Origin of the sequence: Streptomyces noursei, assembly GCF_001646665.1 — a bacterium.
Taxonomy (GTDB): domain Bacteria; phylum Actinomycetota; class Actinomycetes; order Streptomycetales; family Streptomycetaceae; genus Streptomyces; species Streptomyces lavendulocolor.
Genome location: NZ_LWBU01000363.1, coordinates 57,460 through 115,130, shown reverse-complemented (window position 1 = coordinate 115,130; position 57,671 = coordinate 57,460). Strand labels below are relative to the sequence as shown.

General features: G+C 73.5%; 42 protein-coding genes and 1 pseudogene (2 of these 43 only partly in view). 26 read left to right on the top strand and 17 right to left on the bottom strand.

What is annotated here, in order from left to right; genetic code table 11:
* On the bottom strand, positions 1-1,475 hold the 5' portion of the coding sequence (gene pta / locus A4V12_RS25650) for a phosphate acetyltransferase (RefSeq protein ID WP_064071778.1). It extends 604 nt beyond the left edge of the window; 1,475 of the gene's 2,079 nt are visible here — the first part of the coding sequence; it begins with the start codon at positions 1,473-1,475; its stop codon lies off the left edge, out of view.
* 258 nt (positions 1,476-1,733) lie between these two features.
* Between pta and A4V12_RS25645 the strand changes: the two genes are divergently transcribed.
* Together A4V12_RS25645 and A4V12_RS25640 are read left to right on the top strand one after the other, a co-directional pair.
* Complete coding sequence (locus tag A4V12_RS25645) at positions 1,734-2,759, top strand: ATP-dependent 6-phosphofructokinase (protein ID WP_064071777.1); 1,026 nt, start codon at positions 1,734-1,736, stop codon at positions 2,757-2,759.
* 282 nt (positions 2,760-3,041) lie between these two features.
* Positions 3,042-3,845 (top strand): RICIN domain-containing protein, encoded by an 804-nt coding sequence (locus A4V12_RS25640; protein WP_064071776.1) that lies wholly within the window; start codon positions 3,042-3,044, stop codon positions 3,843-3,845.
* A gap of 4 nt (positions 3,846-3,849) precedes the next feature.
* Here the strand turns inward: A4V12_RS25640 and A4V12_RS25635 are convergent, their stop codons facing one another.
* From A4V12_RS25635 to A4V12_RS25625, 3 genes are all read right to left on the bottom strand, one after another.
* Positions 3,850-4,536: a helix-turn-helix domain-containing protein gene (locus A4V12_RS25635; protein WP_079137340.1), complete on the bottom strand. Its 687-nt coding sequence runs from the start codon at positions 4,534-4,536 to the stop codon at positions 3,850-3,852.
* Between the two features lie 109 nt (positions 4,537-4,645).
* Complete coding sequence (locus tag A4V12_RS25630; RefSeq protein WP_064071774.1) at positions 4,646-5,350, bottom strand: response regulator; 705 nt, start codon at positions 5,348-5,350, stop codon at positions 4,646-4,648.
* On the bottom strand, positions 5,347-7,122 hold the full coding sequence (locus tag A4V12_RS25625) for a sensor histidine kinase (RefSeq protein WP_079137339.1): 1,776 nt from the start codon (positions 7,120-7,122) through the stop codon (positions 5,347-5,349). The genes A4V12_RS25630 and A4V12_RS25625 overlap by 4 nt, the downstream gene beginning before the upstream one ends.
* Before the next feature lie 125 nt (positions 7,123-7,247).
* Between A4V12_RS25625 and A4V12_RS25620 the strand changes: the two genes are divergently transcribed.
* From A4V12_RS25620 to A4V12_RS25605, 4 genes are all read left to right on the top strand, one after another.
* Positions 7,248-8,597: a cation:dicarboxylate symporter family transporter gene (locus A4V12_RS25620; protein WP_064071773.1), complete on the top strand. Its 1,350-nt coding sequence runs from the start codon at positions 7,248-7,250 to the stop codon at positions 8,595-8,597.
* Between the two features lie 130 nt (positions 8,598-8,727).
* Positions 8,728-9,918, top strand: coding sequence for a YncE family protein (locus A4V12_RS25615; protein ID WP_064071772.1), 1,191 nt, complete (start codon positions 8,728-8,730; stop codon positions 9,916-9,918).
* 184 nt (positions 9,919-10,102) lie between these two features.
* Positions 10,103-10,498, top strand: a complete 396-nt coding sequence (locus A4V12_RS25610) for a MerR family transcriptional regulator (RefSeq protein ID WP_064071771.1) — start codon at positions 10,103-10,105, stop codon at positions 10,496-10,498.
* 106 nt (positions 10,499-10,604) lie between these two features.
* Complete coding sequence (locus tag A4V12_RS25605) at positions 10,605-11,528, top strand: NADP-dependent oxidoreductase (RefSeq protein WP_107415515.1); 924 nt, start codon at positions 10,605-10,607, stop codon at positions 11,526-11,528.
* 246 nt (positions 11,529-11,774) lie between these two features.
* Here A4V12_RS25605 and A4V12_RS25600 read toward each other — a convergent pair whose 3' ends face one another.
* The gene (locus A4V12_RS25600; RefSeq protein ID WP_064071770.1) at positions 11,775-12,374 is read right to left on the bottom strand and encodes a TetR/AcrR family transcriptional regulator; all 600 of its coding nucleotides are present in this window, start codon (positions 12,372-12,374) and stop codon (positions 11,775-11,777) included.
* Between the two features lie 114 nt (positions 12,375-12,488).
* Here A4V12_RS25600 and A4V12_RS25595 point away from each other — a divergent pair, with 114 nt between their 5' ends.
* A complete protein-coding gene (locus A4V12_RS25595) occupies positions 12,489-14,114 on the top strand; it encodes an MFS transporter (protein ID WP_064071769.1) in 1,626 nt (541 codons plus the stop codon).
* Positions 14,115-14,282: 168 nt separating this feature from the next.
* Here A4V12_RS25595 and A4V12_RS25590 read toward each other — a convergent pair whose 3' ends face one another.
* Together A4V12_RS25590 and A4V12_RS25585 are read right to left on the bottom strand one after the other, a co-directional pair.
* Entirely contained in the window at positions 14,283-15,158 is an 876-nt protein-coding gene (locus A4V12_RS25590) for an aldo/keto reductase (RefSeq protein ID WP_234372339.1), read from the bottom strand.
* Positions 15,155-16,036 (bottom strand): NAD-dependent epimerase/dehydratase family protein, encoded by an 882-nt coding sequence (locus tag A4V12_RS25585; protein WP_064071767.1) that lies wholly within the window; start codon positions 16,034-16,036, stop codon positions 15,155-15,157. Before A4V12_RS25585 ends, A4V12_RS25590 begins: the two co-directional genes overlap by 4 nt.
* Positions 16,037-16,081: 45 nt before the next feature.
* Here A4V12_RS25585 and A4V12_RS25580 point away from each other — a divergent pair, with 45 nt between their 5' ends.
* From A4V12_RS25580 to A4V12_RS25565, 4 genes are all read left to right on the top strand, one after another.
* Positions 16,082-16,594, top strand: coding sequence for an AsnC family transcriptional regulator (locus A4V12_RS25580; RefSeq protein WP_079137337.1), 513 nt, complete (start codon positions 16,082-16,084; stop codon positions 16,592-16,594).
* A gap of 28 nt (positions 16,595-16,622) precedes the next feature.
* On the top strand, positions 16,623-17,012 hold the full coding sequence (locus tag A4V12_RS25575; RefSeq protein ID WP_064071766.1) for a MerR family transcriptional regulator: 390 nt from the start codon (positions 16,623-16,625) through the stop codon (positions 17,010-17,012).
* Positions 17,009-17,344, top strand: a complete 336-nt coding sequence (gene trxA / locus A4V12_RS25570) for a thioredoxin (RefSeq protein WP_064071765.1) — start codon at positions 17,009-17,011, stop codon at positions 17,342-17,344. The genes A4V12_RS25575 and trxA overlap by 4 nt, the downstream gene beginning before the upstream one ends.
* Positions 17,345-17,490: 146 nt before the next feature.
* Positions 17,491-19,713, top strand: a complete 2,223-nt coding sequence (locus tag A4V12_RS25565) for a HelD family protein (protein ID WP_064071764.1) — start codon at positions 17,491-17,493, stop codon at positions 19,711-19,713.
* A gap of 128 nt (positions 19,714-19,841) precedes the next feature.
* Here A4V12_RS25565 and glgB read toward each other — a convergent pair whose 3' ends face one another.
* The 5 genes and pseudogenes from glgB to A4V12_RS25540 all read right to left on the bottom strand — a co-directional run bounded on the left by glgB (position 19,842) and on the right by A4V12_RS25540 (position 29,043).
* Positions 19,842-22,142 carry a 1,4-alpha-glucan branching enzyme gene (glgB, locus tag A4V12_RS25560; protein WP_234372338.1) on the bottom strand — a complete coding sequence of 767 codons (2,301 nt, stop codon included), beginning with the start codon at positions 22,140-22,142 and terminating at the stop codon, positions 19,842-19,844.
* Positions 22,143-22,169: 27 nt separating this feature from the next.
* Positions 22,170-23,552 (bottom strand): maltokinase N-terminal cap-like domain-containing protein, encoded by a 1,383-nt coding sequence (locus A4V12_RS25555; RefSeq protein ID WP_064071763.1) that lies wholly within the window; start codon positions 23,550-23,552, stop codon positions 22,170-22,172.
* A 613-nt stretch (positions 23,553-24,165) separates the two neighbouring features.
* Positions 24,166-25,857, bottom strand: a pseudogene (treS, locus tag A4V12_RS25550) (maltose alpha-D-glucosyltransferase); the annotation flags it as partial.
* Positions 25,854-27,839: an alpha-1,4-glucan--maltose-1-phosphate maltosyltransferase gene (locus A4V12_RS25545; protein WP_199831390.1), complete on the bottom strand. Its 1,986-nt coding sequence runs from the start codon at positions 27,837-27,839 to the stop codon at positions 25,854-25,856. The pseudogene treS and the gene A4V12_RS25545, both read right to left, overlap by 4 nt.
* A 262-nt stretch (positions 27,840-28,101) precedes the next feature.
* Entirely contained in the window at positions 28,102-29,043 is a 942-nt protein-coding gene (locus A4V12_RS25540) for an SDR family oxidoreductase (RefSeq protein WP_199831387.1), read from the bottom strand.
* A 129-nt stretch (positions 29,044-29,172) separates the two neighbouring features.
* Here A4V12_RS25540 and A4V12_RS25535 point away from each other — a divergent pair, with 129 nt between their 5' ends.
* From A4V12_RS25535 to glgP, 6 genes are all read left to right on the top strand, one after another.
* Positions 29,173-30,144: an AraC family transcriptional regulator gene (locus A4V12_RS25535; RefSeq protein ID WP_064071761.1), complete on the top strand. Its 972-nt coding sequence runs from the start codon at positions 29,173-29,175 to the stop codon at positions 30,142-30,144.
* Positions 30,145-30,262: 118 nt separating this feature from the next.
* Complete coding sequence (locus A4V12_RS25530) at positions 30,263-31,714, top strand: 4-hydroxyphenylacetate 3-hydroxylase family protein (protein ID WP_064071760.1); 1,452 nt, start codon at positions 30,263-30,265, stop codon at positions 31,712-31,714.
* A 943-nt stretch (positions 31,715-32,657) separates the two neighbouring features.
* Entirely contained in the window at positions 32,658-34,052 is a 1,395-nt protein-coding gene (locus A4V12_RS25525) for an MFS transporter (protein WP_064071759.1), read from the top strand.
* A 63-nt stretch (positions 34,053-34,115) separates the two neighbouring features.
* Positions 34,116-35,237, top strand: coding sequence for a monodechloroaminopyrrolnitrin synthase PrnB family protein (locus tag A4V12_RS25520; protein ID WP_064071758.1), 1,122 nt, complete (start codon positions 34,116-34,118; stop codon positions 35,235-35,237).
* A gap of 10 nt (positions 35,238-35,247) precedes the next feature.
* Positions 35,248-36,528, top strand: a complete 1,281-nt coding sequence (locus A4V12_RS25515) for an FAD-dependent monooxygenase (protein ID WP_064071757.1) — start codon at positions 35,248-35,250, stop codon at positions 36,526-36,528.
* A 124-nt stretch (positions 36,529-36,652) separates the two neighbouring features.
* Entirely contained in the window at positions 36,653-39,280 is a 2,628-nt protein-coding gene (gene glgP, locus A4V12_RS25510; protein ID WP_064071756.1) for an alpha-glucan family phosphorylase, read from the top strand.
* A gap of 277 nt (positions 39,281-39,557) precedes the next feature.
* Here the strand turns inward: glgP and A4V12_RS25505 are convergent, their stop codons facing one another.
* From A4V12_RS25505 to A4V12_RS25490, 4 genes are all read right to left on the bottom strand, one after another.
* Entirely contained in the window at positions 39,558-41,585 is a 2,028-nt protein-coding gene (locus tag A4V12_RS25505) for a M4 family metallopeptidase (RefSeq protein WP_064071755.1), read from the bottom strand.
* Between the two features lie 434 nt (positions 41,586-42,019).
* A complete protein-coding gene (locus tag A4V12_RS25500; protein WP_064071754.1) occupies positions 42,020-42,628 on the bottom strand; it encodes a flavodoxin family protein in 609 nt (202 codons plus the stop codon).
* A gap of 102 nt (positions 42,629-42,730) precedes the next feature.
* Positions 42,731-44,821: an ABC transporter ATP-binding protein gene (locus A4V12_RS25495; RefSeq protein ID WP_234372337.1), complete on the bottom strand. Its 2,091-nt coding sequence runs from the start codon at positions 44,819-44,821 to the stop codon at positions 42,731-42,733.
* Complete coding sequence (locus tag A4V12_RS25490) at positions 44,818-46,602, bottom strand: ABC transporter ATP-binding protein (protein ID WP_064071753.1); 1,785 nt, start codon at positions 46,600-46,602, stop codon at positions 44,818-44,820. The genes A4V12_RS25495 and A4V12_RS25490 overlap by 4 nt, the downstream gene beginning before the upstream one ends.
* A gap of 152 nt (positions 46,603-46,754) precedes the next feature.
* Between A4V12_RS25490 and A4V12_RS25485 the strand changes: the two genes are divergently transcribed.
* From A4V12_RS25485 to A4V12_RS25470, 4 genes are read left to right on the top strand one after another with little or no spacing between them, the layout of a single operon-like run.
* The gene (locus A4V12_RS25485; RefSeq protein ID WP_064071752.1) at positions 46,755-47,675 is read left to right on the top strand and encodes an ABC transporter ATP-binding protein; all 921 of its coding nucleotides are present in this window, start codon (positions 46,755-46,757) and stop codon (positions 47,673-47,675) included.
* Positions 47,672-48,406, top strand: a complete 735-nt coding sequence (locus tag A4V12_RS25480; protein WP_064071751.1) for an ABC transporter permease — start codon at positions 47,672-47,674, stop codon at positions 48,404-48,406. Before A4V12_RS25485 ends, A4V12_RS25480 begins: the two co-directional genes overlap by 4 nt.
* A 20-nt stretch (positions 48,407-48,426) precedes the next feature.
* Complete coding sequence (locus tag A4V12_RS25475; protein WP_064071750.1) at positions 48,427-49,662, top strand: sensor histidine kinase; 1,236 nt, start codon at positions 48,427-48,429, stop codon at positions 49,660-49,662.
* The gene (locus tag A4V12_RS25470) at positions 49,655-50,314 is read left to right on the top strand and encodes a response regulator (protein WP_064071749.1); all 660 of its coding nucleotides are present in this window, start codon (positions 49,655-49,657) and stop codon (positions 50,312-50,314) included. Before A4V12_RS25475 ends, A4V12_RS25470 begins: the two co-directional genes overlap by 8 nt.
* Before the next feature lie 37 nt (positions 50,315-50,351).
* Here A4V12_RS25470 and glgX read toward each other — a convergent pair whose 3' ends face one another.
* Positions 50,352-52,628 carry a glycogen debranching protein GlgX gene (gene glgX, locus A4V12_RS25465; protein WP_064071748.1) on the bottom strand — a complete coding sequence of 759 codons (2,277 nt, stop codon included), beginning with the start codon at positions 52,626-52,628 and terminating at the stop codon, positions 50,352-50,354.
* 282 nt (positions 52,629-52,910) lie between these two features.
* Between glgX and A4V12_RS25460 the strand changes: the two genes are divergently transcribed.
* From A4V12_RS25460 to A4V12_RS25440, 5 genes are all read left to right on the top strand, one after another.
* Complete coding sequence (locus tag A4V12_RS25460) at positions 52,911-54,146, top strand: L,D-transpeptidase (protein ID WP_064071747.1); 1,236 nt, start codon at positions 52,911-52,913, stop codon at positions 54,144-54,146.
* A gap of 217 nt (positions 54,147-54,363) precedes the next feature.
* On the top strand, positions 54,364-55,617 hold the full coding sequence (locus A4V12_RS25455) for a L,D-transpeptidase (RefSeq protein ID WP_079137334.1): 1,254 nt from the start codon (positions 54,364-54,366) through the stop codon (positions 55,615-55,617).
* A gap of 86 nt (positions 55,618-55,703) precedes the next feature.
* Entirely contained in the window at positions 55,704-56,471 is a 768-nt protein-coding gene (locus A4V12_RS25450) for an enoyl-CoA hydratase/isomerase family protein (protein WP_064071746.1), read from the top strand.
* A gap of 243 nt (positions 56,472-56,714) precedes the next feature.
* Positions 56,715-57,218: an ATP-binding protein gene (locus A4V12_RS25445; protein ID WP_064071894.1), complete on the top strand. Its 504-nt coding sequence runs from the start codon at positions 56,715-56,717 to the stop codon at positions 57,216-57,218.
* Positions 57,219-57,581: 363 nt separating this feature from the next.
* A protein-coding gene (locus tag A4V12_RS25440; protein WP_064071893.1) for a YncE family protein crosses the window boundary here: on the top strand, positions 57,582-57,671 show its 5' portion. Its footprint extends 1,101 nt past the window's final position; the window shows 90 of its 1,191 coding nt (coding positions 1-90); its start codon is at positions 57,582-57,584; the stop codon falls past the right edge of the window.

Sequence of the window (57,671 nt, the reverse complement as noted above, 5' to 3'; positions counted from 1 at the left end):
GAGTGCACCGAGCCCGACACCATGCCGTCGGCCAGGCCCTCCTGCACCATCAGCGTGCCGAAGTAGTTGACGTCCGACACCACGTCGTGCGCCAGCTCCACGCTGACGCCCTTGTGGGCACGCAGCTCGGCGTACCGCTCGGCGAAGCGCTGGCGCAGCTCGCTGCCGGCCGGGTCGATCAGCTGCGTGTCCTTCAGGTCGATCCCGAGGTCGGCCGCCTTCTTCCGGATGACCTCGACATCGCCCAGCAGCGTGAGGTCGCAAACGTCGCGGCGTACGAGGACGTCGGCGGCGCGCAGCACGCGCTCCTCCGTGCCCTCCGGCAGCACCACGCGCCGCCGGTCCGCCCGCGCCTGCTCCAGCAGGTCGTGCTCGAACATCATGGGCGTGACCCGCCCGGTGCGGGCCACCGAGATCCGCTTCAGCAGGTCGGCGGTGTCCACGTACCGCTCGAACAGCCCGAGCGCGGTCTCCGCCTTGCGCGGCGTCGCCGCGTTCAGCTTGCCCTCCAGCGAGAACAGCTCGGCGGCCGTGGGGAAGCTGTTGCCGCTCACCGAGACCACCGGCGTGCCGGGCGCGAGCCGGCCGGCCAGGGTGAGGATCTCCTCGCTCGGACGCTCGTTCAGCGTCAGCAGGACGCCCGCGATGGGCGGCGTCCCGGCCGAGTGCGCGGCCAGCGCGCCCACCACCAGGTCGGCCCGGTCGCCGGGGGTGACCACCAGGCAGCCGGGGGTCAGCGCCGGCAGGAAGTTGGGCAGCATCGCACCGCCGAAGACGAAGTCCAGCGCGTCGCGCGCCAGCCCGGAGTCGTCGCCCAGCACCACCTCGGCGCCGAGCGCCTGGGTGATCTGCGCGACCGTCGGCGCGGACAGCGCCGGCTCGTCGGGGATCACGTAGCAGGGGACGGGCAGCCGGGCCGCCAGACGCTCGGAGATGACCTCGCGGTCCTCCGGCGCCACCCGGTTGGCCACCATGGCGAGGACGTCGCAGCCGAGGCTCTCGTACGCCCGGAACGCGTTGCGCGTCTCGGCGCGGACGGACTCGGCGGGCTGGCCCTTGCCGCCGACCACGGATATGACCGAGGCGCCGAACTCGTTGGCGAGCCGGGCGTTCAGGGCCAGCTCCTCCGGCAGCTGCGTGGCGTGGAAGTCCGTGCCGAGCACCAGCACGACCTCGTAGTCCCGCGCGACCCGGTGGAACCTCTCGACCAGCTGCGCGACCAGCTCGTCCGTGCCCTTCTCGGCCTGGAGGGCCGCCGCCTCCTGGTAGTCCATGCCGTACACGGTCGCCGGATCCTGGGACAGCCGGTACCGCACCCGCAGCAGGTCGAAGAGGCGGTCGGGGCCGTCGTGCACCAGTGGCCGGAACACCCCCACGCGGTCCACTTGGCGGGTCAGGAGCTCCATGACTCCCAGCTCCACGACCTGCCGGCCGTCCCCGCGGTCGATCCCGGTCACGTACACGCTGCGCGCCACGCAAGCTCTCCTGTCGAAGGTAGAAGGTCGTCGTCGAACAAGGGTGTGAACAAAAATCCCTGCAAGGGTGGCAATACCCTCTTGACAATACCTCTGCCGCTGGTTAAGGCGCCCGCCGGGCGTCTGGTCTGCGGGGACGGGGGAACCCGGGTGCGGAAGGGTGTTCGGCGCGGGCGGTGTGAGCGCGGGCGGGACGCCCGCCGTGGGACAATTCGGTAAGGCTCACCCGTACCACTACTGAGCAGGAGACACGGCACGATGCGCATCGGAGTTCTCACCGCAGGCGGCGACTGTCCCGGCCTGAACGCAGTGATCCGGTCGGTCGTGCACCGTGCCATGACCGGTCACGGCGACGAGGTGATCGGCTTCGAGGACGGGTTCAAGGGGCTGCTCGACGGCCACTACCGCCCGCTGGACCTCAACGCGGTCAGCGGCATCCTCGCCCGTGGCGGCACCATCCTCGGCTCGGCCCGCCTGGAGCGGGCGCGGCTGCGGGAGGCCGCCGAGAACTGCGACGAGCTCCAGAAGCGGTACGGCATCGACGTCCTCATCCCGATCGGCGGCGAGGGCACGCTGACCGCCGCCCGGATGCTGTCGGACGCCGGGATGCCGGTGGTCGGCGTACCGAAGACGATCGACAACGACATCTCCTCCACCGACCGCACCTTCGGCTTCGACACGGCGGTGATGGTGGCGACGGAGGCCATAGACCGTCTCAAGACCACCGCCGAGTCCCACCAGCGGGTGATGGTCGTGGAGGTGATGGGCCGGCACGCCGGCTGGATCGCCCTGGAGTCCGGCATGGCGGGCGGCGCGCACGGCATCTGCCTGCCCGAGCGGCCCTTCGAGGTCGACGACCTGGTGAAGATGGTCGAGGAGCGGTTCGCGCGCGGCAAGAAGTTCGCCGTCATCTGCGTCGCCGAGGGCGCGCACCCGGCGGAGGGCTCGATGGAGTACGCCAAGGGCGCCATCGACCAGTTCGGCCACGAGCGCTTCGAGGGCATCGGCAACCGGCTCGCCGTCGAGCTGGAGCGGCGCCTCGGCAAGGAGGCCCGGCCGGTCATCCTCGGCCACGTCCAGCGGGGCGGCGTCCCCACCGCGTACGACCGCGTCCTCGCGACCCGGTTCGGCTGGCACGCCGTCGAGGCGGCGCACCGCAAGGAGTTCGGCAACATGACGGCGCTGCGCGGGACCGACGTGGTGATGGTGCCGCTCGCGGAGGCCGTCACCCAGCTCAAGACGGTGCCGCCGAACCGGATGTACGAGGCCGAGTCGGTCTTCTGACGCCCCCTGTCGCCCTCTGCCCGCCCTTCCGTCCCGTCCCGTCCGGCCTTCCCGCTCCCTTCCGGCTCCGCCCGCTCGTCCCGCTCGTCTCCGCCTCCTCCGGTCGTTTCCGCACCCCTCGTCCCGAACGGCCCTGATCGCCCTCCCGTGACGATCAAGGCCGTTTCCGGCTCTTGAGGCGGCCGGTGGATTCGACCAGGCTTACGCCCGTCCGGGACATGCCCGGTACGCGTCCGCGCGCGGGGCGCCGGAAGGTGACGGACCGGGAGCGGAGGACGGGGCATGCGGGGAGGGGGAGACGCGGCCGGCCGCCCGGAGCGGGCGCCCGGCCCCCGCGAGAGCCCGGGCGTCGCCGCGCCCGGCGGCGTCCCGGAACCCGGGGACGTCCCCGCGCCCGGCGGCGCCTTGTCGCCCTCCTGGCCGGGTTCCGTGCGGGACCGCGCGCCCGCGGGGCACGGAACACCCGCGGGACCCGCCGCGCCCGCCGCGTCCCGGTGGTGCCGGCTGGCCGTCCTCGTGCCGGCCGTCGCGGCGCTGGTGGTCGCCGCCTTCACGGTGGTGTCCTTCCTGCGGGGCGGCGACGCCGGGCACCGGGCGGAGACCGCCGCGGTGACCGCGCCGGCGGCCGGGCCCGTCCAGGTGCGGGCCGTGCACTCCGGGCTGTGCCTCGGCGATCGGCCGGGGCGGCGCGGCGGCCCGGTGTACCAGGCGCCGTGCGCCGGGACGGCCGTACCGCGCCACTCCCTCGTACCGCTGGACGGCGGGCTGTGGGCGCTCCGCTCGGACCGCCCCGGCTCCGCGCCCGGCTGCCCCGGTGCCCCCGCCGGGGCCGTCGAGCGGGACGGCACGCCCCTGACTGACCTGGCCTGCGGCGAGCGGGGCGCGGATCCGGCGTACCGCATCGAGGCCCCCACCGGCACGGCGCCCACCGGCGCGGCGCCCGGCTACCGCATCCGGTCGGCCCGCTCGGGGCTGTGCCTGGAGGTACGGGACGGCGCGGCCGGGCCGTGGACGGAGGTCGTGCACCGGGCGTGCGACGACGCGGGCGCGGGGCAGCTGTTCAGCTTCGACCGGCGGCGGGGGTGACCCGTCAGGCGCGGGCCAGCTCCCAGAAGTGGTCCACCACGCGCGCCAGGTACTCCCGGCCCGCCTCGCCGCCGCTGTCGCCGGTCACGTCCGAGCCCCAGCTGTTCGTCGCCACCATCCGCGACTGGTAGTCGGCGTACAGCTGCTGGAGCACGTTCTCCAGGTGGCCGCGGTCCATCGGCAGCAGCTTCGCCGCCGGTTTGACGTACGCCTGCCAGCGGGTCGTCGCCGCACTGCGCAGCAGGTCGGCCAGCTCCTCGTCCCGGCCGGTCGCGGTGATCAGCTCGCGCGGGCCGAGGGACAGCGCCTGGGCGAGTGCGGCGGTCTGGCGCTCGTTGCCGCGCCAGCGGCCCGACTCCTCCATGCGCAGGTACGCCTTGGGGTCGAGCCCCACGCGGCGGGCCAGGTCCTCGGGCGCGATGGCCCGCGCCAGACGGTGCTCGCGCAGCGTCGTGGCGGTGGCCAGCAGTTCGCCGGGCGAGCACCACAGGACGCCGGCGAGGGCGGTGAGCTCGCGCGCGTCGGGGGCGGCCATGCCGCGCTCCCAGGCGATGACCGTCTCGGGCGGTACGCCGAGGCCGTACTGGGCGCGCAGGCCGTAGGCGACGTGCGCCGGCGCCATTCCCAGCGCCTCACGCAGTCGGCGCGCGGCGAGGGCGTTGAACGGTGGGGACGGGGGAGAGGGGTGCACGCCGCACACCGTAGGAGCAGAGGGTCACTTCTGGCTACGGTCGGTTCACCCAAGGCCAAATGTCGTAGGAACGTCCAGAAGCGCCGGTCGTGCCCTACCTGTCGGTAATTTACCCTCCGCCCGGCGCGGACGGCATCCAGCGGTACTGCAGTTCCGGGCGCCCCACCTGGCCGTACTGCGGGCTGCGCTCCGCGCGCCCGGAGCTCACCAGGTGCTCCAGGTAGCGCCGGGCGGTGATCCGCGAGATGCCGACCGCCGCGCCCGCCTCGGTGGCGGTGAGCCCCGTGCCGGACTCGCGCAGGGTGCGGGTGACGGCCGCCAGGGTCGGTGCGCTGAGCCCCTTGGGCAGGGCGGCCGGCTGCGGGGTGCGCAGTGTCGCCAGCGCCCGGTCGACCTCCTCCTGGCCGGACGCCTCCCCGGCGGCGGCGCGGAACTCGGCGTACCGGACGAGGCGGTCGCGCAGGGTCGCGAAGGTGAAGGGCTTGAGGACGTACTGGACGACGCCGAGCGAGACGCCCTCGCGGACGACGGCCAGGTCGCGGGCGGAGGTGACCGCGATGACGTCGGCGTGGTGGCCGGCGGCCCGCAGCGAACGCAGCAGGTGCAGGCCGTGCCCGTCCGGCAGGTACAGGTCCAGGAGGATCAGGTCGACGCCGGTCCGCTCCAGCAGCCGTACGGCGGCGGCCCTCGAGTGCGCCACCCCGACGACGGTGAAGCCCGCCACCCGGCCCGCGTACAGGGCGTGCGCGTCCGCCGCGACCGGGTCGTCCTCGACGACCAGGACCCGGATGCCCGGCGCGGGCGCCGCCGTCACGACGCCACCCCCGCGCCGCCGCCCGCCGGGCCCGCGCCCCCCGGGCCGCCGGCCGCTCCGAACGGCGCCGCGTCCCCACGGGCGCCGGTTTGGGCCTCGGACACCCGCTCAAAGGCCCGGTCCCCGGGCACCCGGCCTCCGTCACCGGCGCGGGCCTCCGGCACCCGCGCGCCGGACGACCCGGCCGCGCCCAGCGGCAGGCGGACGGTGAACTGCGCGCCCCCGTCCGGACCCCGGCCCAGCTCCGTGGTCCCCCGTGCCCGGTGCGCGGTCTGGCGGACCAGGGCGAGGCCCAGCCCGCGGCCGGGGCCCCGGGTGGACCAGCCGCGTTCGAAGACGGCGTCGTGGTCGTCCGGGCCGATCCCGGGGCCCGAGTCGGCGACCCGCAGCAGCAGCTCCCCGGCGTCCTCGTCCGCCCGCGCGGTCACCGTGACGCGCGAGGCGGCGGTCCCCCGGGCGGCCTCCAGGGCGTTGTCGACGAGGTTGCCCAGGATCGTCACCAGGTCCCGTGCCGGGAGCGCCGGCGGCAGGACACCGTCGTCGATCCGGCTGTCCTCCGTCAGCACCAGCTCCACGCCCTGTTCGCCGGCCTGGGCCGCCTTGCCCAGCAGCAGGGCCGCCAGCACCGGCTCGCCGACCGCGTCGACCACCCGGTCCGTCAGTGCCTGCGCCAGCTCCAGCTCCGCCGTGGCGAACTCGACCGCCTCCGCCACGCGCCCCAGCTCGATCAGCGACACCACGGTGTGCAGCCGGTTCGCCGCCTCGTGCGCCTGCGACCGCAACGCCTGGGTGAACCCGCGCTCCGAGTCCAGTTCGCCCGAGAGCGCCTGGAGCTCGGTGTGGTCCCGCAGCGTCACCACCGTGCCGCGCCGCTCCCCGCCCACCACCGGCCGCGTGGACACCACCAGCACCCGGTCGGCCGTCAGGTGCAGCTCGTCCACCCGCGCCTCGCCGGCGAGCAGGGCGCCGGTGAGCGATACCGGCAGCCCGAGCTCCGCCACCGGCGTGCCCACGACGTCCGGGCCGAGCCCCAGCAGCTCCCGCGCCCCGTCGTTGATCAGCGCGATGCGCCGCTGCCCGTCCAGCATCACCAGGCCCTCGCGCACCGCGTGCAGGGCGGCCTCGTGGTAGTCGTGCAGCCGGCTCAGCTCCGCGGCGTTCATCCCGTGCGTGTGCCGCCGCAGCCGGGCGTTGATCACGTACGTCCCGGCGCCGCCGAGCGCCAGCGCCGCACCCGCCATGCCGAGCAGCGCGGCGACCTGCCCGCGCAGCTGCTCACTGATCCGGTCGACGGTGATGCCGGCGCTCACCAGGGCGACCACGCTGCCCCGGTCGTACACCGGCGCGACCGTCCGCACCGAGCGCCCGAGCGTGCCCCGGTAGGTCTCCGAGAACGTCCGGCCCTGCCGCGCCTCCTCGATGTGCCCCAGGTACTTCTGCCCGATCCGCTCCGGTTCCGGGTGCGTCCAGCGCGTCCCGTCCGGCGCCATGATCGTCACGAAGGTCACCCCCGGTTCGCCGACCAGGGAGACGGCGTAGGGCTGGAGGGCGGCGGTCGGATCGGCCGAGCGGGCCGCCGCGACGACGGCGGGGGAGCGGGCGACCGCCGTCGCGGTCGCGGTCGTCTGCCGGCGCGCGGTCTCCTCCGCCTGGCCGCGGTCGTCGAGGTACGCGAAGAGCGCGCACCCCGCCACGACCGCCGCCACCAGCACGACCTGCATCGCGAAGAGCTGGCCGGCGAGGCTGCGGGGGCGGGGGTGCGTGATGCGCATGGGCCAAGTCTGCCTGTCCGAAAATGTGTGAACGAAAGGTACGCAACGGTGACCGCCGTCACAAGGTGAGAGATGGTCTCGGGGATCCACAGGGACAGTGGAGCGACTCACCGAGGAGGACCCCCGTGGCCGCACGACGGGACCGTACCCATTACCTGTATCTGGCCGTCATCGCGGCGGTCGTGCTCGGCATCGCCGTGGGCTTCGCCGCCCCGGGGGTGGCCGTCGAGCTCAAGCCGCTGGGCACCGGCTTCGTCAACCTGATCAAGATGATGATCTCGCCGATCATCTTCTGCACGATCGTGCTGGGCGTCGGCTCGGTCCGCAAGGCCGCCAAGGTCGGCGCGGTCGGCGGACTGGCCCTCGGCTACTTCATGGTCATGTCGACCGTCGCCCTCGCCATCGGCCTGGTCGTCGGCAACCTGCTGGAGCCGGGCGCGAGCCTGCGTCTCACCGACGAGGTCGCCGCGGCGGGCGAGAAGCAGGCCTCCGGCGCGAGCGAGGGCACGGTCGACTTCCTCCTCGGGATCATCCCGAAGACCCTGGTCTCCGCCTTCACCGAGGGCGAGGTCCTCCAGACCCTGCTGGTGGCGCTCCTCGCGGGCTTCGCGCTCCAGGCCATGGGCAGGTCCGGCGAGCCGGTGCTGCGCGGCATCGGGCACATCCAGCGCCTGGTCTTCCGCATCCTCGCGATGATCATGTGGGCCGCCCCGGTGGGCGCTTTCGGCGCCATCGCCGCCGTGGTCGGCGAGACCGGCCTCGACGCCCTGAAGTCCCTCGCGGTCATCATGATCGGCTTCTACATCACCTGCGCCCTCTTCGTCTTCGTCGTCCTCGGCGCCCTGCTGCGGCTGGTGGCGGGCGTGAACATCCTGACGCTGCTGAGGTACCTGGGCCGGGAGTTCCTGCTGATCCTGTCCACCTCCTCCTCGGAGTCCGCGCTGCCGCGCCTGATCGCGAAGATGGAGCACCTCGGTGTGAGCAAGCCGGTCGTCGGCATCACCGTGCCGACCGGCTACTCCTTCAACCTGGACGGCACCGCCATCTACCTGACGATGGCCTCGCTCTTCGTGGCCGAGGCGATGGGCAACCCGCTCTCGGTGGCCGAGCAGATCTCGCTGCTGGTCTTTATGATCATCGCCTCGAAGGGTGCTGCCGGTGTGACCGGCGCCGGGCTGGCCACACTCGCCGGCGGCCTCCAGTCGCACCGCCCCGAACTGGTCGACGGCGTGGGTCTGATCGTCGGCATCGACCGCTTCATGAGCGAGGCCCGGGCGCTGACCAACTTCGCGGGCAACGCCGTCGCCACCGTGCTCGTCGGCACCTGGACCAAGGAGATCGACAAGGCGCGGGTCGCCGAAGTCCTCGCCGGAAAGGTGCCGTTCGACGAGAAGACCCTGGTCGACGACCACGCCCCGGCGGCGGCGGACGACCCGGACGACCTCCCCGAGCGGCGCGAGCCCGTCGCGGTCTGACGCACCGGAGCAGTGGCGCACCGCGCGGGGGCACCCTCCCGCGCGGTTCGGCCGTTCCCGCCCGTACCGCCGGTAACAGGAACGTGTCATCGTAGGGACCACTTCTGGCATGTGCATGAAGGGATCCCCCATGACACGTCTTCCCGCACTGCTCGCCCTCACCCTCGCGCTCGCCCTGGGCTCGGTCACCGCCTCCGCCGCCGAGGAGCCCCCGGCCGCCCTGCGCGACGTGGTCGTCGTCGGCAACAGCGCCGACGGCACGGTCAGCTTCATCGACGCCCGTACGTACGAGAACCTCGGCTCCCTCGACGTCGTCCCCGACCTCGACGCGATCCTCGCCGGCATGGACCCGATCCGCCGCGCGGCCTACGAGGTCGTCAGGCAGCAGGCGGGCGGCGACAAGTTCGTCGACGACGCCCATCTCTCGCCCGACGGCCGCACTCTCTACGTCTCGCGGGGCAACCTCGGCGACGCCGCCGCCTACGACATCGCCTCCGGCCGGCAGTTGTGGCGCACGCACCTCGCCGGCCTCAAGGCCGACCACGCCGTCCTCTCGCCGGACGGCCGCACCTTCGTCGTCTCCGCCATCACGGCGGCGAAGGCCCAGGCGCTGGATACCGCGACGGGGCGCGTCACCGGGGAGTTCGCGACCGGCACGTACCCGCACGAGAACATGTACTCGGCGGACGGCAGCCGCATCTACAACATGTCGATCGGCATCACCTCCTTCCCCAAGGCCCTCAACGCCCTCAAAGGCACCAAGCAGGTCACCGTCGCCGACGCCACGACACTGAAGGTGCTGCGGAAGTACACCTTCGACAAGGGGGTGCGCCCGGCCGTGATCACCCCGGACGGCAGGACCATGTACGCCCAGCTGTCCTACCTCAACGGCTTCATCGAGTACGACCTGGAGGCCGGCCGTACCGTGCGCACGGTCGAGATGCCGTTCAGCGCGGCGGGCGCGGCCCTGAAGCCCGACGACTACCCGCAGAACTCCGCGCACCACGGCATGGCCATGAACGGCGCGAACGACAAGCTCTGCATGGCGGGCACCATCGACGACTACACGGCCGTCGTCTCCCGTCCCGGCCTGACCACCGACGGCTTCGTCCACTACGAGCCGGGCGCCCTGCCCTACTGGTCGCTGACCGCCCCCGGCGGCCACCACTGCTTCGTGACCCTCTCGAACCGCGACGAGGTGTCGGTCGTCGACTACCGCACCGCCGAGGAGGTCGCCCGTGTGAAGGTCGGCGACTTCCCGCAGCGCGAACGGGCCGGGAAGGTCGCCCCGGACGCCCTCTCCGGGCTGGACGCGCCCTAGGGGAGTGTCACGCCGGGCCGGCTGGGACTGGTGCCGCGCCGCGTGTCGCCGGTGGCCGACGCTCCGCGTCCGAACGCGGCCCCGGTGGGCACGTCGATTCCGACGGTGCGCGTGTCCGGGTGTCCGCGAGCGTCCATGACTCGGCCGGTCCGAACCTGGAGCACGCGGACGTAGGCTCTCAGGGATGCGGATAGGCGAGTTGTCCAAGCGCACGGGCGTGAGTCCGCGCTCACTGCGGTACTACGAAGAGCAGGGCCTGCTGACCAGCTCACGCTCCGGCGCGGGGCAGCGGCACTATTCCGATGCTGCGGTCCTGCGCGTGTCACTCATCCGGCAACTGTTCGACGCGGGGCTGTCCAGCAAGGTGATCGCGACGGTGCTGCCGTGTGTGGACGTCCCCGGTGACCCGGGCGTCGCCGAGGAGACGTTCACGGCGATGATGCGCGAGCGCGACCGGATCGACGCCGACATCGCGCACCTGATCGAGACCCGGGACGCACTCGACGTGCTCATCACGGCCAACAGCCGGCACCGGGCGGAACTGGCCGCGGCCGCGGAACCGGTGGCACGGTCGGCCTGAGGATGTGATCTGCGTCTCAACCGGTTGCCCCTCACATCAATGGCAGACATGAGGATGGCGACTGCGCCCGGAATCACCGGGTCGGTGATGCGAGAGGCGGCGGAAGATGGGGCAGGCGTGGGGTTTCGGCAGGTATGGCGGGCCCGAGGTGCAGGAGCTCTTCGATCGTCCCGACCCCGTCCCCGGTCGCGGCGAGGTGCTGATACGGGTCGACGTCGCCGGCGTGAATCCCCTCGACCACATTCTGCGCTCGGGTCCGGTCGACGGGCTCGACGGCGGGCGTCCGTTTCCCCGCGTACTGGGCATGGAGGCGGCCGGAACGGTTCTCGCGCGGGGCGAGGACGTCGAGGGGCTCGAGGTGGGTGACGCGGTCTTCGGCTTCGCACTCACCGGTGGCGGCACCTACGCCGAGACGACGGTGTTGTCCGCGCCGAACACCGCGCGCATCCCGGAGGGTCTGTCGGCGACCGTGGCGGCGACGCTGCCGGTAGCCGGGACGACCGCGGTGGACGTGCTCGACCAGCTCGGCCTCCCGGCCGGCGCCACGCTCCTGGTCAACGGGGTCGGGGGCGGGGTCGGCCTCGCCGTCGCCCGGCTGGCCGTCGGGCGCGAGCTCCGTGTGATCGGCACCGGGAGTCCCGCCAAACGCGAGCACGCCGAGGCCATCGGGGCGCGGTTCATCGACTACACGGCCGGGGACGTCGTCTCCGCGGCACGCGAGCTGGTTCCGGACGGCTTCGACGGGATCGTCGACCTGGCCGGAGGCGCCTCGCTGCGGACGGTCGCTCCGCTTGCCCGGGATCCCCGCAACGTCATCGCTGTGGGTGACATGTCCGTGTCCGATCTCGGTGGGCGTTTCGTCGAGCGTCGCGTCGACCGCGAGAACCTGGAGCGGTCGGCCCGGCTGGCCCTCGACGGACTCCTCACACCCGTGATCACCGCGGTCCATCCGTTCTCCGACGCCCCGGCCGCCCTCGCCACCGTCGAGAACGGTCACGCCTCGGGCAAGGTCGTCGTCAAGGTGGCGTGAGACGTACCCGGCCGTCTGACGCCGCCGACCGTCCATTGCGGACTGACGAGCTGTCCGTCGTGAGCGAGGTGGCGGGCGGTGCGGCGCGTGAGCGCGATGTCCTCAGGGACCTGACGGTGATCCCGTCATCGGCCACGGGTCCGGCCGGCCGGTGGTGGCGACGGGGTGACCGCCGTCCACGCGGCGTCAGGAATCGTCCCGCCCCTCACCACCGCGCCGACGATCCGCTGATCGGAAGGACACTCCCTAGGGCTCCAGCGACCCCACCAGCTCGGCCGCCCGTCCCGCGGGCATCCCCGCCGAGATGAGCATCGTCTGCGCGGCGGACCGGCCCGCCAGGTCCGCCGCGAGGGCGCCCGCGTTGACGGCCTCCATCAGTCCGAACAGCACCTGCTCGTGCACGTACGCGAGCGCGGCGGCCGGCAGCGGGGAGGTGAACACGCCCTCGTCCAGGCCCCGTTGGAGCACCGCCGCGCAGGCCTCGCGCACCGGGGTCAGCCGCTCCCGGATGCCCTCCATCGTGATGCTGCGCTGGGCGAGCGCCACCAGGAGCCGGTAGCGGTCGGCGATCTCCCACACCGCGAGCGCGGCCCGGGCCAGCGCCTCGGCCGGGTCGTCCACGCCCTCGCGGCCGCTCGCGTGCGCCCGGGCCACCGAGTCGACCGCGCTGTCCACGAGCGCGGCGATCAGTGCCTCGCGGCTCGGGAAGTGCCCGTACACGGTCCGGCGCACGACGCCGGCCGCGCGGGCGATCTGGTCCATGGAGGCGTCCGGGTCGCGCAGCAGCTCGGTGAGGGCCACCTGCTCGATGCGGCGCCGGTTGGCATCGGCTCGTCCAGAAGTCACGCCCTCATTTTGCACATGGCTGTGCAGTGACGTAACTTGCACAGCGGTGTGTAATTGCACACCGCTGTGCAAGAAGCTGGGCAAGAGAGAGTCGTCGGAAGGGTGGAACGCACCATGCGTCTCGTCATGAACGAGCCGGTGGAGAGGATGGAGGGCGGGCCGTACGCCAAGCGCTGGTGGGCACTGCTCGTGCTGTGCCTGAGCCTGCTGATCATCGTGATGGCGAACACCGCCCTCACCGTCGCCGCGCCCGACATGACCCAGGACCTCGGGCTGACCAGCTCCGACCTCCAGTGGGTCATAGACGGCTACACCGTCCCGTACGCGGCGCTGATGCTGCTGCTCGGCGCGATAGGCGACAAGTACAGCCGGCGCGGCGCGCTCGTCCTCGGACTGGTCGTCTTCGGCGCGGGCTCGGTCGCCGGGTCGCTCGTCGACTCCTCCACCGGGGTCATAGCCGCCCGGGCGGTGATGGGCGTCGGCGCGGCGATGATCATGCCTGCCACGCTGTCGCTGCTCGCGGCGACCTTCCCGCGCGCCGAGCGCGCGAAGGCCATCGTCCTGTGGACCGCCACCGCCGGCCTCGCCATCGCCGCCGGACCGCTGGTCGCGGGCGCGCTCCTGGAGAACCACGGCTGGTCGTCCACGTTCCTGATCAACGTACCCGTGGCCGCGCTCGCGATCGTCGGGGCCTTCGCCCTCGTCCCGCCGTCGAAGGCCGCCCGGCACGGGCGCATCGACTACGTCGGCGGGCTGCTGTCCGTCGTCTGGACCGGTGCGCTGGTCTACATGATCATCCAGGGCCCGCACTTCGGCTGGGACGCCAAGGCCGTCGCCGCCGCGGTCGTCGCGGGCGCCGGGCTCGTCGCCTTCGTCGCCTGGGAGCTGCGCCACCCGCGCCCGGTGCTGGACGTCCGCCGCTTCCTGGACCGCGGCTTCGCCGGTTCCAACCTGGCCGTGGCGCTGTTCTTCCTCGCCGTCTTCGGCGCCTTCTACTACCTGACCCAGCACCTCCAGTTCGTGCTCGGCTACGACCCGTTCGACACGGGCGTGCGGATGCTGCCGCTGGCCGGCGCGGTGTTCGTCGGCTCGGCGCTGACCGGCTTCCTCACCCCGCGCCTCGGCATGAAGGTCACGGTCACGGCGGGCATGGCCCTCGGCACGCTGGCCCTCGCCCTGCTGACGCGGGTGGACGCGGCCTCCGCGTACGGGGACTTCGTCGCCCCGCTGGTCGTCCTGGGCGTCGCGATCGGCCTCGCCCTGTCGCCCTGCACCGACGCCATCATGGGCGCGTTCCCCGAGGCGGAGCTGGGCGTCGGCGGCGCCGTCAACGACACCTCGCTGGAGCTGGGCGGCTCGCTCGGCATCGCGCTGCTCGGCTCGGTGCTGGCCTCCTCGTACTCCTCGCACCTCGCCGACGCCACCGAGGGCAGTGGCCTGCCCGCCTCGGCCCTCGCCACCGCCCAGGACTCGGTCGGCGCCGGGTACGCCGTCGCGCACGGCATCGGTGAGCAGGCCGCCCACGCGGCACCGGCGCAGGCGGCCCAGCTCGCCGAGGGCGCCCGGCGGATGACGGACGCGGTGGGCTCGGCCTTCGCCGACGCGGTGGCCCACACCAGCCTCGTGGGCGCGGCGATCCTCGCCGTCGGCACGGTCCTGGTGGCCGCCCTGCTGCCGGGGCGCAAGGCCCGCACGGAGGCCGAGGCCGAGACCGGGGACCGCGAGCCGGTAGGGGTCTGACCCCGCACGGCCCGGTCCGTGACGTGCCGCCGGGGGGCCGCACGTCACGGACCGGGCGGTTTCCGTGCCCGGTGCCTCCGCGGAGCCGGGTGCCTGCGCGCCCGGAGCCCGGGCCCCCGCGCCGGTCATCGGCCGGGCGCTCCGCGGAGTCGCGTGCCTGGCCGCCGGTCACGGGCCGAGCAGCTCCAGCTCCCTTCCGTCGAGCGCCAGTTCCGCCGCCGCGGCCGAGTCGCGCGCCGTCTCCGGGCGGCTCGCGCCCGGGATGGGGACGACCACCGGGGAGCGGGCCAGCGCCCAGGCGAGGGCCACCCGTTGCGGGCTGACCCCGCGTTCCCGCGCCACCCGGTGGAAGGCGCCGAAGCGGGGGTCGGCCGCCTGGGCGGACGCGCCGTCCAGGGAGCTGCGCGAGATGCCGCCGAGGGGGCTCCACGGCAGGAACGCCAGTCCCAGCTCGGCGCAGAGCCGCAGCTCGGGCTCGCTGTCCCGGACGGCGGGGGACCAGCGGTTCTGCACGGAGACCAGCCGGTCGCCCAGGATCTCGCGGGCGAGGCGGATCTGCGCCACGTCGACGTTCGAGACGCCGGCCATCCGGACGGTGCCCGCGTCCAGCAGGTCCCGCAGCGCGCCCAGCGACTCGGCGTACGGCACGGCCGGGTCCGGCTTGTGCAGCTGGTACAGCCCGATCGCCTCGACCCCCAGCCGCCTCGCCGACGCCTGCGCGGCGCGCCGCAGGCGGGCGGGGTCGCCGTCGACGGTCCAGCCGCCGTCCGGGGTGCGGCCCCGGCCGCCCTTGGTGGCCACGAGCACCCGGTCGCGGGCGCCGCCGTACGCCGCGAGGGCGCGGGCGACCAGGAGTTCACCGTCGCCCGGCGCACCGCCCGTCGGCGCGTGGTACGAGTCGGCCGTGTCGATGAGCGTGACGCCCGCGTCGAGCGCGGCGTGGACGGTCGCCACGGCGCGGGCCTCGTCCGGGTGGCCCTCGATGGACAGGGGCATGGCACCCAGCCCCACGGCGCCGACCGCGACGTCCCCGACGTACCTCACGCCCGCCCTCCGAGGGTCTCGTCGACCGCCCGGTCCAGCCATGCGGAGCTGTGCCCGAAGGCGTGACCGAGCGCCGTGGCACGGGTGTTGTCCATCGCGTACGAGCGCCGGAAGGACAGGGGCGACACCTCGCCCGAACCCTCCACCTCCCGGAAGACCGCCCGGCGGCCGAGCCTCGCCTCCAGGACGGCGCAGATGCGGTCGGTCGTCAGGGGGCCGTGGGACGCGGCGTTCACCGGCCCGGTGAAGTCCTGCCCGGCCGTCCACGCCAGGAAGTCGGCGATCTCCTCCACGTACACGTACGTCGCGGGGCGGTTGTCGGAGGGCACGGCGATGGGCGCTCCCGTCCGTATCCGGTCCGCGTAGTGCGCGAGGCGGCCGGTGAAGTCGTCGGCGCCGCCCAGCACATGGGCGACGCGCACGGCCGTGAACGCCAGGGCCGGGTCCCGCGCGAACACGGCCTCGGCCTGCCGCTTGCCCTCTCCGTAGGGGAGGGCGGCGTCCAGGTCGCCCACGGCGGCCGTGCGGGGGTCGAAGGCCTCCTCGCGCACGGGCGAGGGGGAGTCCTCGTGCTCGTACACCTCGACCGTCGAGGTCATCACGTAGCGCCGGGTGCGCGGCCCGAGGACGCGCCGGGCGATGTCCGCCTGGCGCGGGGTGTAGCAGACCTGGTCGACGACGACGTCGAAGGCGTGCTCCCCCAGCGCCTTCTCCAGGGCCTTCTCGTCGTCGCGGTCCGCCGTGAGGTGACGGACACCGGCCGGTGGCGCGGACGTCCCGCGATTGACGACGGTGACGTGGTGACCCGCGGCCGACAACCGCTCCACGAGGCGCTTTCCGAAGTACCGGCTGCCGCCGATCACGCATATATCGGGCATGGGCACCAGTGTTACGGTGTCGGGCCGCAGCCTGAAGGGGGAATCATGGGAGATCCGGCCGTCGCGCCCAAAGAACAACGGCATCCGCGCCCCGCGGCCGACGGAACGACGGCGGGCTCCTTCGACGCGCTGGACCGGCAGATCCTGGAGCTGCTCCAGACCGACGGGCGGATCAGGCTGAGCGAGCTGGGCAGGCGCGTCCGTCTCAGCCCGGCGGCCGTCGCCGAGCGGGTCCGCCGGCTGGAGGCCTGCGGCGCCGTCACCGGGTACGGGGCGCACGTGTCGCCCGCCCGGCTCGGCTACGGCATCCAGGCGTTCATCCGGGTCGACCCGCACGGCGGCTACACCTTCAAGCACCCCAGGACCCTGGAGCTGCTGGCCCGGCCGGAGGTGCTGGAGGCCCACCACGTGGTGGGCGAGGACTGCTGGATCCTCAAGGTGGCCGTACGGGACACCGTCCACCTGGAGGACGTCCTGGAGCAGACGTCGGCGCTGGGCCGGACCACCACGTCGGTCGTGCTGTCCTCGCCGGTGCCCCGCAAACCGCTGTTGCCCTGACGTCCGCGTCAAGCCCTACCGTCGGGGCATGCGAATCGGCGAGCTGGCGAGACGCGCGGGTACCACCACCCGGACCCTGCGCTACTACGAGTCCCGTGGCCTGCTGCGCGCCCGGCGCGCGGAGAACGGCTACCGCACCTACGACGAGGACGACCTCAGGCTGCTCCAGCAGATACGGACCCTCCAGCACTTCGGGTTCGAGCTGGAGGAGACCCGTCCGTTCGTCGACTGCCTGCGCGCCGGTCACCCCGCCGGGGACGCCTGCCCCGCCTCGCTCGACGTGTACCGGCGCAAGCTCGACGAGCTGGACGGGCTGATCGGCCGGCTGCTGTCGGTACGCGCCGAGGTCGCCGCCCGGCTCGCGTTCGCGACCGGGACCCCCGAGCCACGCTGCGAATTCGAGAGGACGACGGAATGATCCGCACGAGCGAAGTGACCGAGGTGACCGACGCGGACTTCGACACCGAGGTGCTGTCCGCCGACCGGCCGGTGCTGGTCGAGTTCACGGCCGACTGGTGCGGCCCCTGCCGCCGGCTGGCCCCGGTGCTGAGCGCGGTCGCCGGTGAGGAGGCGGACCGCCTGAAGGTGGTGCGGCTCGACGTCGACCGGAACCCGGAGGTCACCGCGCGGTACGCGGTGCTGTCGATGCCGACGCTGCTGGTGTTCCGCGCCGGTGAACCGGTGGCGCAGATGGTGGGCGCCCGTCCCAAGCGCCGCCTCCTCCAGGAGCTGGAGGGCGCACTGGCCTGAAAAGGAGAACGGGCCCGAAAACCAGGAACGCCCCTGCCGATTGACGGCGGGGGCGCTTCTTCGCGTATATTGAGATATTCATGTGCGGGCATGAAGAATCGCACACGGAAGTTCAATAAACGCACTGTATCGCGTCGGGAGTCGGATTGTCAACCGAGGAATATCGGAAAGAGCAGCAATTCATTGATGAGCTCTACGCGCGACTCGACCACCTGCGGGACCAGGCCGAAACCGCCGTCGCGGCCGCCCTCAAGGACGTCGGGACCGGATTCCAGGCGCGGCTGGAGCGTGATGTGCTGGTCGCCGAGCAGTCCGGGCTGCTGGCCGCCTTCGACGCGGGCGAGAACGGGCTGTGCTTCGGACGGCTCGAATTCCGGGACGGCCGCGACCACCACATCGGGCGCATCGGCATCCGCGAGGACGACGAGGAGCGCACCCCGCTCGTCGTCGACTGGCGCGCCGACGTCGCCCGGCCGTTCTACCTGGCCACCGGGTACGAGCCCATGGGACTCCGCCGCCGGCGCCACATCACCACCGAGGGGCGGGACGTCACCGCCCTGCACGACGAGATCCTCGACCTGACCGACACCACCCGCACCGGGCACGAGGGCCACGACGCCGACGAGGTCCTGCTCGCCGCGCTCGACGCCGCCCGCACCGGGCGCATGAGCGACATCGTCCAGACCATCCAGGCCGAGCAGGACCGCATCATCCGCGCCCCGCACCACGGCGTCCTCGTCGTCGAGGGCGGCCCCGGCACCGGCAAGACCGCCGTCGCGCTGCACCGCGCCGCGTACCTCCTCTACGCCCACCGCGAGCAGCTCGCCCGCCGCGCCGTCCTCATCGTCGGACCCAACCCCGCCTTCCTCGGCTACATCGGGGAGGTCCTGCCCTCGCTCGGCGAGACGGGCGTCCTGCTCGCCACCATGGGCGAGCTGTTCCCCGGCGTCCGCGCCACCGGCACCGAGACCCCCGAGGCCGCCGAGATCAAGGGCCGGGCCGACATGGCGGACGTCCTCGCCCGGGTCCTGCGCGACCGGCAGACCGTGCCGCCCACCGACGCGCCCCTGGAGATCGACCACGACGACTACGGCACCCTCCTGCTCGACCGGAACATGGCCGAGGACGCCCGCTGGGACGCCCGCGGCACCGGCCTGCCCCACAACCTCGCCCGCCCGCGGTTCGCGTTCCGGATCATCGACGCGCTCACCGACCAGCTGGCCGAGCGGCTCGGCGCCGACCCGTTCGGCGGGCCCAACCTCCTCGACCCCTCCGACATCACCCAGATGCGCAAGGAGATCGCCGCGAGCCCCCGCGTCCACGCCGCGATCGAGGAACTGTGGCCCGCCCTCACCCCGCAGGAGCTCGTCGCCGGCTTCCTCGCCGCCCCCGACGGCCACCTCCCGGACGGCGAGGCCGAGTTCGTCCGCAGGACCGGCGGCGACTGGACCGAGGCCGACGTCCCGCTCCTCGACGAGGCCGCCGAACTGCTCGGCGAGGACGACACCGCCGCCCGCGCCGCCGCCGAGCGCGAACGCAGCGCCCGCATCGCCTACGCCCAGGGGGTGCTGGACGTCAGCTACGCCTCCCGGACGTACGAGTTCGAGGACGAGGAGTCCGAGGTGCTCGGCGCCCACGACATCATCGACGCCGAACGCTTCGCCGAGCGCCACGAGGAGGCCGACCACCGCAGCGCCGCCGAACGCGCCGCGGCCGACCGCACCTGGGCGTTCGGCCACGTCATCGTGGACGAGGCCCAGGAACTGTCCGCCATGGCCTGGCGGCTGCTGATGCGCCGCATCCCCACCCGCTCCATGACCCTCGTCGGCGACCCGGCCCAGACCGGCGACGCGGCCGGCTGCGGCTCCTGGCAGGACATCCTCGGCCCGTACGTCGGCGACCGCTTCGAGCACGTGCGCCTCGGCGTCAACTACCGCACGCCCGCCGAGATCATGGAGGTCGCGGCAGCCGTGCGCCGCGCCGAGGACCCGGACTTCACCCCGCCCCGCTCGGTGCGCTCCACCGGCGTGGCCCCCTGGGAGACGACCGCCGGCGACCTGGCGGCCGGGGTCGCCGACGCGGTCCGCCGGGAGCGCCCCGCCGAGGGGCGGCTCGCCGTCATCGCCCCGGCCGGCCGGCTCGGGGAGATCGGCGCCGCCCTGCCCGGCGCCGCCCACGGCCCGGACCCCGACCTCACCCGGCCGGTGGTGCTGCTGGAGCCCCGGCAGGCCAAGGGGCTGGAGTTCGACACGGTGATCGTCGCCGACCCGGACGGCATCCGGTCCGGCGGCCCGCACGGCGTCAACGACCTGTACGTGGCCCTGACCCGCGCCACCCAGCGGCTGGGGGTGGTCCGCGTCAGCGGCTGAGCCGGAACCGGACCGGCGCCCCGGGGCCGGCGGCGGGGGCGGGCCGGCCCGTCAGGCCGGCCCCGCCCGCCACCGCCCGGACCTCCCCGCACGGCCCACGGCCCCGGCGGGGGCCGCGGGCCCGCTGATCAGGCGGGCTTCAGCCACACCGTCGCCAGCGGCGGCAGGGTCAGCCGGACGTGCCCGCCCTCCGTCTTCATCGGATCGGCGTTGCGCACGTCGCTGCCGCCGTACCGCGCCGCGTCGGTGTTCAGGACCTCCGCCCACGCCGCGATCCGGTCCGGCACCCACAGCCGGTAGTCCTCGCGCACCACCGGCGAGAAGTTGCTCACCGCCAGCAGCGGCGCGCCCTGCGCGTCGTACCGCAGGAAGGCGAAGACGTTGTCCTCCGCGGCGTCGCCCAGCGACCACTGGAAGCCCTCGGGGACCGTGTCCCGCTCCCACAGCGCCGGCGTCGCCCGGTACACCGCGTTGAGGTCGCCGACAAGGTCCCGTACGCCCCGGTGGTCGCCCGCCGAGTGGTAGTCGTCCTCCGTCAGCCACCACTCCGGGCCGTGCGCCTCCGACCACTCGGCGCCCTGCGCGAACTCCTGCCCCATAAACAGCAGTTGCTTGCCGGGGTGGGCCCACATGAACCCGAGGTAGGCGCGCTGGTTGGCGCGCCGCTGCCACCAGTCGCCGGGCATCTTGGTGACCAGCGCCTGCTTGCCGTGCACCACCTCGTCGTGGGAGATCGGCAGGACGTAGTTCTCGCTGTACGCGTACACCATCGAGAACGTCATCTCGTTGTGGTGGTACTTGCGGTGCACCGGCTCCTTGGAGACGTACACCAGCGAGTCGTGCATCCAGCCCATGTTCCACTTCAGCCCGAAGCCCAGCCCGCCGCTGTCGGTGGGGCGGGTGACGCCCTCCCAGGCGGTGGACTCCTCGGCGATGGTCACCACACCCGGGCAGCGGCGGTAGACGGTGGCGTTCATCTCCTGGAGGAAGGCCACCGCGTCGAAGTTCTCACGCCCGCCGTGCTCGTTGGGGACCCACTCGCCGCCCTCGCGCGAGTAGTCCAGGTACAGCATCGAGGCGACCGCGTCGACCCGCAGGCCGTCGATGTGGAACTCCTCGCACCAGTAGACCGCGTTCGCCACCAGGAAGTTGCGGACCTCGGTGCGGCCGTAGTCGAACTCCAGGGTGCCCCAGTCGGGGTGCTCCGCACGGCGCGGGTCGGGGTGCTCGTACAGCGGCGTGCCGTCGAAGCGGGCGAGCGCCCAGTCGTCCTTGGGGAAGTGCGCCGGCACCCAGTCGACGATCACGCCGATCCCGGAGCGGTGGCAGGCGTCCACGAAGTACCGGAAGTCGTCCGGGGTGCCGAGCCGGGCGGTCGGCGCGTAGAAGCCGGTGACCTGGTAGCCCCAGGACGGGCTGTAGGGGTGCTCGGCGACCGGCATCAGCTCCACGTGGGTGAAGCCCAGCTCCTTGACGTACGCGGGCAGCTCCTCGGCCAGCTCCCGGTAGGTCAGCCCCGGCCGCCAGGAGGGCAGGTGCACCTCGTACACGGAGAAGGGGGCCTCGTGCACCGGGCGGTCCCCGCGGTGCGCCATCCAGTCGCCGTCCTGCCACGCATAGTGCGAGGCGGTGACGATGGACGCCGTCTCCGGCGGGCACTGGGTGCGGCGGGCCATCGGGTCGGCGCGCAGCGAGCAGTGCCCGTCGGGCCCGGTGACGGCGAACTTGTACAGCTCGCCCTCGCCGAGACCGGGGACGAACAGCTCCCACACCCCGGTGCTGCCCAGCGACCGCAGCGGCAGGCCGGTGCCGGCGTCCCAGTAGTTGAACGCGCCGACCAGCCGCACGCCGCGCGCGTTGGGCGCCCACACGGTGAAGCGGGTGCCGGTGACGCCCTGGTGCGTCATGGGCTGCGCGCCGAGCGCCTTCCACAGCTCCTCGTGCCGGCCCTCGCCGATCAGGTACAGGTCCAGCTCGCCGAGCGCGGGCAGGAAGCGGTACGGGTCGTCCGTCTCGACGGTCCCGGACTCGTAGGCGACTTCGAGAGTGTACGCCGGGACGGCGGGCAGCGGCAGCACGGTGGAGAACAGCCCGTCACCGTCGTCGTGCAGTTCGGTGCGCGCCCCGTCCACCAGCACGGCGACGCTCTTCGCGCACGGGCGCAGGACCCGGACGGCGATCCCGCCGTCGACGGGGTGCGCGCCCAGCAGGGAGTGCGGGTCGTGGTGCTCGCCCGCGAGCAGCCGCGCCCGGTCGGCGGGGGCCGGCGGCGCGGCGGGGACGCGGTCGCCGCCGGTACGGGGGCGGGGCGTCGCGCCGGGCGGCGGCGCCGGCAGGGCGGCGGCATCCCCCAGCGGGGTCTGCTTGACGGCCGGGGCCTTGGCGGCGGCCGGGGCGGCGGGGTTGCGGGTGGGACGACGGGGGGTCACGGGGGAAGGCCTCCTCAGGCGTTCACATCACGGAGTGGTGGTCTGCGCGGCCAGGCGGCGGATGGCCGCCATCGGGACCGGGAGCCAGTCGGGGCGGTGCCGGGCCTCGTACAGCACCTCGTACACGGCCTTGTCCGTCTCGTACGCGCGCAGCAGCGCGGGCTCGTCGCGGGGGTCGGTTCCCGAGGCCTCGGCGTAACCGGTGCAGTACGCGTCACGGCACCGCTCGGCCCAGTCGGGGTTCCAGGGGCGGTGGGAGCGGGCCGCGTAGTCGAAGGAGCGGAGCATGCCGGCGACGTCCCGCACCGGTGGCTGGGGGCGGCGGCGCTCGGCGAGCGGCTTGGCGGGCTCGCCCTCGAAGTCGATCACCGACCAGTCGCCGTCCTGTGCGCGCAGGGTCTGTCCGAGGTGCAGGTCGCCGTGGACCCGCTGGGCCCGCCACAGCCGGCTGCCCGACCCCGTGCCGGCGACCGCCTCGAACGCGGCGCGCAGCCCGGGGACGTACGGCATCAGCGCGGGCACCGCCTGGGCGGCGGCGTCCAGCCGGCGGCTCATCCCGTGGACCAGGTTCTCGGTCTGCGGGCGCCCGAGGGCGACCGTCGGCAGGGCGTCGGCCAGCGCGGTGTGCACCTCGGCGGTGGCCCGGCCGAGCGCCCGGGCCTCGGTGGTGAAGTCGCGCCCCGCTCCGAGCGCGTCGAGCGCGAGCTGCCAGCCGTCCTGGGAGCCCCGCAGGAACGGCTGGAGCACGCCGAGGGTGCTGGCCTCCGGGCGGCCGTTGCCGGTCTCGTACCAGGCGACGGGCGCCGGGACCCGGGCGCAGCCGGCGCGGGCGAGCGCGAGCGGCAGCTCCAGGTCGGGGTTGGCGCCGGGGTAGACCCTGCGGAACACCTTCAGGATGTACGAATCGCCGTACACCAGGGAGGAGTTGGACTGCTCGGCGTCCAGGACGCGCGGGGTCAGGCCCTCCGGGATCGAGACGGTCCGGGAGAACCGCAGCGGACCCATCGGGCCGGGGGTGCGCAATCGTTCCAGCAGGAGCGCGGCGAGCCGTGGGTCGCTGAGCCCCTCGTAGATCGTGCGCCCGGCGAGCGGGCCGTCCGGGACGCGGCCGATCAGGGCCGACGCGAGCTGCGGCGGCAGGTGGGTCCGTACGCCCAGCAGCAACTGGTAGCAGTCGCCCTGGGCGGCGGTGCTGAGCCCGGGCTGCTGGACCCGCACGAGCAGGTGCAGCAGGCCGGGGCCGGCGGTGTCGAGCGGGAGCAGTTCGGTCACCGAGACCAGGGCGAAGCCGGTGACGGGGCGCCCCTTCCCGGCGAACCAGCGCTGGCGTGGCAGCCATTCGTGGAGCAGGGGCACCAGCGAGGGGAGCAGGGCTACCGGGGCCCGGGCGGTGGATGCGGTCTCCGACATGGCAGCGCGTCCTTTCCCCGGGCACTACGAAATGCACAGAACGTGCAGAGTGTCCCGGAATGCGGCGAGTGCTGTCCGGCTGTGCGGGACGTGTCGGGCGGGGATGGTCGAGATAGACCCGAATCGACGTATGAGGGGGAGAGTGCCCAGGGCGGGGCGACGGAAACGCCCCGCCCTGATGTCCTCACCCCTTCCCGGCCGCCCGGCCCGCGGAACGGTCGGTCACGACGGGGCGCGCCCTGCCCACCGCCCCGCCCGGAGACCCGCCCGCGGCCGTGCCCGGGGCGGTGCCGGCAGTGCCGCCGTGCGGCGGCGCCTTCGCCGCCGCGCCCGCTGACCGGCCGTCAGGAGCCGCCCGGCCGGGTGCGGCGGACGCGGGGGTGCCGGCCCCGGTCCCGCGTGGCGCCCCGTCCGGTGCCCGGCCCGGTGTCCCGCCCGGCGCGGTCACGGCCGCCGCGCCGGGCGTCGCAGCCGCCGGACCGGGCGCCGGGGTGGCGCCGGGCGCCACGGGGGTCCGGGCCGCCATGCCGGTGGTGGCCGAACCGGGCCTGCCCGGCGCCACCGAAGCCACCGACGCCTCCGTGACCGTTCTGCCCTTGCCCGGCTTCGCGGTGTCCTTGCGCAGCCGGAACCAGTAGAAGCCGTGCCCCGCGAGGGTGAGGAGGTACGGCCATTCGCCGATCGCGGGGAAGCGCACCCCGCCGATCAGCTCCACCGGGTGCATCCCGTTGAACCGCCGCAGGTCCAGCTCGGTCGGCTGCGGGAAGCGCGAGAAGTTGTGCACGCACATCACCAGGTCGTCCCCGTACTCCCGGAGGAAGGCGAGGACCGCCGGGTTGGACGACGGCAGCTCGGTGTACGAGCCGAGGCCGAAGGCCGGGTTCTGCTTGCGGATCTCGATCATCCGCCGCGTCCAGTGCAGCAGCGACGACGGCGACGCCATGGACGCCTCGACGTTGGTGACCTGGTAGCCGTAGACCGGGTCCATGATGGTCGGCAGGTACAGCCGTCCCGGGTCGCAGGACGAGAAGCCCGCGTTGCGGTCGGGCGTCCACTGCATGGGGGTGCGGACGCCGTCGCGGTCGCCCAGCCAGATGTTGTCGCCCATCCCGATCTCGTCGCCGTAGTAGAGGATCGGCGAGCCGGGCAGGGACAGCAGCAGCGCGGTGAACAGCTCGATCTGGTTGCGGTCGTTGTCGAGCAGCGGGGCGAGGCGCCGCCGGATGCCGATGTTGGCGCGCATCCGCGGGTCCTTGGCGTACTCCGCGTACATGTAGTCGCGCTCTTCGTCGGTGACCATCTCGAGCGTCAGCTCGTCGTGGTTGCGCAGGAAGATGCCCCACTGGCAGTTCGCCGGGATCGCCGGCGTCTTGGCCAGGACTTCGGAGACGGGGTAGCGCGACTCCCGGCGCACCGCCATGAAGATGCGCGGCATGACCGGGAAGTGGAACGCCATGTGGCACTCGTCGCCCCCGGCCGCGTAGTCGCCGAAGTAGTCGACGACGTCCTCCGGCCACTGGTTGGCCTCGGCGAGCAGCACGGTGTCGGGGTAGGCGGCGTCGATCTCCTTGCGCACCCGCTTGAGGAAGGCGTGGGTGGCCGGGAGGTTCTCGCAGTTGCTGCCCTCCTCCTGGTAGAGGTACGGCACGGCGTCGAGGCGGAATCCGTCGATGCCCAGGTCGAGCCAGAACCGCAGGGCGGAGAGGATCTCCTGCTGCACGGCCGGGTTCTCGTAGTTGAGGTCGGGCTGGTGGGAGAAGAACCGGTGCCAGTAGTACTGCTTGCGCACCGGGTCGAAGGTCCAGTTGGACGTCTCGGTGTCGACGAAGATGATCCGCGCGTCCTGGAACTGCTTGTCGTCGTCGGCCCAGACGTAGTAGTCGCCGTACGGGCCGTCGGGGTCGTTGCGGGATTCCTGGAACCACGGGTGCTGGTCGCTGGTGTGGTTCATCACGAAGTCGATGATCACTCGCATGCCGCGCTGGTGGGCGGCATCGACGAACTCGACGAAGTCGGCCAGGTCGCCGAATTCGGGCAGTACGGAGGTGTAGTCCGATACGTCGTAACCGCCGTCCCGCAGAGGGGACTTGAAGAACGGCGGGAGCCAGAGGCAGTCGACCCCGAGCCACTGCAGGTAGTCCAGCTTGGCGGTGATGCCCTTGAGGTCGCCGACGCCGTCGCCGTTGCTGTCCTGGAACGAACGCACCAGAACCTCGTAGAAGACGGCTCGTTTGAACCAGTCGGGATCACGGTCCTTTGCCGGCGTGTCCTCGAACGTGTCGTGGACGGGCTCGTTGACGATCATGATGTGGGTGACCCTCCGATCGGCGGGGACGGTCGCAGGACGAGGATGTGCGCGGGCGTGACACCCGGCTCTAGGCGCACATAGTTGGCCCTGCCCCAGTGATAGGTCTCACCGGTGAGCTCATCGCGCACCGGCACGGTCTCGTGCCAGTCGAGGCCGAGTTCCGGCATGTCCAACGACACCGTCGCCTCGTGGGTGTGGCGCGGGTCGAGGTTGACGACCGTCAGAACAATGTTCGAGCCCGCTCGCTTGCTGTACGCGATCACGGCCTCGTCGTCGGCGTGGTGGAAGTGCACCGAGCGCAGCTGCCGCAGGGCGGCGTTGCGGCGCCTGATCCGGTTCAGCTTCGTGATCAGCGGGGCGATGGTGCGGCCCTCGCGCTCGGCCGACTCCCAGTCCCTCGGGCGCAGTTGGTACTTCTCCGAGTCGAGGTACTCCTCGCTGCCCTCCCGCACCGGGGTGTTCTCGCACAGCTCGTAGCCGGCGTACACGCCCCATGCGGGCGACATGGTCGCGGCGAGGACCGCGCGGGCCTCGAAGGCGGGGCGCCCGCCGTGCTGGAGGTAGGCGTGCAGGATGTCCGGGGTGTTCACGAAGAAGTTCGGCCGCATGTACGCGGCCGCGTCGCCGGACAGCTCGGTGAGGTACTCGGTCAGCTCCTGCTTGCCGTTGCGCCAGGTGAAGTACGTGTACGACTGCTGGAAGCCGATCGCGCCGAGGGTGTGCATCATCGCGGGGCGGGTGAACGCCTCGGCCAGGAAGATCACGTCCGGGTCGGTCTTGTTGATCGTCCCGATGACCTTCTCCCAGAACACCACGGGTTTGGTGTGCGGGTTGTCGACGCGGAAGATGCGCACGCCGTGGGACATCCAGTACCGCAGCACCCGCACCGTCTCGCGGACGATTCCGCGCATGTCCCGGTCGAACGCGATCGGATAGATGTCCTGGTACTTCTTCGGCGGGTTCTCGGCGTACGCGATGGTGCCGTCCGGCCGGTGGTGGAACCAGGCCGGGCGCTTCTTCACCCACGGGTGGTCCGGCGAGCACTGGAGCGCGAAGTCCAGGGCCACCTCCAGCCGCAGTTCGCGCGCCCGTTCGACGAAGGCGTCGAAGTCCTCGATGGTGCCGAGGTCCGGGTGGACCGCGTCGTGGCCGCCGTCGGCGGAACCGATGGCCCACGGCACGCCCACGTCGTCGGGGCCGGCCGTCAGCGTGTTGTTGGGACCCTTGCGGTGGGTGGTGCCGATGGGGTGGATGGGCGGCAGATACAGGACATCGAACCCCATCGCGGCGATGGCCGGAAGTCGTTCCATGGCCGTGCGGAAGGTCCCCGAGACCATCCGCCCGTCGACCATCCGGGCTCCCTCGGAGCGCGGGAACATCTCGTACCACGAGCCGTACAGCGCCCTCTCGCGCTCCACCAGCAACGGCAACGGCCGTGAGGCGGTGACCAGTTCGCGCAGCGGATGGGCGGCCAGCGCCTGTACGGCCTCCGTGCCGAGGGCGGCCGCGAGCCGCTCCTCGGCCGGGAGCCGCTCGTCGCGCAGGGCGTCCACCACGGCGAGCACGGCCTCGCGGCCCTCGCCCTTCGGTACGCCGTCGGCGGCCCGCTCGTGCAGGGCGGCGCCCTCGGCCAGCACCAGGCCGGTGTCGATACCGGCCGGGATCTTGATGCCGGCGGTGTGGCGCCAGGTGGAAACGGGGTCGCTCCACGCCTCGACGGTGTACGTCCACCGCCCTTCGGCCGTGGGAGTGACCTCGGCGCCCCAGCGGTCCGTGCCGGGCGCCAGTTCCCGCATCGGGGTGAACGGGCCCGGGTGTCCGGCCGGGTCCGTCAGCACGACGTTCGCGGCCACGGCGTCGTGGCCCTCACGGAACACCGTGGCCGTAATCTGGAAGGTTTCGCCGACCACCGCCTTGGCGGGCCTTCTGCCGCAGTCGACCAGCGGGCGTACATCGAGAACGGGAATGCGACCAATCAGCGAGTTCACGGCATCACCTGAGGGTTGCGTAACGGGTATCGCTCTTTGTACTTGCTCCGTTGACGAGTGGCAGAGCGCAGGCATCACCGCTCCTGTCCGGGTTCACTCGGGTGGGCGGGTACCGGTGGAGCCCTACCCACACCCTTCGGGTGGGCAATCCGGCGCGTTGTTAACTACTCAGGCGTAGGCGAACACGAAAAGAACCGGCCCCGTTCGAGTGGAAAACAGAGGCCGGTTCATGCTCGGGTGTGTCCAGTGGCGTTCAGGTGAGCGTCTGGGCGCCGCGCTCCTCAGGATCGCTCGCCCAGATCTGCCACGGACGGCGCGCCACCCACTCGTCGACCGGCGCCGGCGCCACCGACAGGGCCCGCGCCGACCGTCCGTCGTCCCCGTCCATCAGCAGCGGATCGCGGCCCTTCGCCATGTAGTGGTAGATGCCCGCCACCCCGGCCGCCCCGGCCGGACCGATGGCCTGGGCGAGGGCCTGCTCGAAGACGTGCGGCGCCTGCGCCCGGTAGCGCACCGCCCGCCCCAGCCCCCGGCCGAACTCCTCCGCCAGCTGGTCCCCCGTCAGGGCGCGCTCGCCGCCGATGTCGTACGTCCGACCCTCCAGCCCCGGCACCGTGAGCGCCGCGTACACCGCCCGGGCCAGGTCCCCGTGCGACAGCCACGCCACCGGGACGTCGGCCGGCAGCGGGTAGGCGAGGACGCCGTCGTTGACCAGGGCCGGGCCGTTCCACGGACTGAAGAGGTTGTCCAGGTAGACCGGCGGGCGCAGCACCACCAGCGGTACGCCGCTCTCCCGCAGCTCCTCCTCGGCGATCCGGCGGGTCTCGAACGCCGCCACGTCCGTGGCCGTGCGCGGCACCCGGGTGTTGGCGTTGTACACCAGCCGCCGCACCCCGGTCTGCACGGCCGCGTCGGCGATGTTCCGGGCGTAGGCCCGCACCCGCTTCGCCTCGTACACCAGCGGCATCACCACCGCCGCGTGCGTCGCCCCGGTGAACAGCTGGCGCACGGCTCCGGCGTCGCCGAGGTCGCCCGTGGCGCACGAGACGCCGGGCAGCGGCGGCCGGTCGCCCTCGGGACGCCGGGACAGGGTGCGCACCCGATGGTCACGCTCCGTCAGCAGACGGGCGACCGCGCCCCCCTGGAAACCGGTCGCCCCGACCACGGCGACCCGCATCTGATTCTGCTCGGACATTGGCTCCGACATATGCCTGATTGGCCCTTCGATAGGGTGTGACTGCTGCCATGACGGCTCCTCACAGGCTGGCGGCGGCGGCTTTGGCCGATCAATTAACAATTCGGGGCGGGGGTTGAAGGATCGTCCATGGACACCGTGCGCGCCGAAACCGGGAACGACGACCCGAACGACGATCTCCTGAGTGAGCTGTTGCAACCGTTGCGCCTCACCGGTGTCTTCGACAGCCGCTGGCACGTCCGCGCCCCCTGGGCGATCGAGGGCGACGCCGAGCAGGGCTGCGCCGTCCTCCACTACATCGTCGAGGGCAACTGCTGGATCACCGCCGACGGACAGCCGCCGCAGGAACTGCACGCCGGTGACCTGGCGGTCTTCCCCACCGGCACCGCACACCGGCTCGCCGACCGGCCCGACCGGCAGGGCGTCCCGCTCAAGGCCATGCTGCCGGAGCGCCAGCCCGGCACCTCCGGCGAGATCCGCATCGGCGGTACCGGGCCGGAGAGCCGGCTGCTCTGCGCCGGGCTGCACTACGACGCCAGCGCCGCCACCGGTCTGTACCAGGCGCTGCCCTGGGCCCTGGTGCTCGACGGCTCGCAGGTCGACCGCGAACCGCTGCTGCGCGACACCCTCCGGCTGCTCGCCGCCCCCGACCGGCCCATCGGCCCCGGCGACCGGCTGATCACCCTGCGAGCCTTCGAGATGGCCCTGGTGCTGGCGCTGCGCCCGCTGCTGCGGGAGTTCGCCGAGAACCCCGCCTCGCTGCCGGTGCTGCGCCACCCGGGCGTCAGCCGCGCCCTGGTGATGATCGCGACCCGGTTCGCCGAGCCGTGGACCATCGAGTCCCTCGCCCGTGAGGTCGGTATGTCCCGCTCCGCGTTCACGGCCGCGTTCCGCGCCCTGGTCGGCGAGGCGCCGGCCCGGCACCTGACCGGACGGCGCATGCAGGAGGCGGCACGGCTGCTCGGCGAAACGTCCCTGCCCCAGTCTGCGGTGCCCGAACGGGTCGGATACCAGAGCGCCGTCGGTTTCCACCTTGCCTTCCGCAAATGGTTCGGCGTCACTCCCGGTGAGTACCGGGCGGGTGCGGCGAGCGCCGCGTAATGGTTTCCGGCCGCGGGCTGGCCGGTTCTTAAAGACCATTGGACGGACGTTCATTGCCGAAGGTGTGGACCGGCGGACAGGCTCTCCTGCGGCAATGACGTCCGCAGGAGGAGAAACGGTGACGAGGTCCGGTCAGGAGTATCTGGCGTCGCTGCGCGACGGCCGGGAGATATGGCTCGACGGGGAGCGGATCGAGGACGTCGCCTCGCACCCGGCGTTCCGCAACACCGCCGCCTCGATCGCCCGCCTGTACGACCTGGCGCACGACTCCGCGCACGCCCCGGTCCTCACCCGGGGCGGTGTCCACCGGGCCTTCGCGATCCCCCGCTCGTACGGCGACCTCGTCGCCCGCCGCGAGGCGTACAAGGTGTGGGCGGAGGCGAGCTTCGGCTTCCTGGGCCGCACGCCCGACTGCATGGCGGGCGGCGCGGCGGGCTTCGCGGCGCTGCCGTCCCTGTTCACGACGGACGCGTACGACGGCTCGGACGCCGCCCTCGCGTACCACCGGCGGCTCGCCGAGGGCGACCTCTACCCGACCTTCACCCTCACCAACCCGCAGATCGACCGCACCCGGCCGCCCTCCGCGCAGGAGGAGGACGACCTGGTGGTGCGGGTGGTCGCCGAGAAGGACGGCGGGATCGTGGTGCGCGGCGCCAAGACGATCGGCACCGCGGCGGTCTTCGGCAACGAGGTGCTCGTCGGCACGATCGAGCCGCTCACCCCGCAGGACGTCGAGCACGCGGTGTGCTTCTCCGTCCCGGTCGGCACACCGGGGCTGCGGCTCGTCTCCCGCACCTCCTACGAGGCACGGGCGCGCAGCGTCTTCGACAACCCGCTCTCCTCCCGCTTCGACGAGAACGACGCGCTGCTCGTGTGCGACGACGTGTTCGTGCCGTGGGAACGGGTCCTCGCGTACCGGAACGTCGACGTGGCGTTCCGGATGTGGTGGCACACCCCCGCCTTCCTGAACTTCGTCCACCAGGCCGCCACCCGCTTCTGGACGAAGCTGGAGTTCCTCACCGGCGTCGCGATCCTGATCACCAAGGCCAACAACACCTACGAAGTGCCGCAGGTCACCCAGGCCATCGGCCGGCTCCTCGGCCGCGTCGCCCAGGCCAAGGCGTTCGTGCTGGCGGCGGAGGCGTCCTGCGAGGAGGTCGACGGCGGGCGCGGCGGCGTCGCGCCCGGCAGGGACATCTCCTACGCGCACCGCATCATGGCCGGCGAGCTGTACCCGCAGGCGGTCCAGGAGATCAGGCTGCTCGCGGGGGGCGGCCTGATCCAACTGCCCGCGTCCGGCGAGGACCTGCTGCACCCGGAGCTGGGACCGCTGCTCCGCAAGTACGTCCGCTCGCCCGGCACCCCCGCCGAGGACCGTGTCAAGCTGCTCAAACTCGCCTGGGACGCGCTCGGTTCGGAGTTCGCCGGCCGCCACGAGCAGTACGAGCGCTTCTACCACGGCGCCCCGCACGTCTACCTCACCCAGCAGGCCTGGGAGGGCGGCGGCCCCGCCTGCGAGGCGCTCGCCCGAGCGTGCCTGGACGGCTACGGACTGGGCGGCGCCCGATGACCGGGCGCCTCCCGCGCGCCCCGCGGCGACGGCCCGCGCTCGCTCCGGTCGGCCGCCGCCCGGCGCGCCGGCCCGCCCGCGGTGCGGCGGCTCCGGCGCCGGGCGCGGGTGCGGTTGCTCGTGGTGCGGCGGCCCGTGGTGCGGTTGCTCGTGGTGCGGTGCGGCGCGCGGCCACGTGCGGGGCGGGCCCCTGCGGCCGGCCCGGCGCTGCCACGCGCGGCCCCTCCGGCCGGCCCGCCGCACGCGGTGCCGCGGACCGCGAGGTCGGCGCGGCGTGGCTCGCCCGGTCCGTGCTCTGCGCCCCCGCGCCCGCCCGTCTGCGCGCCGCCGATCCGGGGCGGTGCGCGCGGGGCGGCCGCGCCGTCCGCCCTGCGCCCGGTCCGCACCGTGCTGTGACGGGTGCGGCGGCCGGGAGCGGTTGGGCGGCTGTGACGGGCGCGGCGTCTGAAGCTGGTTCGGCGTCTGAAGCTGATTCGGCGGCCGGGACAAGTACGGCGGTGGAGACCGCCTGGGTGGGTGTGACGGGTGCGACGGCCGGGACTGGTGCGGCGGTTGGGACCGGTGCGGCGGTTGGGACCGGTTGGGCGCCCGGGAGCGGTTCGGCCGCTGGGACGGGCAGGGCGGCCGTGACGGGCGCGACCCTCGGGACCGGCTCGGCGTCCAGGACCGGTGCGGCGGCTGTGGCGGGTGCGACGCCCGGGGCCGGCTCGGCGTCCAGGACCGGTGCGGCGGCCGTGACGGGTGCGACGCCCGGGAGCGGTTCGCACGGTCATGGTGCGGGCGATCCCGGATGGCACTGCGGCCGCGGCGCCTCCCTCCGGCCGGGACACCTCCCGGCCGCGCCCGTCCGACCGGCGCGGGCCGCGGTCACCGGTGCGGCCGCGGTGGCGGACGGGGCGGTCGTGGCCCGCCGTGCGGCGGGGCGCGGGCACGGGGGCCGTCGATGAGCCGGACGCCCGGGCCGCGGCGCGGCGCGCTGGGACTGCTGGCCGCCACCCAGCTGCTGATGATCATGGACACCGCGATCGTGAACGTGGCACTGCCGTCCGTCGGCGAGGACCTCCGCGCCGGGTCCGCAGGACTGTCATGGGTGGCCAACGCCTACCTCATCACCTTCGGCGGGCTGCTCCTCCTCGGCGGCCGCGCCGCCGACCTGTTCGGCCACCGGCGGACGTACACCGGCGGCCTCGCGCTCCTCGCGGCCGCCTCCGCCGCGGGCGGCCTCGCCCAGTCCACCGGCGCGCTGACCGCCGCCCGCGCCGCGCAGGGCGTCGGCGCGGCCTTCGCGGGCGCCGCCGCCTTCGCCCTGCTGCTGGTCCTCTTCCCGGACGGCCCCGCCCGGCACAAGGCGCTCGGCGCCTTCGCCGCGATGGGAGGACTCGGCGGCGTCCTCGGCACCGTCCTGGGCGGTGTCCTCACCGACCTGCTCGGCTGGCGCTCCACCTTCTGGCTCAACGTGGCCGTCGCCGCCGTGCTCGGCCTGCTCGCCCTGCGCCTCCTGGACGGCGGCACCCGCGGCGCCGGGGCGGGGTTCGACCCGCTCGGCGCGCTCACCGCCACCGCCGGCCTGGGCCTCCTCGCCTACGCGCTCGTCGGGCGCAGCCCCCTCGCGGGCGCCGCCGGACTCGCGCTGCTCGCCGCCTTCGCCGCCGTACAGCGCCGCGTCGCCCGGCCCCTCGTCCCGCCCGCCGTGCTGGCACGGCCCGCGCTGCGCCGCGCCAACGCGCTGAGCGCCCTGGCCCAGATGGCGCTGTTCCCCATGTTCTTCCTGGTCAGCCTCTACCTCCAGAACGTGCTGGACCGGTCCCCGCTCGCCGGCGGCCTCGGTCTGCTCCCGCTGTCCCTGGTCGTGGTCGCCACCGCCCCGCTGACCGGCCGCCTCATCGTCCGCCTCGGCCTCGGCCGCACCACGACCCTCGGCTTCGGGCTGCTGCTCGCCGGAATGGTCTGGCTCGCCCTGTCCCTGAGCGCCGACGGCACCTTCGCCACCACCGTCCTCGCGCCCAGCCTCGTGCTGGGCGCCGCCCTGCCGCTGGTCATGGTCACCACCAACGCGGCCGCCACGGCAGGGGCCGCACCCGAGGAGACCGGCCTCGCCTCCGGGCTGATCAACACCAGCCAGCAGTTCGGATCCGTCCTGGGCCTGGCCGTCCTCGTGGCCGTGGCCACCACCCGTACCGGCACGGCCACACCCCAGGCCGAGACCGCGGGCCATCAGGCGGCGCTGCTGGTCGGCGCCGCGTTCGCCGCGGCGGCCGTCCTGCTGTCGCTCCGGTCCGGCCCGCCCGCGCCCGCACCGGCACCGCCGCGCCGGGGCCGGGTGGGCGACCCGCGGTGACCGCCGCCCGACCGGCGAGCGCCGCGCCACTCATGAACCCACACGCCCGAGGGGGGCATCCCGTTGACCCTGTACGACCTTGTCGCACCGTGTCTCGACACCTGCGCCGAACCGCGCTACCGCATCACCGAGATACGTGACGCCGACCCGCTCGGCGCCGACGCGCTGCTCGCCGCGCTCCCCGCGATGAACCGCGACGCCGACGTCCCCGCACTGACCGTCGCCCTGCGCACCCTCGTACCCGACCTCGACCGGGTCGCCGGGTGGTGCGTCATCGAGGCGCTCGCCGCGATGCGGGACCTCGGCATGCTGCTGGGCTCCCTCAAACGGCACGGCGTCGAGCCGGTCGCCGCCGTCCCCGAGGTCCTGCCCGTCCTGGAGGAACTGGCGCGCCGCACCGACATGGTGCCCCGGGACACCGTGCACCACTACACCACCTGGAACCCGCTGGGCACCCGGCAGCGGATGTACACCGGCCACGAGATGGAGGCCCGCCTCCAGGAAGCCGTCCGCATGGTCTTCCCCAGCCTCGTCACCGCCCTCGACACCTGCGGCCGGCTGGCCCGCCTCGAACCGTACGACCCCGGTTTCGCCCTCGCCCTGGACCGCACCGCACAGCACGTCCAGACGATGGTCGACTCCATCGACTTCACCATCGACCACGTCTCGCCCGCCTACTTCGCCCGCACCCTGCGCCCCTACTTCGAGGAGGTCGACGTCGCCGGCCGCGGCTACCTCGGTCCGGCCGCCGCGCAGGTGCCGCTGTGGCTGGTGGACCTGACGGTCTGGCAGTGCGACCGCCCCCACCCGGGGTACGACGCCTTCCTCGCCGAGTCGGTCGAGTACAGCCTCCCGTCGTGGCGCGCCTTCCACGCCGCCCACCGCGGCGGTGTCTCCGCCGTCAGCAAACTGTCCGCCGCGCTGAGCTGGGAGACCGTGCACCGGCTGCCGCCCCGGCTCGTCGCCTCCGCGCACGCGCTGGCGCGGGTGCTGCGGATCCTCAAGACGTTCCGCGCCCGCCACATCGGCATCGCCCGCAAGGCCTACAGCGACGACCTGCGGCTGTACGACGAGGGCAGCGGCGGCGCGCCGGTGGCGCTGCTCCGCTCGGTGCTCGACCTGACCCGGGACAACGAGACGCTGGTGCGCCAGGCCACCCGGCGCCCGCGCCCCGCCGCCGCGTGAGGGGGAGACGATGACCCCGCACATCCTCATCGCCGGCGGCGGCGTCGCCGGACTGACCGCCGCGCTCGCCCTGCACGCCGCGGGGTTCCGGCGCGTCACCGTCGTGGAGGCCACCCGCGAGATCCGGCCGGCCGGCGCGGGACTGAACCTCATGCCCAACGCCGTCCGCGAACTCGACGCGCTCGGGCTCCTCGACGACCTCGAGGCCGGCGCCGTGCGCACCCGGGAACTGCGCTACTACCACCGCTCCGGCGGGCTGATCTCCCGCGAGCCGCGCGGCCTGCGCGCCGGCTACCACTGGCCCCAGCTGTCCCTGCACCGCGGCACGCTCCAGCGCGTGCTCGCCGACGCGGTACGCGACCGGCTCGGCCCCTCCGCGATCGTCACCGGTGTCCGGGTGACGGGCCTGGAGCAGCGCCCCGGCGGCCGCCCACGCGTGCGCCTCGCCCACCGCGAGGGGGCCGCGGGCGGCCGGGCGTCGCTGGAGCCGGACGTGCTGATCGGCGCCGACGGCATCCGCTCCGCCGTCCGGGCCGCCCTGAACCCCCGCGAGGGCGAGCCGCCCTGGAACGGCACGCTGGTGTGGCGCGGCGTCTCCCGGATGCCCCCGGGCCGGGCGCCCGCGTTCATGCTCGTCGCGGGCGACGACCGGCAGAAGGCGGTCGTCTACCCGATGGCCGAGCCCCCCGGCGGGGACGTCCTCGTCAACTGGGCGCTGGCGATGCCCGCCGACCGCATCGCCGACGCCGTACGCGGGGACTGGGACAGGGCCGTGCCGGTCACGGACTTCCTCCACCACTTCGACGGCTGGGAGTTCGACGGGACGGACGTCCCCGAGGTGCTGCGCGCCGCCGACGCCGCCTTCGAGTACCCCATGGTCGACCGCGACCCCCTGCGCCGCTGGAGCCACGGCCGCACCACCCTCGTCGGGGACGCCGCCCACGCCATGTACCCGATCGGCTCCAACGGCGCCACCCAGTCGATCATCGACGGCCGGGCCCTCGCCCACGCCATGTCCCGGCACCCCGACCCGGTCGACGCGCTCGCCGCCTACGAGGCGGACCGGCGCCCCGCCATGACGGAGCTTCAGCGCGCCAACCGGCGCCTGGGCCCCGAGGTCGTCATCAATCTGGCCCACCGGCGCGCCCCCGGCGGGTTCACCCACATCGACGACGTGATCCCGCCGCGAGAACGGCGGGAAATCGCCGCCCGGTACGCGGCGACCGGCGCGTTCGACCCGGAGACGGTCAACGCGGGCTCCCCGTACGGAGTCCCGGCGAACGCGCCCTGAACGCGCTCCCCCGAGTGCGCCGTGGTTGCGGAGGGCGGCCTGCCGATAACGTCGGAGGGTGAAGGCGGGCGCACACCGTGGTGCGTCCGCCCCGATACGTACCTGCCCTGCGAAGGTGGAACACGTGAAGGCAATCCGTCGATTCACCGTGCGCCCCGTCCTCCCCGAACCGCTGCGGCCGCTCAGCGACCTCGCGCGCAACCTGCGCTGGTCCTGGCACGCCGAGACCCGTGACCTGTTCCAGGCCGTCGACCCCGAGGGGTGGCGGGCGGCCGGCTGCGATCCCGTCCGGCTGCTGGGCTCCGTGTCCGGCACCCGGCTCGCCGAGCTCGCCCGCGACCGGCGCTTCCTGCGCCGCCTCTCCGCCGCCGCCGACGACCTCGACGACTACCTGCGCGGCAACCGCTGGTACCAGAACCACTCGCTGCCCGACGGCGACCTGCCCGCCGCCGTCGCCTACTTCTCGCCCGAGTTCGGCGTCACCGCCGCCCTGCCGCAGTACTCCGGCGGCCTCGGCATCCTCGCGGGCGACCACCTCAAGGCCGCCTCCGACCTCGGCGTCCCGCTCATCGGCGTCGGCCTGCTCTACCGCCACGGCTACTTCCGGCAGTCGCTCTCCCGGGACGGCTGGCAGCAGGAGCACTACCCCCTGCTCGACCCCAACGAGATGCCCGTCAGCCTGCTGCGCCGGACGGACGGCACCCCCGTGCGGGTCTCCCTCGCCCTGCCGGCCGGCCGCTGCCTGCACGCCCACATCTGGGTGGCGCAGGTCGGCCGCGTACCGCTGCTGATGCTCGACTCGGACGTCGAGGAGAACGGCCCGTCCGAGCGGGACGTCACCGACCGGCTCTACGGCGGCGGCAGCGAGCACCGGCTGCTGCAGGAGATGCTCCTGGGGATAGGAGGTGTCCGGGCGGTACGCGCGTACTGCGAGCTCACCGGCCACGCCGCGCCCGAGGTGTTCCACACCAACGAGGGGCACGCCGGTTTCCTCGGCCTGGAGCGCATCCGGGAACTGAGCGAGGAGGGCGTCGAGTTCGACGCCGCCCTGGAGGCCGTCCGGGCGGGCACGGTCTTCACCACCCACACCCCCGTCCCGGCCGGCATCGACCGGTTCGACCGCGAGCTCGTCGCCCGCCACTTCGGCGACGGCGCGGAGCTGCCCGGCGTCGACGTCGAGCGCGTCCTCCAGCTGGGCATGGAGACCTACCCCGGCGGCGAGCCGAACCTCTTCAACATGGCCGTCATGGGCCTGCGCCTCGCCCAGCGGGCCAACGGCGTGTCCACCCTCCACGGCGCGGTCAGCCGGGGGATGTTCGCCGGCCTGTGGCCCGGGTTCGACGCCGACGAGGTGCCGATCACCTCCATCACCAACGGCGTCCACGCCCCCACCTGGGTGGCGCCCGAGGTGTTCCGGCTCGGCGCCCGCCGGATCGGCACCCAGCGCGCCGAGGAAGCGCTGAGCGTCGGCGGCTCCCAGCGGTGGGACGCCGCCGGCGAGATCGCCGACTCCGAGATCTGGGACCTCCGCCGCGAGCTGCGCGAACAGCTGGTGACGGAGGTACGGACCCGGCTGCGCGCCTCCTGGCGGCAGCGCGGCGCGGGCTCGGCCGAGCTGGGCTGGATCGACAACGTCCTGGACCCCGACATCCTCACCATCGGCTTCGCCCGCCGGGTCCCGTCGTACAAGCGTCTGACGCTGATGCTGCGGGACCGCGACCGGCTGATGGAGATGCTGCTGCACCCCGAGCGGCCGGTGCAGATCGTCGTGGCGGGCAAGGCCCACCCGGCGGACGACGGCGGCAAGCGGCTGGTGCGGGAGCTGGTGCGGTTCGCCGACGACCCGCGCGTCCGCCACCGGATCGTCTTCCTGCCCGACTACGGCATGGGCATGGCGCAGAAGCTGTACCCGGGCTGCGACGTGTGGCTCAACAACCCGCTGCGGCCGCTGGAGGCGTGCGGCACGTCCGGGATGAAGGCCGCCCTGAACGGCTGCCTCAACCTGTCCGTCCTGGACGGCTGGTGGGACGAGTGGTACGAGCCGGACTTCGGCTGGGCCATCCCGACCGCCGACGGCCCGACCATGGACGAGGACCGGCGCGACGACCTGGAGGCCAACGCGCTGTACGAGCTGATCGAGAAGCGCGTCGCGCCCCGCTTCTACGACCGGGGCGCGGGCGGGCTGCCCGAGCGGTGGATCGAGATGGTCCGCCGCACGCTCGCCAACCTGGGCCCCAAGGTGCTGGCGGGTCGGATGGTGCGGGAGTACGTGGAGCGGCTGTACGCCCCGGCCGCCCTCGCCCACCGGTCGCTGACCACCGACGCGGCCCGGGAGCTCGCCGTGTGGAAGGCCCGCGTGCGCGCCGCGTGGCCGCGCGTGGCGGTCGACCACGTCGAGGTGGACGAGGCCAACGGCGTCGCCGAGCTGGGCTCCACCCTGGCGCTGCGGGTGCGGGTCGCCCTCGGTGACCTCCAGCCGGAGGACGTCGAGGTCCAGGCGGTCGCGGGCCGCGTCGACACCGACGACCGGCTGCGGGACGCCCAGACGGTGCCCCTGAAGCCGGCCGGCGGACCGGACCAGCAGGGCCGCTGGGTCTACGAGGGCCCCCTCACCCTCGACCGGACGGGCCCGTTCGGCTACACGGTCCGGATACTGCCGACGCACCGCCTGCTGGCGGCGGGTGCCGACCTCGGTCTGGTCGCGGTGCCCACGGAGGCGACCGGTGAGGGCGCGGGCGTCCTGATGCGCTGACGGCTTCCCGGCGCGTCGCCCCCTCCCCTCGTGGGGGGCGGCGCGCCGGGCGCCGCTCAGCCTGCCCCACCGGGCGGGTGCCGGGCATCGTCCGCCGAACCGGTTGCGCCCCGGCCGTCCGGCGGAGGCCGGGCTCCGCCGCGAGGAGGAGACGGACCGGGGGAGGCCGCCCCGGCCGGGCCGGCACCGCCGCCGCACGCACGAGTGCCCGGCGGCACTCGGGGTGCCGCCGGGCGGTCGTGCGTCAGCCGTTCACCGGCCTTCCGGGGTTCCGGGGTTACGGGAAGGTCAGCTTGAAGCCGTTGATGTAGCCGGTGTCCTGCGCGGCCTTGTCCTGGACGCGGAGCTTCCAGCTGCCGTTGGCGACCTCGCTGGAGGCGTTGACCGTGTAGGTGGCCTTCACGTTGTCGGCCGAGTCGGAGGAGCTGAACGGCTTGAGGTTGTAGACCGAGCCGTCCGGGGCGACGAGGTCGACGACCAGGTCACCGCGCCAGGTGTGGACGATGTCCACGTCGACCTTGAGCGTGGCAGGGGCGTTGCCGGCGATGCCGGTGACGTTGACGGCGGAGGTGACGGCGGCACCGTTGTCCGGGATGGCGACGTCGGCCGTGTTCTCGAAGACCTTGCCGGTGCCGGGGTCGCCGCCACCGGGGCGGGACCCGACGTTGACGCCGGCCCACGCGTGCTCGACGGCCTTCACCTCGGCGCTGCCGGCGCCGTACAGCTCCGTGGCGACCGCGACCGTCCCGGTGCGGGCGGCGGCGTAGTTGGTCGTCGAGGTGAACTTGGTGGTGAGCGCCTTGTACCAGATCAGCGCGGCCTTGTCCCGGCCGATGCCGGTGACGGGCAGGCCGTCGGAGGTCGGCGAGTCGTAGTTGACCCCGTTGACGGTCTTGGCGCCGCTGCCCTCGGAGAGCAGGTAGAACCAGTGGTTCGCCGGGCCCGAGGAGTAGTGGACGTCGATGCCGCCGATGCCGGAGTACCAGGCGTCCTTCGACGAGCCGTCCTTGCTCGGCTTGTCCATGTAGCGCAGCGGGGTGCCGTTGCCCCGGATGTCGATCTTCTCGCCGACCAGGTAGTCGCCCTTGTCCTGGGCGTTGTTGGCGTGGAACTCGACGGCCGCGGCGAAGATGTCGGAGGTCGCCTCGTTCAGGCCGCCCGACTCGCCGCTGTAGACCAGCTTGGCGGTGGCGGAGGTGATGCCGTGCGTCATCTCGTGCGCGGCGACGTCGATGGACGTGAGCGGCTTGGTGTTGCCCGCGCCGTCGCCGTACGTCATGCAGAAGCAGCTGTCGGTCCAGAAGGCGTTGACGTACGCGTTGCCGTAGTGGACGCGGGAGTACGCGCCGACGCCGTCGCCCTTGATGCCGGAGCGGCCGTGGACGTTCTTGTAGTAGTCCCAGGTGAGCGCGGCGCCGTAGTGGGCGTCGGCGCCGGCCGTCTCCAGGTTCTGCGGCGTGCCGTCGCCCCAGACGTCGTCCGCCCCGGAGAACAGCGTCCCGGTGCCGGAGGTGCCGCGGTTGAGGTTGTACGTCTTGTGGTTGCCGCGGCCGGTGTCGGTCAGGGTGTACGAGGGCGCGGTGCCCAGCGTCACCTGGCCGCTGTACTGGGTGTTGCCGGTGCCGTTGTGGACGGCCTGCCACTCGTAGAGCTTGGCGCCCGTGGTGGCGTCCGTGACGACGTGCAGCTCGTTCGGGGTGCCGTCGTGCTGGAGGCCGCCGACGACCGTCTCGTACGCCAGGACCGGCTTGCCCTGCGCGAGCCAGACCACCTTGCGCGGGGCGCGCTCGGAGGCGGTGGCCTTGGAGCCCTCGGCCCGGGCGGCGCCGACGGCCTGCTTCTCGGCGGCGGCCGGGGCGACGTCCGCGGTGGTGTCCACGCCCTTGAGCGCCGCCCGCGAGGCCTTGCTGACCGCCTCGGTGCGCCCTGCCTTGGTCTCGGTGACGACCAGGTCGCCGCCGAGGACCGGAAGTCCGGCGTAGGTGCGCTCGTAGCGGGTGTGGGTGGTGCCGTCGCGGTCCTGGACGACGTCGCGGACGGCGAGCTTCTCCTGGGCGCCGAGGCCGAGCTCCTTGGCCGTCTCGGCCTTGGCGGCGTCGGCGGCGCGTATCAGCGCGGTGCGCTGGGCGGGGGAGAGGTCGGCGGGCAGGGAGCCGGGGTCGGCCTTGCCGGCCGCCTGGGCCTTGGGGGCCGCGGGGGCGTCGGCGGCGGTTGCGGCGCCGGTCTGCACTCCCACGGCGAGCATGGCGGCGGCGGCGATCAGGGCGCCGGTCGCGGTGGCGCGACGGCTGGGCGTGGATCTCACGCAGACTCCTTTTGCGAGGGGGGTACCGGCGGCTGGGTGGGCCGGCCGGGCGGAGCAGCCTGAACAAGCACGGAACACGGGCGTGTCGAACATCGGAACCCGTGTCGAACAAGTGGTGCGGAGAACGGGGTAAGAGTGGCGCCGGTGATGGTGCTCTGTCAGGAGCGCGTCAACAGATTGGCCGGAACTCGTCCGTTGCCCGAAAAGCCGTGTTCGTTAAGCGGACGTTTCGCCGGTGCGTACCACGTGGCGGCGCGACGCCCCGCCCGGCCCGCAATCACGGGCCGAACGGGGCCGGGCGGGCGGCTTGCGACGGTGAACGGCGTGTTGAGGGCGTGTGCCGCGCCATCCTGCACGAGCCTCCCGCGGCCGTGCACGCTTCCGGCCACCGGCCCCCCTCGGGCCGGTGGCCGGGCACCCCCTGGGCCCGGGTGCTACGCGTCCCGCTCGGACGGGAACAGGGCGAGCGGGGTCTCGCCCTGGAAGAAGGTCTTGGCGCGGATCATCGCCCGCTCGTCGTCGCGTACCTGGCCCGGCCGCGAGCCGCTGCCGAGGAGCACCCCGCCGAACCGCATCCGCAGGTAGGCCGCCGAGTTGTTGAGGGTGGTGACCAGCCCGTCGGCGACGGACTCGTCGTCGTCCGCCATGACCGTCACGCCCCACAGCGTCCGGCCCGCCATCCGCCGCTTGAAGTCCGAACCGGGCGCGGTCAGCCAGCCGGACCAGTAGTCGAGGTACCGCTTGGTCTGCGCGGAGACGGTGTACCAGTACAGCGGCGTGGCCAGCACGATGTCGGTGGCCTCCAGGGTGGCCCGCCGCAGCTCCTCCTCGGCCTCGCCGACCGGCCAGTCGTCGGTCTCGTGCCGTCCGTCCTGGAAGTCCGGCAGGGGCAGGGTGTTCAGGTCCACCCACCGCTGCGGGGTCCCGGCGGGCAGCTGAGCGGCCGCGGTCCGGGCGAGCAGCTCGGTGTTGCCGTCGGCCCGGGAACTGCCGAGGACGAACAGGAAGGAGCGGTCGGTGGCGGGGGCCGTATCGGTGGTCATGTCAGCTCCGGAGGTCGTCGTCGAGGTCACCGGCGTCAACAACCTTGATGCGCATGCATATTCCGAGGGGTGGCCACGGCGTGCGCCACCGCGCGGGGCACCTCACCCCACCAGGCTCTCCCGCCACGCCCGGTGGAGCCCCGCGAAGCGGCCCTCGCCGCGGATCAGTTCGGCCGGCGGGCCGTCCTCCACGATCCGGCCGCCCTCCATCACCAGCACCCGGTCCGCGATCTCGACCGTGGACAGCCGGTGCGCGATCACCACGGCCGTGCGGCCCTCCAGGACCGTGTCCATGGCGCGCTGCACGGCCCGCTCGCCGGGGACGTCCAGGGAGCTGGTCGCCTCGTCGAGGATCAGCACCGCCGGGTCGGCCAGCAGGGCCCGGGCGAAGGCGACCAGTTGGCGCTGACCGGCCGAGATCCGGCCGCCCCGTTTGCGTACGTCGGTGTCGTAGCCGTCCGGGAGGCCGGCGATGAAGTCGTGGGCGCCGATGGCCTTCGCGGCCTGCTCGATCTCCTCCCGGGTGGCGTCCGGCCGCCCGATGGCGATGTTCTCCGCGACCGTCCCCGAGAACAGGAACGCCTCCTGCGTCACCATCACCACCCCGCGCCGCAACTCCGTCACCGCCAGGTCCCGGAGGTCGACGCCGTCGAGCAGCACCCGGCCGCCGGAGGGGTCGTAGAAGCGGGCGAGCAGCTTGGCGAGGGTCGACTTGCCCGCACCCGTCGAACCGACCACCGCGACGGTCTGCCCCGCCGGGATGGTCAGCCCGAAGCGCGGCAGCACCTCGCCGCCCGTGCGGTACCCGAAGCGGACGTCCTCGAACACGACCTCCCGGCCGGGCGTCCCGGAGCGGGGCGCCGGCAGGGGGCGGGGGGCGGCGGGCTCGGGGACGGTCGGGACCTGCGCCAGCAGCCCGGCGATCTTCTCCAGCGAGGCGGCCGCCGACTGGTAGGAGTTGAGGAACATCGCCAGCCGGTCGATCGGGTCGTACAGCCGGCGCATGTACAGCACGGCCGCCGCCAGCACCCCGAGCGCGAGCGTCCCGGAGGCGACCCGGTAGGCGCCCCACAGCACCATCGCGGCCACCGCCGTGTTGGCGACCAGCCGGGAGCCGACGACGTACCGGGCCATCTCCAGGATCGCGTCGCCGTTGCGGCGCTCGTGGCGGTGGTTGAGCGTGCGGAAGTCCGCGTCGTTGGTCCGCTCACGCCGGAAGGCCCGCACCGGGCGGATGCCGTTCATCGTCTCCGCGAACTTCACGATGACGGCGGCGATGGCCGTCGACCGCGCGCTGAACGCGACGGCCGCGCGCCGCCGGTAGGCCCGTACGAGCAGGTACAGCGGTACGAACGAGGCCACCGCGACCGCGCCGATGCCCAGGTCCAGCCAGAGCAGCAGCACCGAGATGAAGGCGAAGGAGAGGAAGACCCCGATCAGCTCCTGGAGCCCTTCGCCGAGCAGCTCGCGCAGCGACTCGACGTCCGTGGTGGAGCGCGAGATCAGCCGGCCCGAGGTGTACCGCTCGTGGAAGTCGACGCTCAGTGCCTGGGCGTGCCGGAAGATCCGCCCGCGCAGGTCCAGCAGGACGTCCTGGTTGACCCGGGCGGAGGCGCGGACGAACGCGGCCTGGAAGAGGCCGGCGCCCACCGCGCACAGCAGGTACCCCGCCGCCACCGCGAGCAGCGGCCCCCTGTCCCCGCCCCGGAGGGCGGGCACCGCCCGGTCGATGGCGTACGCGACGAGCAGCGGCCCGGCCTGCACGGCGGCCTGCTGGAGCAGCACCAACAGGGCGGCGAGCGCGACCCGCCCCCGCCGCGGCAGCAGCAGCGACCGCAGCAGCCGCCCTGTGGCGCCCGGCGCCACGGGCAGGTCGTCCCGGTCGAACGCGTCCGCCCCGCGGGCCCCTTGCGCCCCGCCGGCTCCCCGCACCCCGCTGGGCCCCTGCGCCCCGCTGGGCCCCTGCGCCCCGCCGGTGTCCGTCGCCCCGTCCGCGCCGGCTCCCCGCGCCCCGCCGGTGTCCGTCGCCCCGTCCGCGCCGGGCGCCCGCCCGCCGCCGGAGCCGCCCGCCGCAGCCCCGCCCCCGCGGCCGTCCGCCCGGCCCACCGCCCGGCCGTCCGCCGCGCCGCCCGTCGCCCCGCCCGCCCCGTCGGCCGGGGGCCCGGGGGGCGTGCCGCCCACCGTGTCCGTCATCGCGCACCACCCGTCGTTCCGGCTCCCGACATGAGCCACGCGTACTCCGCGCTGTCCCGCAGCAGTTCCTGGTGGGTGCCGACCGCCGTGATGCGGCCCGCCGAGAGGAGGGCCACGCGGTCGGCCAGCATGACCGTGGACGGGCGGTGCGCCACCACCAGGGCGGTGGTGTCCCGCAGGACGTCCCGCAGCGCGGCCTCGACCAGCGCCTCGGTGTGGACGTCCAGCGCCGACAGCGGGTCGTCCAGCACCAGGAACCGGGGGCGGCCCACCACCGCCCGCGCCAGGGCGAGCCGCTGGCGCTGACCGCCCGACAGACTCAGCCCCTGCTCGCCGACCTGGGTGGCGTCCCCCTGCGGCAGCCGCCGCACGAACCCCGCCTGGGCCACCTCCAGAGCGCGCCGCAGCTCGGGCTCGCCCGCGCCGGCGGGACCGGCGCCCATGAGCACGTTCTCCCCGACGCTCGCCGAGAACAGCGTGGGCTCCTCGAACGCCACCGACACCAGCTCCCGCAGGCGCTCCCGGGGCATGTCCGCCACGTCGACCCCGTCCAGCAGGATCCGCCCGCCCGTCACCTCGTGCAGCCGCGGCACCAGCGCCGTCAGCGTCGTCTTGCCCGAGCCGGTGGCACCGACCAGCGCCATCGTCTCGCCGGGGCGCACGACCAGGTCGACCCCGTCCAGCACCGGCGGCGCGTCGTCCGGCGCGTCCGGGTAGCGGAACGTCACGCCCTCGAAGCGCAGCCCGCCCGACGACTCCGCCGGCGTACCGCGGTGCCCGCCCGGGTCCTCCTCCGCCTCGTCCATCACCTCGAAGAACCGCTCCACCGACGTCGCCGCCTCCTGGCTCATCGCCAGCAGGAACCCGATCGACTCGACCGGCCACCGCAGCGCCAGCGCCGTCGACAGGAACGCCACCAGCGTCCCGGCGGACAGCGCGCCGTCCGCCACCTGGACCGTGCCCAGCACCAGCGCCGCCCCGATGGCCAGTTCCGGCACGATGGTGATGACCGCCCAGATGCCCGCCAGCAGCCGCGCCTTGCCGAGCTCCGTGCCCCGCAGCCGCTCGGCGAGCGCGCCGAACGCCTCCGCCTGGCTGCGATGACGGCCGAACCCCTTGATGATCCGGATGCCGAGGACGCTCTCCTCGACGACCGTCGTCAGATCGCCCACCTGGTCCTGGGCGCGACGCGCGACCAGCGAGTAGCGCGTCTCGAACAGGGAGCAGACCACGATCAGGGGCACCACCGGCACCAGCAGGATCAGCCCCAGCGTCCAGTCCTGCACCAGCAGCACACCGCAGCCCACCAGCACCGTCACGCCGTTGACGAACAGGAACGTCATCGGGAACGCCAGGAACATCCGGATCAACGACAGGTCCGTCGTCGCCCGTGACAGCAACTGCCCCGACGCCCACCGGTCGTGGAACGCGATCGGCAGGCGCTGCAGGTGCCGGTACAGGTCGGCGCGCATCGCGGCCTCCACCCCCGCCAGCGGGCGGGCCACCAGCCACCTCCGCAGCCCGAACAGCACCGCCTCCGCGATCCCCAGCGCCAGCACCACCAGCGCCCCGAACCACACCCCGCCCGGCTCCCGCCCGGCCACCGGTCCGTCCACGATCCACTTCAGGACGATCGGGATGACCAGGCCCAGACACGACGCCACGACGGCCACGCACGCCGCCGTCCCGATCCGCGCCCGCACCGGGCGGACGTACGGCCACAGCCGCAGCAGCGTGCGAACGGTGGAGCGGTCCTTGGTCGTTGCATCCTCTTTCGGCATCAGGAGCGAGCCTACGGTTCGGCACTGACATCGCTCACGTGCTTTTCCGGAAGCTCGTCAACGGTCGTACCCCCGCATCAACCGATCGGCCGATGCCCTCCCCAGCGGGACGGCCGATGTGCCGGAGGAGCCCCCGCCAGCATGCTCGTCACATGTCGACGACCACCGGAATGATCACAGTGAACGGGCTGCGCAAGGCCTACGGCGGCAGGGTCGCCGTCGCGGACGTGTCCTTCGCGGTCGCGGAGGGCGAGATCTTCGGCATCCTCGGGCCCAACGGGGCGGGCAAGACCACCACCGTCGAGTGCGTCGAGGGCCTCAGGACCCCGGACGCCGGCACCGTGCGGGTCGCCGGACTCGACCCGGTGGCCGACCACCGCGAGGTCACCCGCCTCCTCGGCGCCCAGCTCCAGGAGAGCGAGCTCCAGCCGAAGATCACCGTCCGCGAGGCACTGGAGCTGTACGCCTCCTTCCACACCCGCCCCGCCGACTGGCGCCCCCTCGCCGAACGGCTCGGCCTCACCGACCACCTCGCCGTCCGCTTCGCCAAGCTCTCCGGCGGCCAGAAGCAGCGGCTGTCCATCGCGCTCGCCCTCGTCGGCGACCCGAGGGCCGTCGTCCTGGACGAGCTGACCACCGGCCTCGACCCCCGGGCCCGCCGCGAGACCTGGGCGCTGATCGAGGACGTGCGCGCCCGCGGCGTCACCGTCCTGCTGGTCACGCACTTCATGGAGGAGGCCCAGCGGCTCTGCGACCGGATCGCCGTCATCGACGGCGGACGGGTCGCCGCACTCGACACCCCCGCCGGCCTCATCCGCCGCGCCACGGTCTCCACCGTCGTCTCCTTCACCCCCTCCGCCCCGCTCGACGACCGCGAACTTGCCGCGCTCCCCGGCGCCGCCTCCGTACGGACGCAGGAGGACGGCCGGGTCGTCGTCGAGGGCACCGACGACACCGTCGAGGCGGTCGTCTCGCTGCTCGCCCGCCACCGGGTCACCGCCCACCAGCTCCGCGTCGCCGAAGCCACCCTGGACGACGCCTTCCTCGACCTCACCACGGGAGCCGACCGATGAACACCACCGTCCTGAAGACCGAGGCGCGCCTCTTCGCCCGCGAACCCGGATCCGTGTTCTGGGTGACCGTCTCCCCGACCCTCCTCCTGGTGGTCCTCGGCCTCATCCCCTCCTTCCGGAAGGCGTCCGACGACCTCGGCGGGCTGCGGGTCGTCGACCTGTACGTCCCCGTCTCCGTCCTCTTCGCCCTGATCATGGCCGGGCTCCAGGCCATGCCCCCGGTCCTCACCGGCTACCGGGAGCGCGGCATCCTGCGCCGCATGCGCACCACCCCCGTGCGCCCCTCCGCCCTCCTCACCGCCCAGCTGCTCGTCCACGCGGCCGTGGCGCTGGTGTCGGCCGCCCTGGTCGTCACGGTCGGCCGGGCCGCGTTCGGCGTCCGCCTCCCCGGGCAGCCCGCCGGGTACGTCCTGGCGCTGCTGCTCGCCGTCGCGGGCGCCCTCGCCCTCGGCGCGGCGGTCTGCGCGGTCTCCCGCACCCAGAAGATCGCCACGGCCGTCGGCTCGGCGGTCTTCTTCCCCACCATGTTCACCGCCGGCGTCTGGGTCCCCGTGCAGGCCATGCCGGACACCCTGCGCGGCATCGTCCACCTCACCCCCTTCGGCGCGGCCTCCGAGGCGCTGGGCGACGCGGCGGCGGGCGGCTGGCCCGGCTGGACGCACCTGGGCGTCATGGCCCTGTGGACCGCGCTGCTGACATGGGCGGCGGCCCGCTGGTTCCGCTGGGAGTGAGCCACCGGGAGACTGGTCCCATGACACCGACGACCGTCGAGGAGCGCTGGGAGCGGTTCTTCCGCTGGGGCCCCTACGGCCTGCTGGCCCTGGCCACCGCCATCGGGGCGGTGACGGCGGAGTTCTTCATGACCCGCACCGAGGTGTACGCGGCCGGGGCGCTCGTCCTGGCCGTCCTCGCCCTCCAGGCGTGGCGGGGCGCGCCGGCTCCCGGTCACCCGGTGGGCGGGCAGGTGCACTTCGCCGTGCGGACCGTGCTCGCCGCCGTACTGACCTGGCTCAACCCGCTGTTCGCCATCTACGCCGTCATCGGCTACTTCGACGCGGGCCGGCTGCTGCCCGCCCGCCGGGCCCGCCTCGGACTGCTCGCCACCGCCGTCACCATGGCCGGTTCCCAGTCCGGGGGCCTGCCGCCGGCCTCCGCGCTCCAGTGGGCGCTGTTCGCCGCCCTGCTGGTCCTCAACGTCTGCCTCGCCCTCGTCTTCGCCCACCTCGGCGACAAGGAGGCCGAGCGCACCGCGGAGCGCGCCGCCACCATCGCCGCCCTGGAGCGGGCCAACGCCCGTCTGGAGCAGGCCCTCGCCGAGAACGAGGGCCTCCACGCCCAGCTGCTCGTCCAGGCCCGCGAGGCGGGAGTGGCCGACGAGCGCCGCCGGCTGGCCGCCGAGATCCACGACACCCTGGCCCAGGGCCTGGCCGGCATCGTCGCCCAGCTCCAGGCGGTCACCGCGGCCCCGGACCCGCGCGTCGCGCGCGAGCACCTGGAGCGCGCCACCGCACTGGCCCGGCACAGCCTCGGCGAGGCCCGCCGGTCCGTGCACGGCCTCGCCCCCGCCGCCCTGGAACACGCCACGCTGCCCGACGCGCTGCACCGGACCGTCACCGACTGGTCCGAACGCACCGGCGTGGCCGCCCGCCTCACCGTCACCGGCACCGAGGAGCCCCTGCACGACGAGGTGGCCGCCACCCTGCTCCGCATAGCCGAGGAGGCGCTCGCCAACACCGCCCGGCACGCCGGGGCGTCCCGGACCGGCGTCACCCTCTCCTACATGGGCGACGAGATCACCCTGGACGTGCGCGACGACGGCCGCGGGTTCGAGCCCGCCGCCGTGCCGCCCCGCTCCCGCACCGGCGGCTTCGGCCTGGACGGCATGCGGGCCCGCGCCGCCCGGCTCGCCGGCACCCTGTGCGTCGAGTCCGAACCGGGCGGCGGTACGGCGGTGTCGGCCCGCGTACCGTTGGTGCCCCATGGCTGACCACACCATCACCCTGCTGATCGTCGACGACCACCCCGTCGTGCGCGACGGCCTGCGCGGCATGTTCGCCACCGAGCCCGGCTTCGAGGTGCTGGGCGAGGCGTCCGGCGGCACCGAGGGCGTCGAGCGCGCGATGCGCCTGGACCCCGACGTGGTCCTGATGGACCTGCGCATGCCGGACGGCGGCGGGGTGGACGCGATCCGCGAGCTGACCCGGCGCGGCGCCCGCGCCAAGGTGCTCGTCCTCACCACGTACGACACGGACTCCGACACCCTCCCGGCCATCGAGGCGGGTGCGACGGGCTACCTCCTGAAGGACGCCCCGCGCGAGGAGCTGTTCACCGCCGTACGGGCCGCCGCGGACGGCCGTACCGTCCTGTCGCCCGCCGTCGCGACCCGGCTGGTCTCCGCCGTGCGCTCCCCGTCCGCGCCGGGTGGCGAGACGCTCTCCGCCCGTGAGCGGGAGGTGCTGCGGCTCGTCGCCCGGGGCACCTCCAACCGGAGGATCGCGGCCGAGCTGTTCATCAGCGAGGCGACCGTCAAGACCCACCTCACCCACGTGTTCGCCAAACTCGGCGTGGGCGACCGGGCCGCCGCGGTGGCCGCCGGGTACGAGCGGGGGATCCTCGGCCGCGCGCAGCCCGCCCCGTAGACCCTCCCCCCGGCGCCCCGCCGCCCCGCCTGCGTGCCTAGCTCCGCACCCGCCACAGCAGCACCGACCTCGCCGGCACCGTCACCACCTCCCCGCCCGGGTGCACCGTGCCCGGGGCGCGGGTCTGGTCCTCCCGCGCGGTGTCCACCTCCAGCTCGTACTCCTCCGCCCACGGCGGCCCCGGCAGCCGGAAGTCCACCGGCTCGGCGCCCGCGTGCAGGACCGCCAGGAAGCTTTCGTCCGTGACGGGTTCCCCGCGCGCGTCCCGCCCCGGGATGTCCCGCCCGGACAGGTACATCCCGATCGTCGCCGTCCGGGCGTACCAGTCGCCCTCCGTCATCTCCGCGCCCGCGGCCGTGAACCACGCCAGGTCCCGCAGCCCGTCCGCGCCCTGCGGACGGCCGGAGAAGAACGCCCGCCGGCGCAGCACCGGGTGGGCGTGGCGCAGCGCCAGCAGCCGGCGGGTCAGCTCGAGCAGGCCCTTGGGGCCGGGGCGCCGGGGCAGCGACCAGTCGACCCAGCCCAGCTCGTTGTCCTGGCAGTACGCGTTGTTGTTGCCGCCCTGGGTGCGGCCCATCTCGTCGCCCGCCACGAGCATCGGCACGCCCGTGGACAGCAGCAGCGTGGTCAGCAGGTTGCGCACCTGCCGCCGGCGCAGCGCGTTCACCTCCGGGTCGTCCGTCTCGCCCTCGGCGCCGCAGTTCCACGACCGGTTGTCGTTCGTGCCGTCCCGGTTGCCCTCGCCGTTCGCCTCGTTGTGCTTGTGCTCGTACGACACCAGGTCGCGCAGCGTGAACCCGTCGTGCGCGGTGATGAAGTTGACGGAGGCGTACGGGCGCCGGCCGCCCCACGCGTACAGGTCGCTCGACCCGGACAGCCGGTACCCGAGGTCGCGCACATCGGGCAGGGCACCGCGCCAGAAGTCGCGGACGGCGTCCCGGTAGCGGTCGTTCCACTCGGTCCACAGCGGCGGGAACGCGCCCACCTGGTAGCCGCCGTTCCCGACGTCCCACGGCTCGGCGATCAGCTTCACCCGCCGCAGCACCGGGTCCTGGGCGATCGTCGCGAGGAACGGCGACAGCATGTCGACGTCGTGCATCGAGCGGGCGAGCGCCGCCGCCAGGTCGAAGCGGAAGCCGTCGACGCCCATCTCCGTCACCCAGTAGCGCAGCGAGTCGGTGATCAGCCGCAGCACGTGCGGCTGGACGACGTGCAGGGTGTTGCCGCAGCCGGTGTAGTCGGCGTACCGGCGCGCGTCCGCAGCCAGCCGGTAGTAGCCGCGGTTGTCGATGCCCCGCAGCGACAGCATGGGACCCAGCTCGCTCGCCTCGGCGGTGTGGTTGTAGACCACGTCCAGGACGACCTCGATGCCGGCCGCGTGCAGCGCCTTCACCATCCGCTTGAACTCGCCGACCTGCTGCCCGGTCGTGCCCGACGCGCTGTAGGCGGCGTGCGGCGCGAAGTAGCCGATGGAGTTGTAGCCCCAGTAGTTCCTCAGGCCCCGCCGCAGCAGGTGGTCCTCGTGCGCGAACTGGTGCACCGGCAGCAGCTCGACCGCCGTCACCCCCAGCGACACCAGGTGCTCGATCGCGGCGGGGTGCGCGAGGCCCGCGTAGGTGCCGCGCAGCTCCTCGGGGATGCCCGGGTGGCGCCGGGTGAAGCCGCGGACGTGGACCTCGTAGATGACGGAGTCCGCCCACGGGGTCTTGGGCCGCCGGTCGTCGGACCAGTCGTCGTCGTCGTGGACGACGACCCCCTTCGGGACGTACGGGGCCGAGTCGCGGGTGTCCCGGACGGTGTCGGCGACGTGCTGCTCGGGCCAGTCCCGCACGTGGCCGTACACCTCGGGCGGCAGCGAGAAGTCGCCGTCGACCGCCCGCGCGTACGGGTCGAGGAGCAGCTTGGCCGGGTTCCAGCGGGCGCCGGTCCACGGGTCCCAGCGGCCGTGCACCCGGTAGCCGTACCGCTGCCCCGGGCGTACGCCGGGCACGAAACCGTGCCAGATCTCATGGGTCAGCTCGGTCAGCGGAAGCCGGGTCTCGGCGCCCCCCTCGTCGAACAGGCACAGCTCCACCGCCTCCGCCCCGCCCGCCCAGAGCGCGAAGTTCGTCCCCGTCGCCCCGCCGGGCCCGGCGCGGAAACGGGCGCCCAGCGGCGTGGGCGCGCCCGGCCACACGGGCGGGGAGGGCGCGTCGGGATTCCGGGGGAGGCCGCCCGGCCCGTGGCGCCGTGCCCCGGCGGGGGCGGGACTCCCGTCCAGCAGTGCGTCACCCACCGCACGCTGCACTGCCTGCTGCTCGGCTGCGCTCGACACCTGCGGGCCTCCTGCGGCTGCCTCTTGTGGTGGCTCGGTCCCCTCCGGGGCGCGCCGGCCCGTGCCGGCGGTCGATCGTGCTCGGGCCGCTCGTTCCTCACGGCCCCGCGCGCGTTCTCCCTTTCGACACCGTCGCGCCCCTTCGGCTCACTCGCCGCGAGGCCGCGGCGTCCCTGCCGCGGCCCCGCACATGGTCCTCCACCTGTTCTGCCCGGACTGCCTGCCTCCCAACATGACCCGCACTGACGTTTCCCCTGGAGGGGGGCAGTCGTTGGTCGCATCGTGAGACACGTACTGAAGCGGGCAGGGCTCGGCATCGCCGCTGCCGTGGCATGCGCAGGGCTGATGGCGGGGCTGGCCGGGTGCACCAGTGACGGTGGTCTGGACATCGGCGTCGGCGGCAAGGGGCGGTCACCGGAGGACACCATCCGGGTGATGCCGCAGGACAAGGCGGAGGGCGTGGCCCCGGACGGGCGGGTGGAGGTGCGCGTCCCCAGCGGGCGGCTGGAGCGGGTGGAGGTGGTGAAGGTCGAGGACGACCGGCCGGCGCGGGTGCCCGGCGCCATCTCGGAGGACGGGCTGCGCTGGCGGCCGCTGCCGGGTACCCGGCTCGCGCTGGCCGCCAAGTACCGGGTGGACGCGGTCGCGCTGGACGGCCACGGGCGGCGTTCGGCCCGGCACACCACGTTCACCACCGCGGTCCCCGAGCACCGGTTCATCGGCTACTTCAAGCCGGAGAACCGCTCCACCGTCGGCACCGGGATGATCGTCTCGTTCTCCTTCAACCGGCCGATCGAGAACCGCGCGGCCGTCGAGCGGGCCATCCGCGTCACCTCCCGCCCGCCGGTGGAGGTGGTGGGCCACTGGTTCGGCAAGGAGCGGCTGGACTTCCGTCCGCGGGAGTACTGGGAGCCGGGCACCGAGGTCACCGTCGACCTGCGGCTGCGTGACGTGGAGGGGGCGCCGGGGGTGTACGGGATCCAGCACAAGAGGGTCGGTTTCACCGTCGGCCGCTCCCAGGTCTCCCTGGTGGACGCGGAGAAGCACACCATGGAGGTGCGGCGCGACGGCCGGCTCGTGACGACGGTGCCGATCACCGCGGGGGCACCGAAGACCACCACGTACAACGGCAGGATGGTGGTGACGGAGCTGTTCGACGTCACCCGGATGAACGGCGCCACGGTGGGCTTCAAGGACAAGGACGGCAAGGGCGAGTACGACATCAAGGACGTGCCGCACGCCATGCGGCTGACGGACTCGGGCACGTTCCTGCACGGCAACTACTGGGCACCGGAGTCCACCTTCGGCACCGCGAACGTGAGCCACGGGTGCGTGGGGCTGCGGGACGTGAAGGGCGGCAGTGCCGAGTCCCCGGCGGGCTGGTTCTTCGACCGGACGCTGATCGGGGACGTCGTGGAGGTGGTCAACTCGACCGACCGGAAGGTGTCCCCCGACAACGGCCTGGGCGGGTGGAACCTGGACTGGGCCCGCTGGAAGGCCGGTTCCGCCCTGCGCTGACCCGACTCGTGCCGTGCGGTGCGGTGGCCTCCTCTCGCCGTTACCGCACGATCCGGCATGGCCCGCCTCCGCCCTGGACAAGTTGGGACTGAACGGTGACATCCGCGGGAGCTCGGCAGCGCCTGCGGTGTGATTATCTATCGCGGTGCACGCGCGAGTGGGCGTGCGGGGGTGCGGGCCGTGGCGGGGCCAGGCCGTGCGAGGGGAGAACACCGAAGTGAACGTGCAGCCGATATCGGGGGCATCGGCCGGGGCGGGCAGGAGCGGATCCGGGACCGGCAGGGGACTGCTGGCGCTGGTGCTGGGGGCGCTGCTGCTGCTGGTGACGGCATGCGGCGGGTCGGGCTCGGCCGACAGCGGCAAGGGCCGCGAGAAGGCGAAGGACGGCGGGAAGGTCGAGAACGCGGCCTCGCAGGCGGTCGTGACCATCGCTCCCAAGGACGGCGCCGCGTCGGTGGCGACGAGCGGCGCCCTGAAGGTGACCGCCGAGAAGGGCAAGCTGACCACGGTCACCGTCGCCGACTCCAAGGGCAACAAGGTCGAGGGCCGGCTGACCGCCGACAAGACCGGCTGGGAGCCGGTGCGGCACCTGGCGGCCGCCACCAAGTACAAGGTGCACGCGGTCGCCGAGGACGCCGACGGGCGTGCGTCGGCGAAGGACACCACCTTCACCACCCTCGTCCCGAAGAACACCTTCATCGGCCACTACACGCCGGAGGACGGCTCGACCGTCGGTGTCGGCATGCCGGTGTCGATCAACTTCACGCGCGGCATCACCAACCCCGAGGCCGTGGAGAAGGCCGTCAGGGTGACGGCCGTGCCGTCCGTGCCGATCGAGGGCCACTGGTTCGGCAACGACCGTCTGGACTTCCGTCCCGAGAAGTACTGGGCCGCGGGCACCAAGGTGACCGTGCAGCTGAACCTGGACGGCGTCGAGGGCCGTCCGGGCGTGTACGGCAAGCAGTCCAAGACCGTGCGCTTCACCATCGGCCGCAGCCAGGTCTCGACGGTCGACGCGAGCGAGAAGACCATGAAGGTGGTCCGCGACGGCAAGCTGATCAAGACCGTGCCGATCACCGCGGGCGCCCCGTCGACGACGACGTACAACGGCCAGATGGTCATCAGCGAGAAGTACAAGGTGACCCGGATGAACGGCGCCACCGTGGGCTTCGGCGGCGAGTACGACATCAAGGACGTGCCGCACGCCATGCGCCTGTCCACCTCGGGCACCTTCGTGCACGGCAACTACTGGGCCTCCAGCGGCACCTTCGGCTCGGCCAACGTCAGCCATGGCTGCGTCGGGCTGCGGGACGTGCGCGGCGCGTACGACGACGCGACCCCGGCGGCCTGGTTCTACAACAACTCGATCATCGGCGACGTGGTGGTCGTGAAGAACTCCAAGGACAAGCAGATCCAGCCGGAGAACGGTCTGAACGGCTGGAACATGGCCTGGTCGGAGTGGATCAAGTAGGGCCGCACGGCCCGCGTCGTACGGGCCCGGTGCTGTTCCTCACAGCACCGGGCCCGTTGTCGTTAACGGCGGCTAACCTGCCCTGCATGACAGTCACTCTCGAAGTCTCCGAAGGCGTCGGCACCATCCGCCTGGACCGCCCGCCGATGAACGCTCTGGACATCGCCACCCAGGACCGCCTGCGCGAGCTCGCCGAGGAGGCGGCCCGGCGCGACGACGTCCGCGCCGTGGTGCTGTACGGCGGCGAGAAGGTGTTCGCGGCCGGCGCGGACATCAAGGAGATGCAGGCCATGGACCACGCGGCCATGGTGCTGCGCTCCAAGGCCCTCCAGGACTCGTTCACCGCCGTGGCCCGCATCCCCAAGCCCGTCGTCGCCGCCGTCACCGGGTACGCGCTGGGCGGCGGCTGCGAGCTGGCGCTGTGCGCCGACTTCCGGATCGCCGGCGACAACGCCAGGCTGGGCCAGCCCGAGATCCTGCTGGGCCTGATCCCCGGAGCGGGCGGCACCCAGCGCCTGGCCCGTCTCGTCGGCCCGTCCAAGGCCAAGGACCTCATCTTCACGGGCCGTCATGTGAAGGCCGACGAGGCCCTCGCGATCGGGCTCGTCGACCGGGTCGTCCCGGCGGCCGAGGTGTACGAGCAGGCGCACGCGTGGGCCGCGAAGCTGGCCCAGGGCCCCGCGCTGGCACTGCGCGCGGCCAAGGAGTCCGTCGACGCCGGTCTGGAGACCGACATCGACACCGGCCTCACCATCGAACGCAACTGGTTCGCCGGGCTGTTCGCCACCGAGGACCGCGAGCGCGGCATGCGCAGCTTCGTGGAGGAGGGGCCCGGCAAGGCCAAGTTCCTGTAAGGGCAAGCGAGTTGTCCACCGTCCGGGTGGTTTAGGGCAGTCTTAAGGGCGCCTTAAGCGCTGAGCGGCACCTGGCCCGGCGCCCGGTGCGGACCTCTGGCGTCACCGCAGGTCACCGCCGCTTTTCCCGCCCTTGTGTGCCACGGGCATATGCCGGGAGCTGCCCCGGGAACGGTTCGTTCCGGGGCAGCGATTCCGCGGGAACGGCCACGCGGGAGCCGTGCGGCGGCCATCATGGTGGGCATGGCGGGGCTGGATGGTGTGGAGCAACCGGGGCAGCGCGGCGGCGCTACGGCCGCGCGGTGGGTGGCCGCCGCGGACGACGAACAGGCGCTCAAGGCGGTCGAACTGTTCGGCAACCCGACGGAGGAGGAAGTCCGGCTGCCGTCCCGCCCCGAATCCGCCGCGACCGCCCGCCGGCTCACCCAGTGCGTGGTGCTCCGCCAGTGGGGGCTCGGCCCGCAGATCGCCGAGCACGCGATCCTGCTCGTCTCCGAGCTCGTCGGCAACGCCGTCCGGCACACCGGGGCGCGGGTCTTCGGACTGCGCATGCTGCGCCGCCGCGGCTGGATCCGGATCGAGGTGCGCGACCCGTCCCGGGGGCTGCCCTGTCTGATGCCGGTGCACGAGCTGGACACCAGTGGCCGGGGACTGTTCCTGGTGGACAAGCTCTCCGACCGCTGGGGTGTCGATCTGCTGCCGCGCGGCAAGACCACCTGGTTCGAGATGCGGGTGTCGGACCGCTGACGCACGGAAAGCCCCCTTGCGCCGTGGTGGGGCGCCGCGGGGGCTTCCATGAGGTGCGCCGCGGACGGGGGTGGGGTGTGTCCGCGGTCGCCGGAACGACCTGGCCCGGGTCAATGGGGGTCGTGTCTCCGACTATGGCAGACGGGGGGCCATGCCGCCAAAAGACCGAACCGGGACAAAGTTCAGCAAAACGGTCCAGCTGGGAAATGAATCGTAGGTGAGGTGAGCCACGGACCTCATAAACCATGAATAAATATGGGTTCCGATGGGTGAATCCTCGACCTCTCCGCAATGTGCCGACGGAGCACCGGACCCCGTGGGAAGCGGACCGGAGGGCCCGGACCCTCAATGGGGTCCGTGACGATGCTGCGCCTGACGAAGCGATCCAAGAGCCTCCTCGCGGCCACCGCGCTGCTGGCCGCCGCCGCGGCGCTCCCCGGCTGCGGTGGCGGC

Excerpts from the sequence above, each read along its gene's own strand:
- A4V12_RS25625 (WP_079137339.1), bottom strand. The coding sequence starts at position 7,122 with ATGCGCATCACGCACCCCCGCCCCCGCAGCCTCGCCGGCCAGCTCTTC.
- A4V12_RS25610 (WP_064071771.1), top strand. The coding sequence starts at position 10,103 with ATGCGGATAGGCGAGTTGTCCAAGCGCACGGGCGTGAGTCCGCGCTCA.
- A4V12_RS25480 (WP_064071751.1), top strand. The coding sequence starts at position 47,672 with ATGAACACCACCGTCCTGAAGACCGAGGCGCGCCTCTTCGCCCGCGAA.
- A4V12_RS25500 (WP_064071754.1), bottom strand. The coding sequence starts at position 42,628 with ATGACCACCGATACGGCCCCCGCCACCGACCGCTCCTTCCTGTTCGTC.
- A4V12_RS25645 (WP_064071777.1), top strand. The coding sequence starts at position 1,734 with ATGCGCATCGGAGTTCTCACCGCAGGCGGCGACTGTCCCGGCCTGAAC.
- A4V12_RS25540 (WP_199831387.1), bottom strand. The coding sequence starts at position 29,043 with ATGTCCGAGCAGAATCAGATGCGGGTCGCCGTGGTCGGGGCGACCGGT.
- A4V12_RS25595 (WP_064071769.1), top strand. The coding sequence starts at position 12,489 with ATGCGTCTCGTCATGAACGAGCCGGTGGAGAGGATGGAGGGCGGGCCG.
- A4V12_RS25535 (WP_064071761.1), top strand. The coding sequence starts at position 29,173 with ATGGACACCGTGCGCGCCGAAACCGGGAACGACGACCCGAACGACGAT.
- A4V12_RS25580 (WP_079137337.1), top strand. The coding sequence starts at position 16,082 with ATGGGAGATCCGGCCGTCGCGCCCAAAGAACAACGGCATCCGCGCCCC.
- A4V12_RS25575 (WP_064071766.1), top strand. The coding sequence starts at position 16,623 with ATGCGAATCGGCGAGCTGGCGAGACGCGCGGGTACCACCACCCGGACC.
- A4V12_RS25615 (WP_064071772.1), top strand. The coding sequence starts at position 8,728 with ATGACACGTCTTCCCGCACTGCTCGCCCTCACCCTCGCGCTCGCCCTG.
- A4V12_RS25470 (WP_064071749.1), top strand. The coding sequence starts at position 49,655 with ATGGCTGACCACACCATCACCCTGCTGATCGTCGACGACCACCCCGTC.
- A4V12_RS25525 (WP_064071759.1), top strand. The coding sequence starts at position 32,658 with ATGAGCCGGACGCCCGGGCCGCGGCGCGGCGCGCTGGGACTGCTGGCC.
- A4V12_RS25515 (WP_064071757.1), top strand. The coding sequence starts at position 35,248 with ATGACCCCGCACATCCTCATCGCCGGCGGCGGCGTCGCCGGACTGACC.
- trxA (WP_064071765.1), top strand. The coding sequence starts at position 17,009 with ATGATCCGCACGAGCGAAGTGACCGAGGTGACCGACGCGGACTTCGAC.
- A4V12_RS25475 (WP_064071750.1), top strand. The coding sequence starts at position 48,427 with ATGACACCGACGACCGTCGAGGAGCGCTGGGAGCGGTTCTTCCGCTGG.
- A4V12_RS25485 (WP_064071752.1), top strand. The coding sequence starts at position 46,755 with ATGTCGACGACCACCGGAATGATCACAGTGAACGGGCTGCGCAAGGCC.
- A4V12_RS25490 (WP_064071753.1), bottom strand. The coding sequence starts at position 46,602 with ATGCCGAAAGAGGATGCAACGACCAAGGACCGCTCCACCGTTCGCACG.
- A4V12_RS25605 (WP_107415515.1), top strand. The coding sequence starts at position 10,605 with ATGGGGCAGGCGTGGGGTTTCGGCAGGTATGGCGGGCCCGAGGTGCAG.
- A4V12_RS25585 (WP_064071767.1), bottom strand. The coding sequence starts at position 16,036 with ATGCCCGATATATGCGTGATCGGCGGCAGCCGGTACTTCGGAAAGCGC.
- A4V12_RS25555 (WP_064071763.1), bottom strand. The coding sequence starts at position 23,552 with ATGTCGGAGACCGCATCCACCGCCCGGGCCCCGGTAGCCCTGCTCCCC.
- A4V12_RS25640 (WP_064071776.1), top strand. The coding sequence starts at position 3,042 with ATGCGGGGAGGGGGAGACGCGGCCGGCCGCCCGGAGCGGGCGCCCGGC.
- A4V12_RS25450 (WP_064071746.1), top strand. The coding sequence starts at position 55,704 with ATGACAGTCACTCTCGAAGTCTCCGAAGGCGTCGGCACCATCCGCCTG.
- A4V12_RS25445 (WP_064071894.1), top strand. The coding sequence starts at position 56,715 with ATGGCGGGGCTGGATGGTGTGGAGCAACCGGGGCAGCGCGGCGGCGCT.
- A4V12_RS25495 (WP_234372337.1), bottom strand. The coding sequence starts at position 44,821 with ATGACGGACACGGTGGGCGGCACGCCCCCCGGGCCCCCGGCCGACGGG.